Source organism: Sorangium sp. So ce327 (genome assembly GCF_051530205.1).
Classification (GTDB): Bacteria; Myxococcota_A; Polyangia; order Polyangiales; family Polyangiaceae; genus Sorangium; species Sorangium cellulosum_B.
In genome coordinates this window covers 10,732,753-10,775,000 of sequence record NZ_CP150330.1, presented here as the reverse complement: position 1 = coordinate 10,775,000, position 42,248 = coordinate 10,732,753, and the positions used below count along the sequence as shown (strand labels likewise).

Below are 42,248 nucleotides of genomic sequence, written 5' to 3'. Positions count from 1 at the left end.
CTTGGCGGCTGCGTGGAGCGCGTTCCGGGCTGACCGGTCCCCGGCGGACCACCCTCCCGTGGGCCTTCTGGGGCTTAACCAAGCCTCACGCCGCGTACTCCTCTACGCCCGAACGTGAACGTGGTCGTTTACGTGGTCGTGGTCGTGGTCGTTTACGGCTTATCGTTGACGACCACGATCACGACCACGTAAGCGTTCGCGTTCACGTTGGTGACCGATGGTGGGGTGAGGGGGCGGGCGCGGTGCCCTGAGCGTGACCGAACGAGCTTGGTTAACGCCTATGCGCCGGGGGCTTTCGGTTCGGCACGACGGCTCCGCTGAAGGCTTCGCCTTTGCAGCGAGCTCGTGCTGGCCGCCGTCAGATCGGCGCCGTTGAGGCAGCGCTCGAGGCGGCGCCGAGGGCGGGAGCGTGCCGTCACGGCGTCCGGACGGGAGGTGCCGTCAGGGCGGCGAGACGCTCAGTGCGGGCGCTCGGTAGCTCGCCTCGGGCCGTAGCTGCGCAGGAGGATGAGCCCTGCAAGGACGGTCAGGGCGGCGATCTGGAGAGCGAACGGGATCTTTTGCACCCATTCCTCCTCGTCGATCCCGATCGTGGCGAGGAAGACGCCGAGCAGGCCGCCCATGGCTTCGCCGGCGCGGCTCAGAGACGTCGCTGGGCCGCTTGCGACCGCCTCGTGCGAGAGCGCGTGCAAGAGGAGGCCCGCGACCGCGGAGAGCAACCAGGGCTCGATCACCTCGAGGTGCTCCAGGTCGACAAGCCGCGTCGCGAAGGCGCCAACCACCGTGGCGAGCGCAATGCCCGCGAGCGCAGCGCTCATGGCGCGCTTGCCGCCGGTATCGGCTTTCACCTCGAGGACCTGAATGGCCACCACCATCGCGAGCGGCACCGTGTGCGCGGCGATCACGAGCACGACAGGGAGCGAGAGCTGTCCAACCCGTGAGAGCGACGCCACCGCCGCGCCCTCGCCGAACTGATGCACGAGCACCGCGGCGTACCCCATCGCGAGCGCCGTCGTCGGCGTCCGGTGAGCCCCAGCGTCCCCGAGCACGAGGCGCTCCAGCACCGCCGGCGCCACGAAGCCAGACGCCGCCGCGAGCAGCGCGAGCCAGCCGATCTCGCCGATCGCCTCCGGGAGCAGGTGAAGCAGCGCGATCGACGCCGCTCCGACGAGGGCGAACGTCCGCAACGCAGACATCGCGCCCTCGCTCCGATGACGGAACACCGCCGCAATGCCGCCCAGCATGACGGCCAACGCGAGGAGCGAGACGCCGAACGCCAGCGACACAGGCGCCCTCCTAGCACGGATCCGGGACGAACCGGTGATGAGCCGAACGCTATGTAGGGTGCGCTACGAACGCGGGTGGTTGTGCCGTTCCGTGCGGAGGATCAGGTCGCCCACGAGGGCAGTCCAGCCGGTCTGGTGCGAGGCGCCGAGCCCTGCGCCGGTGTCGCCGTGGAAGTACTCGAAGAAAAACAGGCGATCTCGGAACCGAGGATCACGCTGGAAGAGGGGGTGCTCGCCGTAGACAGGGCGGCGGCCCTCGCGGTCGCGCTCGAAGATCGCGATCAGCCGGCGCGCGATCTCGTGCGCTCCGTCGCGGAGCGTGCGAGGGCCGTGGCCGCCGAGCGAGGGGATCGTGAGCACGTCGCCGAAGCCGTGGTCGAGACGGAGGAGCGAGCGGTAGAGCAGGTAGCCGAGCGGGAACCAGATCGGGCCGCGCCAGTTGGAGTTGCCGCCCTTCATGCGCGTGATCGACTCGCCCGGCTCGTAGCCGACCGTGTACTGCGCGTCGCAGGGCTCGAGCCCGAGCGAGACGGGCGCGGCCGCGTGCTCCTTGGAGAGCGAGCGCGGGCCGAACGGCGAGAGGAACTTGTCCTCGTCGAACAGGTGCGTGAGCACCCGCTCGAGGCGCCCCGGCGGCACCGCGGAGAGCACCTGGCGGCCGTCTGGACGTACGGTGATCGCCTCGGCCAGCGCGGGGTTCTTGCGGAGGAACCACTCGGTCCGGCGCCGGAAGTTCGCGAGCTTGCCGTAGATCTCCGGGGTGATCACGTGCACCGCGCAGAGCGGGATGAGGCCGACGGCCGAGCGGATCTTCACGTGCCGCGGCTTCCCTCCGGCGATGAGGATGTCGAAGTAGAAGCCGTCCTCCTCGGACCAGAGCGGCAGCCGGCCGTCCGCCGTGTGGTGGAGCGCGTGCGCGATCCGCAAGAAGTGCTCGAAGAACTTGCTGGCGAGATCCTCGTACGCGGAGTTGTCGAGCGCGAGCTCCAGGGCGATGCGCATGAGGTCGAGGCAGTACATCGCCATCCACGCCGTGGCGTCCGCCTGCTCCAGGCGCATCCCGGGCGCGAGCCGCTCGCTGCGATCGAAGAGCGAGATGTTGTCGAGGCCGAGGAACCCGCCCTCGAAGACGTTGTGCCCCTCGGCGTCGCGCTTGTTGACCCACCAGGCGAAGTTGATGAGGAGCTTGTGGAACACCCGCTCCAGGAACACCCGATCGCCCTCGCCCCGCTGCTTCCGCTCGATCTTGTAGATCTGGTAGGTCGCCCAGGCATGCACCGGAGGGTTCAGATCCGAGAACTCCCACTCGTAGGCAGGCAGCTGCCCGTTCGGGTGCTGGTACCACTCCTTGACCATCATCTTCAGCTGGGCCTTCGCGAGATCGATGTCGAGCGAGGCCAGCGCGACCGCGTGGAAGGCGAGATCCCACGCCGCGAACCAGGGGTACTCCCACGCGTCGGGCATGGAGACGACATCGGCGACGGAGACGTGCCGCCAGTGGGCATTTCGGCCGCTCAGCCGCTCGGGCGGCGGCGCGTGCGCGTCGCCGCGGAGCCAGGTGTCGACGTCGTAGTGGTAGAACTGCATCGTCCAGAACAGCCCCGCCGCCGCCTGACGCTGGATGGCGCGGCGATCGTCGGACAGGGCAGGGCCCTGGACGGCGAGATAGTACTCGTCCGCTTCTCTGCGCCGCGCCTCCAGGAGCTCGTCCGCGCCGTCGAAGGGGCACTCCACCGGCTCGGGCGCGAGCCGGAGCAGGATCCGCCGGCTCCCGCCGGCCGGCACCTCGAAGCGATGCCAGCTCGCGGCCTTCGTGCCGCGGCGCTCGGCGTTCACCCGCGCCTCGTCGCCGTGGACGACCCGGTGATGGAACGCGTCCTTGACGTACGGTGTCCGCGAAGGGGCGCCATAGAGCCGCTCGCGGTTCGTCTCGTTGTTGGTGAAGAGCAGCTCCGGGCTGCCCTCGATGTACAGGTGATGCGCGCCGTGCTCGGGGTGCGCCGCGCGCAGCATCACATGACCGGCGTCGGTCTCCATGGCCCGGATCTCCGGGACGGGACCCGGAGGCTCGGTCCAGGACCATGTGTTGCGGAACCAGAGGTGCGGGAGCACGTGGATCGGCGCGGCTTCCGGGCCGCGGTTCACCACGGTGATGACCATCAGGATGTCGCTCGGGCTCCGCTTCGCGTACTCGACGACGACGTCGAAGTAACGATCTCCGTCGAAGGCGCCGAGATCGGGGAGATCTGCCTCGCCCTCCGAGAGGCCGCGGTCGCGCGCGGCGGCGACGAGCGCCTCGTAGGGGAACGGCCGCTGCGGGTACCGGTAGAGGTAGCGCAGGTAGCTGGAGGTCGGCGTCGCGTCTTCGTAGTAGTAGATCTCCTTGACGTCCTCGCCGTGGTTGCCTTCCGGCCCTGTCAGGCCGAAGGCACGCTCCTTCAGGATCGGATCCCGCTCGTTCCAGACGGCGACGGCGAGACACAAGATCTGGTGTCGGTCACAGATGCCGCCCAGCCCGTCCTCGTTCCAGCGATAGGCGCGGCTCCGGGCATGGTCGTGAGGGAAGTGCGCCCACGCGTCCCCGTTCGCGCTGTAGTCCTCGCGCACCGTCCCCCAGGCCCGCTCGGAGAGGTAGGGGCCCCAGTGCTTCCAGCGCAGGAGGCGCTCGCGCTCTTCCTCGAGGCGGCGGTGCTCGGCGGTCGGCGCAGCGCGGACGGTCCTCGTCATGCGCGCCACGCTAGGCGACTCCGACGGAGGCGTCGAGCCCGCGGCCGGCGCGCGACGACCTGGAGCGGGCGCTACTCGGTGCGCTTGATGATGTGGAAGCCGAACGGCGTCTCGATGATCTCGCTCACCTCGCCGATCTTCAAGGCGAAGGCGGCGTCGGAGAAGCCCTTCACCATCATGCCGCGCTCGAACACCCCGAGATCCCCGCCGCGCTCGGCGGCGCCCGGCTCGTCGCTGTACTCCGCGACCGCCTCCTCGAAGCTCACCCCGCCGCGGATCTTGACGAGCGCTTCCTGCGCTCGCGCGCGGGCCTCGGCGCGCGTGCGGCGGAGGCCCTCGGGCTTGCTCTTCGAGCCCTCGTGCATGACGAGGAGATGCCGCGCGCCGATCTCCTTGGGCTGACTGGCGATCACCGCGCGCTCCCGCTCGATCGCGGCGTCCTCCTCGGCAGCCCGGATCGGCGCGGAGACCGCGAGGCCGCCGCCGACCCAGGACGGCGAGGTGGCGAGCGCCCCGCAGGCGGTCGCGCAGAGGAGCGCGAGGGGCGAGCACGCCGAGAGCGCGTGAAACAGCACGGCGCGGAGATGAGGGCTACGCATCGGCGCGGAGACTGCCGCGGGAAGAGTGCGCCCGCAACCCTCCCGTCCGCGCGCGCCGCTCAGCGGAGGACCATCACCGGGACGAAGGCCCACCCGCCAGCGGCCACGCTCACCCGGGCGCGCCTCGACTCGCCGCGGACGCCGACGACCACGTCATGCGTGCCCGCGCGGACGCGGGTCCGCGCGATCGCGACGCGCGCGGGGAGCGTCGACCATCCGCGCGTGTCCGGCGTGTCGAGCGCGGTCAGCGTCGCGCTCGTCAGCAGGCCGACGAGCAGGCCCAGCGGCCCGGAGTCCTCGGCTGCCGCCTCGGTGGCGCCCTGCGCGGCCTCGCCGGCCGCGATGCGGGCGACGGTCCTCGTGATGGCCGACAGGATGACGGTCCCCTCGCTCTTCTTCCAGGCCGCGCGCACCTGCGCCTCGACGTCGAGCGCCTGCTCCATCGGCTGGGAGCGCCCGTCGAGCTTCAGCGTCGGAATCGAATAGCCGCCCTTGCCCCGGGCGAGCGTCGGGTAGTTGACCCAGGTCACGAGCCCCTTCGCCGCGAGCTCGCTCGCCCGCGCGCGATCCGCCGGGCTGATGTCGTTGGCCACGAGCGTGAGCGCGAGGCCGATCGGAAGGCGCTGCGGCACCTTCTGCGGGACGCGCCCGAACCCGACGACGACGATGAGCTCGGCCTCGCCGGTCTCGTCGAGGGGCGGCGGCGGGGCCTCGCCTTCGATCAACGCGGCGATGCGGGGCGACCTGGGCTCGCCGCGCGTGAGCGCGCGGAGCGGGCGGCGGAGCGACGGATACGACCCGTGGCGGAGGGCGTCGTCGTAATGGAGGAGCGCCTCGTCGGCCTGGCCGCTCTTCTCGAAGGCGAGGCCCGCGAGGTAGCTGCCGAGGCCGAGGAGCGCCGTCTCGTCCTCGTGATCGCGCAGGTATCTCTGCATGATCGCGAGGCGGCGAGCCTCGACCCTGGCCCCGCTGAGGTCGCGCTGGGCCAGGTAGTTCATCATGTTGATGGTGTTGATGAGCAGCTTCTCGTAGGCAGGCGCCTTGTACGGGCCCACGTCGTCCGAGAAGAGGTACTTGCCGAGATCGTGGGCGGCCCCGCGGGACATGTCGAGCAGGTCGATCGACTTGTCCGCGGCCCCGAGATCGCGCGCGGACAGCCGGTAGCTGTCCATGCTGAGGAGGATGTTGCCGCGGTCGAGCAGGAGGAGCGCGTTGTCGCCCCGGAGCGCCGGGAGCTGAGCCGCGGTCTCGACCTCGAGCTGCTCGTTCAGCGCGGCCACCGCCTCGGCGGGAGCGCCGCGATCGAGCGCCTGGAGCGCGGTGCGCACGCGATCTTCATGTCCGCCGCAGGCGGCCTGCCAGAGGCCGAGGAGCAGCGCGAGAGGAGCCAGGGCCGCACGCTTGCGCCCCGCGAGGCTCGCGTGCCGCCGGCGCATCACTCCTGGATGAGCGCCTTGGTGAAGGCCGCCCTGTTCTGCCAGGCCACCGCGCTCGTGGCGACCTCGATGAGCTGCATGAACATGAAGTACTGGACGCGGCGCTCGTCCTCGGTGCGCTCATCGGCGGTGAAGACCTTGCCGGTGAGGTAGTACTTCGCGCCGAGCTGGCGGTTGTACTCGGCGATGTGGTTCGGATCGAACCCGCCGCCGTGCTGCTTCTCGACCTCCGCGACCATCTGCTGCTGGCGCTCGACGCTCACCACGGTGACGAGGCTCGCCTGGGACAGGTACGTCTCGATATCGGACAGGAGCGCCTGAAGCTGGCTGTCGATGTGCTCGCTCGTCTGGTTCGACAGCGGATAGATGGCGAGCGTGGGCCGCGAGCCATCGTGCGCCCACGCCTTGGCCACCGGAGAGGCCATCAGCGACGTCAGGTTCTCGTGGAGGAGCTGCTCGATGTCGCGCCTGTCGATTCCCGTGCTCATCGCGGCGTCGTCGAGCCCCTCGACCTGATTGCCGCGCACGTAGGTGGGGCCGCAGCCGATGGGAAGCGAGGCGAGCGCGAGCGCCGCGAGCAGCGCGGCCGGACGGATGCTGGGCGAAATGGGCATGGACACTCCGCAGGGCAGGACGCCGGCATCCTAGCAGGCGAGGTGTGCGCTGGAGCTTCGATCAGGCGGAAATCGTGCTCTGCGACGCGGCGCGCGCGCAGCGTGCACGCCGCGCGCGGCATGTCGGCAGCGCGGACGCCCTGGCTCGCCTCAGCGCGAGCAGCGCGAGCATCGCGAGCAGCGCGCGCGCCGCCGCGGCCCCGCTGGCGTCGCCGACGACCGGGCCGTGCGCGCACGAGAGCCAGCGCTCGTCGAGCGGCCGGCGCGAAGGCAAGCGCTCCGCGGGGTCCGACGCCGTGGCCCACCAGGGCGGGTCGTAGTCGCCGACGTCGGCGGCGCGCCTCGCCTCGGTGACGAGCCAGTCGCGATGGGCGATGAGCCCACCATAGATGGGGTCGGCGCAGCCCGCCGGCCCGCGCGACGTCACGCCGATGATCCGCCCCGCGACGTCGAGCGCCGGTCCGCCCGAGTCGCCGCTGCAGATGCCGTTCTCTCCGCGCCACTCGCCTCCTGTGACGCGCTCCTGCGTTCCGCACCCGTACCCGACGCACTCGACGTGGAGACCATCGCGGCGCCTGCGGACGCCGCCGCCGCGCGATCTGCCCTCCGTGTCGCCGAAGCCCACCGCCGAGTAGACCTCGCTCTCCTCGGGCGGCCGATCGAGGCGGGGCGCGAGCGGCGTGACCTCGCTGCCGCCGAGCGGGGAGGACAGCACGACGAGCGCGACGTCGCGCCCGCAGACGGCGTTGCCGTCGGGCGGGCTGATCACGGCGCGCGCGCCGATCCACGGCGTGTCCGCGGCCCACAAGGCCCCGCCGAGCGTGGCGTAGACCTGCGAGGCATCGACCGGCTCCCCGAACGTCGCCGTCTTGCAGGCGATGAGCTTGGGAGCTTCCGCGATGCAGTGCTGCGCGGTGAGCACCAGGTTGGGCGCGATCACGGTGCTCGAGCAGGTCCGCGCGACGCGCCCTCGGCGATCGGTGATGAGGAGCCCGGCGACCGCGCGATCTCCAGCGTCTAGGTACCCTCCCTTGATCTCCAGCGCGGCCTCGGCCGCGTCCTCCTCGTGCAGGTCCGCTTCGTCCGCGTCTCCAGCGCAGCCGGCCAGCGCGGCGGCGAGGAGGCAGCCAGCTCGGGTACACCATGCGGTGCTGTTCCGGCACACGGCCAGCCGCCTTTGCACGGCACCTGCCAGCCTGGGCTGTGCACCGCCGCGCGCCCCGAGGAAGGAGAGGATTGCTTCCGGGGAAGCTCACGCGCCGGCGGAGCCACCCGCTGCGCTGTGGTGTGGGATGCGGTCAGCGCGCCGATCGGGCTCATGTACAACCGAGCGCCCGACCCTGTCGTCAACCGAGCGCAAGGCGCTGGAGCCCGAGGCGCGGGCGAGGAGGCGGCGCGGGCGCGGGGCCTGGCGCGCCGGGGGCGCCTCCCTCGCGCTGCTATCCCGCGCGTCCGTTCTCGACGTCGCCGCGCTGCGAGCGCTCGTTTTTCACGCCAGCGCCGGAGCTCTCCAGGCGGCGCCGGAGCGTCAGCCGACCACGATGTTCACGATCTTCCCTGCGACGTAGATGAACTTCTTCAGCTGCTTGCCCGCGGCGAGGGTGGCCACGGTCTCCAGGCCGAGCGCGGCGGCTCGCGCCTCCTCCTCCGATGCCGCCTTCGCCAGCATCACGCGACCGCGGACCTTGCCGTTCACCTGCACCGGGATTTCCAGGACGTCGTCGACGCAGAAGGCCTCGTCGTAGGTGGGCCACGGCTCGTAGCTGAGCGAACGCTCGTGGCCGGTGAGCCGCCACAGCTCCTCCGCGAGGTGCGGCGCGAAGGGGGAGACGAGGAGGATCAGCCGCAGGACCGCCTCGCGCGGCGGCGAAGGCAGCGAGCTCAGGTGGTTCACGAAGACCATCATCGCGGAGATGGCGGTGTTGAACGCCATCCCCTCGATGTCACCGGTCACCTTCTTGATCGTCCTGTGGAGCTGCCGGCTCGTCGCGTCGTCCATCGCGTCCGAGAGCGGTCGCGTGCACGTCGCGAACACGCGGTCCCGGAACCGGACCACCCCCTGGATCTGCCCTGATTGCCAGGGCTTCACCGCCTCGAGCGGGCCCATGAACATCTCGTACATCCGCAGCACGTCGGCGCCGTGGACCCGCACGATGTCGTCGGGGTTGATCACGTTGCCCCGCGACTTCGACATCTTCTCGTTGTCCTCGCCCAGGATCATCCCCTGATGGACGAGCTTCGCGAAGGGCTCGGGGTGCTTCACATGGCCGAGGTCGTAGAGCACCTTGTGCCAGAAGCGCGCGTAGAGGAGGTGCAGCACGCCGTGCTCCGCGCCGCCGACGTAGAGGTCGACGGGCATCCACGCGTCGTACGCGGCCTCCGAGAACGGCTCCGCGTCGTTCTGCGGATCGAGGAAGCGAAGGTAGTACCAGCACGAGCCCGCCCACTGCGGCATCGTGTTCGTCTCGCGCGCGTACCACTTGCCGTCCCGCTGAAAGAAGCGCCAGTCGACGGCGCGCGCCAGCGGGCCCGCAGGGTCGTCGCCAGGGCGGAAGTCGGCGAGCGGCGGCAGCTCGATCGGGAGGCTGGCCTCGTCGACCGCGATCGGCTGATCGTAGCGGATCGTGTGCGCGGCGCCCTTCCTGGGATCGCCGTCTGGATCGGCGAGCTCGACGGGGAAGTAGATGGGGATCGGCTCGCCCCAGTAGCGCTGGCGGGAGAAGACCCAGTCGCGCAGCTTGTAGTTCACCTCGCGCTTGCCTCGCCCGAGCGCCTCGAGGCGCGCGATGACCGCGCGCTTGCACTCCTCCGTCGCGAGCCCGTCGAACTCGCCGCTCCGGACCGCGACGCCCGGGTCGACGTAGGCGGCCTCGAGCTGGTCGCGCAGGGTGCCGTCGGGGCTCACGACCTCGACGATGGGCAGCCCGTAGGTGCGGGCAAACGAGAAGTCGCGCTCGTCGTGCCCTGGCACCGCCATCACGGCGCCGGTGCCGTAGCCGCCGAGCACGTAGTCGGCGACCCAGATCGGCACCTCCACGCCCGTGATGGGGTGGACGGCGACGAGGCCGGTGTCGACGCCGGTCTTCTCCCTCGCCGCCGCGGCGAGCCGCTCGCGATCGCTCTTGCCCGCCGCGGCCGCGACGTACGCGCGCACCGCCTCGCGGCGCGCCTCGGACGCGCCGCTCTCCGCGCTCGTGAGCCATGTCGTGAGCGGGTGCTCGGGCGCGAGCACGACGTAGGTGACGCCCATCAGCGTGTCGGGGCGGGTCGTGAACACGCTCAGCGCGCCCTTGCCCCATCCCTTGACCTCGAACGTGATGAGCGCCCCCTCCGATCGGCCGATCCAGGCGCGCTGCATCGCCACCGTCCCTTCAGGCCAGTCGAGGAGGCGGAGATCCTCCGCCAGGCGGTCGGCGTAGGCGGTGATGCGGAGCATCCATTGCCTGAGCGGCGTCCGGTAGACCGGGTGCGAGCCGCGCTCGCTCTTGCCGTCGATCACCTCCTCGTTCGCAAGGACGGTCCCGAGCGCCGGGCACCAGTTGACGCTCACCTCGTCCTGGTACGCGAGCCCCTTCTTGAAGAGCTGGAGGAAGATCCACTGCGTCCAGCGCACGTAGCGCGGATCGGTCGTGGAGAGCTCTCGCGACCAGTCGTAGCTGAAGCCCAGCATCTTGAGCTGGCGCTTGAAGGTCGCGATGTTCCGCGCCGTCGTGTCGGCCGGGTGCGTGCCGGTCTCGAGGGCGTGCTGCTCCGCCGGCAGCCCGAAGGCGTCCCAGCCCATGACGTGCAGCACGTCGATCCCGCGCATGCGGAAGTAGCGGGACATGATGTCGGTCGCCGTGTACCCCTCGGGGTGGCCGACGTGCAGCCCCGACCCCGACGGATAGGGGAACATGTCGAGCACGTAGCGCTTCGCGCGGGCCGGGTCCGCGCTGCGGACGGCGCGGAAGGTCTCGCCTTCCTCCCACGCGCGCTGCCAGCGCGGCTCGACGGCGGCATGATCGTAGCGCGCGGGCTCACGCGGCTCGTTGGGAGAAGGTTCGGTGGAGGCGCGGGGGTCCATCGTCTCGGCGGCCATATCGCGACGTGCCATAGCACTGTGCTGCCGCGGTCGACAGCCGCCCCGCGGCGGCAGACGCCCGCGCCCCGGCGGGAGCGCCACGCCCGTCCACGGGGCGCCGCGGCCATGTCGAGAGTTCCCGACAAGCGTGGACAGCGCCTCGGTCCGAGCTCTGCCGTCGGAGACGCCCGCGCCCGAGAGGGCTGACCTCGCGCGCCGCCTCGCGCTCTGGAACCACCCGCGCGCCGGAGCGTCGTGCGCGCCCCCTGCGCGCCGCGGCGCTGGCGAAAGCGCGCGCCTGGTGAGCGCCTCGGTGGCGGGACGAGCTCGCTCTTCATCGCGCCGACCCGAGGAGCGCACCCCCGGCGTCGCACTCCTGCGTCCGCGACGGGCGGTGTCGTCACGGCGCGGCGCTGCGTGGCGCCAGCGCCGACGAGCGGCAGCGCCTCGCGGGGCGGGGCGACGCGTCAGAAGGATGGCCGCACGCCGAGACTTGGGGGTAGATTGAGAGCGCTGTTCCGCTTCAGTGTGAGGCGGAGGGGTCGCGTGGGCGGTCCCTCCGAGGCGCGCGGATGACCGACAAACACGTTCCATGGGGAGCCCCCGAGAGTGAGAGGACGGCGCAGCCAGGCCGGCCGCTCCCGTCGGCGCACGGCTCGGGGATCCCTTTCCGGCCGCTGCCCGTGCCGCCGCTGATGGCGCCCGGCGCCCTGCGCCCGCTCTCCGCACAGTACGCGCTGAGCCCTCATCTTCAGCAGCAGAGCCCGCCCGCGTTCTCAGGGCCGATGCCGTCGGCGCCCGCGTTTTCGGCGCCGGCGTCATCGGCGCCCGCGTTCTCGGGCGCCATGCCGGCGCCGGCGTTCTCAGGGCCAGCTCCCGCCGGGTACACCCAGCCGCCCACGGCGAGCGTCTCGGCGCGCGGAGGGACCCTTCCGCCCGGGATCGTCTCGCAGCAGGACGTGCTCTCGGCCAGCGGCGTCTTTTCTCCGAGCGCGCTCCCGTTCATCTCGGCGCCGCCGCAGTCGGATCCGGTGCCTCCGAGCCAGCCGGCCTTCCAGCCGGCGCCGATCACGGACCGGATGGGCGCGAGCGCGACGCAGCCGCCTGCGCCGCCGGCGGCGCCGCCCGGGTTCGCGAGCCCCGGCTTCGGTGCGGCCGCGCCCGCAGTATCAGAGGCCGCGCGCGCGCCGATGCCCTCGCTGCACGCCGGCCAGCCGCCTGCGCCGGCAGCGCCGCCCGGGTTCGGGAGCCCTGGCCTCGGTGCGGCCGCGCCCGGCGCGCCAGAGGCCGCGCGCGCGCCGATGCCATCACCTCACGCCGGCCAGCCGCCTGCGCCGGCGGCGCCGTCCGGGTTCGGGAGCCCTGGCTTCGGCGCGGCCGCGCCCGCGGTATCAGAGGCCGCGCGCACGCCGATGCCCTCGCTGCATGCGGGGATGCCGGCTCAGGCCGGGCCGCCACCGGCCGCTGCGCCCGCGCCGGCGATGAGCGCAGCTCCCGGCGCGGCGGCGCACGGCGCGCCCCAGGCGGCCGGCGGGTGGGACGGAGCGGCCGAGAGCCCGTGGGCCACCACGTCGGCGCGCCTCGAGATGCCGGTGCTCCCGTCGACCTTCGTCCAGGAGCGCCCGGAACCGCAGAAGCCACCCGCCGCCGGTGCGCCGCGGCGGCGGGAGGGCGGCAGGACGCTCATCATCGTGCTCAGCGTGATCCTGGCGGTGGCGTTGCTGGCGCTCATCGGGATCACGCTGTGGCAGAGCATGGGCGGCGGAGGACCGATCGCGATCGACTACAAGGAGCCGCCGCCCACGGCCGCCGAGGCATCGCCAGAGCCCACGGTGAGCGTGACGGCGGCCCCCAGCGCGCCCGCCGCGCCCCGCCCAGCCGCGCGGCCACGGCCGAAGAGCGACGACATCTACGACGAGGTCGACAAGGAAAAGACCCGGCGCTGAGGCGGCGCGACGCCGCACGGACGGGGCGCGCCGCAGGCGATTCGTTGGCCCCGCGCCCCGTTCCGTGCTGGTGATCGCCCGCGATGGCGACGCCGATCCCGCACAACCTTGCCCCCTTCTCCCTCGACGAGCTGGCGCGCGCGACCGGCGGGCGCGTGCTGAGGAGCGGGCCGGACGCGCGGGGCGTCTCGACCGACAGCCGGACGATCGCGCCAGGAGCGGCGTTCGTCGCGCTCTCCGGCGAGAGCTTCGATGGCCACAGGTTCCTCGACGCCGCCGCGCAGCGCGGGGCGGCCGCGTTCATCGTCTCGCGGGAGGTTGCCCTGCCGCCCGGAGGAGGCGCGGTGCTCGTGAAGGACGGCCTCGCGGCGCTCGGGGCGCTGGCCAGAGCGCACCGCGAGCGATGGCGGGCGGGCGCCCACCCCGACGGGCCGCGGGCGATCATCGCGATCGGTGGATCGGCCGGCAAGACGACGACGACGCGGACCATCGCGGCGCTGCTCGCGGGGGTGGGCCGCGGCGAGGTGCACGCGACGGCGGGCAACCTGAACAACGCCATCGGGCTGCCGATGACGCTGCTCGGGCTCGAGGACCGCCATCGCTTCGCGGTCGTCGAGATCGGCACGAACCAGCGCGGCGAGGTCGCGGCCCTCGCGCGGATCGCGGGGCCGGACCTCGCCGTGCTGACGTCCATCGGCGTCGAGCACACCGAGGGGCTCGGCACGCTGGAAGACGTCGCCGCCGAGGAAGGTGATCTGCTCGCCGCCTTGCCGGCCGCGGGCGTGGCCCTCGGCAACGGCGACGACGCGAAGGTGGTCGAGCAGCTCGAGCGCGCCGGCGCCGCGCGGCGGATCACGTACGGCTTCGGGGAGCGCGCGCGGATCCGGATCGCGGGGAGGCGGCCGGTCGGGGTGCGCGGCACCTCGGTGCGGATCGAGCGCGGAGGCGAAGCGCTGGAGCTCGTCGTCCCGCTGCTCGGCGAGGCGGGGGCGCTGGCGGCGGCCGCGGCCGTCGCCGTGGTGGAAGAGGCGGTCGGCGAGCGGCTCTCGACCGAGCGAGCGGCGCGCGCCGCCGCAGGGCTCGCGCCGCCTGGTGATGGACGCCTGTCCGTCCGCGAGCTGCCGGACGGCACCGTGGTCATCGACGACAGCTACAACGCCAACCCGCTGTCGATGCGATCGTCCCTCAGGACGGCCGCCGAGGTCGCCGAGGCGCTCGGGAAGCGGCTGGTCCTGCTGCTCGGCGAGATGCGCGAGCTCGGCGCGCTCGCGGCGGCGGAGCACGACGCGCTCGGCGAGCAGGTCGGCGCCGCGCGCCCCGCCGCGCTCATCGCCGTCGGCGGCGAGGCGGCGCGGATCGCGCGCGCCGCCGAGGCTGCCGGCGTGCGGGCGTGGTTCGCCGTGGACGCGGACGCCGCGGCGGCCCGAGCGCAGGAGATCGTCGAGCGCGGCGATCTGGTGCTCGTGAAGGGCTCGCGCGGGATCAGGATGGAGCGGATCGTGGAAGCCCTCGTCGCCGGCGCGGGGCGCCGCGCCGGCCCGTCGCCCTCGCCGTGAGCGCGCGCCCGCCTGTCGAGCGCGCTCGCCTCCCGGCGCGACGGGCCGCGGTCACGCGCCGAGCGTAGCCCGCGCCTCGGCGACGGACAGGCTGAGCAAGCGCTTCGCCTCCTCGTTGCTGCAGAAGGAGCGCGTGACCATGCGATCGACGTACAGCGTGCCGCGGAGGTGATCGACCTCGTGCTGGAGGATCCGCGCGGGCCAGCCCGTCGCTTCCCACCGGACCTCCTTGCCGTCCTCGTCCACGCCGCTCACCTCGACCGACAGATCTCGCTCGACCAGCGCCATGTAACCCGGGACGCTCAGGCAGCCCTCGAAGAACGTCGCCCGCCCCGCGCCTGCCACGTCCGGGAGCGACGGCGCGAGGACCCTCAGCGTCGGGTTGATGATCACCCTGAGCGGGAAGGGCACGCGGCCGCGCTCGGCGCGCTGGCCCGGCGAGAGGCGGGACATGAGCTCCTCGCTGTCTTCGAGCACGATCACCTGCTGGTCGACGCCGATCTGCGGCGCCGCGAGCCCCACGCCGGGCGCCTTGCGCATGACGGAGACCATCGTCGAGACGAGGTGCTTGAGCCGCTTCGTCCCGATCTGCTCGGGCGGGACGGGCGCGGCGGGCTTCCGCAGGACGGCTCTGCCTGCGAGGACGATCGGGGGGAGCTCCATGCTGCCGGGATGATTCGGCGCCCTTGCGAGCGCAAGCGTTGTGAGCTCGGGAGCATGGACCGCGTGGGGGCCTCGCGGCGAGGCGGGCGTGAGGGTGGATGTCCTCGCGGCGAGGCGGGCGTGAGAGTAGAGGAGCGGCGCCGGGCACGGCCCGGCGTTTCCATGGCAGCACCTCTTCCGCCTCCGTCGGCTCGCGCGGGCGCCCCCCGCCGGCCGCTCCGCCTCGTCGTCGTCGCCGCCCTCGCGGCGCTGACGCTCGCCGCCTTCGCCGCCGTGACGCTGCGGCTACAGCTCGAGCCGAACATCGCCTCGCTCCTGCCGGAGCGCGGCGACGCCGCGGCGCTTCGCCGGTACGTGCGCGGGTTCGGGGGCGGCGACCTCGGCGTCGTGATGGTCAAGGGCGACGACCCCGACGAGAACGCGGCCGTGGCCGCGGAGATCGCGCGGGCCCTCGCGGCGCGCCCGACCGTGCAGCGCGCCGCCGATCGGATCGACGTCTCGCGCTCGCTCGATCCGTGGGTCGCGTTCCGGCACGCGGACGCGCGCGTGCGAGAGCGCCTCGCCGCCGCGCTCTCGCCCGAGGGGATGCGGGAGCGCCTCGCCGAGACGCGCGCCATGCTGCTCGCGCCGGGCGGCGGCGCCGCGGCGGAGACGATCGCGGCCGACCCGCTGCGCCTCTCGCAGCTCGTCTTCGAGTCCGCGGACATCGGATCCGGGGTGCGCACGCAGGCCGACGGCGCCTTCGCCACGGACGACGGCAAGGTGCACCTCGTCCTGGTGCAGCCGGCGGGGCAGGCGCTCCGCGGCGCCGACGCGCGGGCGTTCGTCGCGGACGCGAACGCCGTCCTCGGTCCGATCCGCGCGGCGCACCCCGGGCTCACGCTCGGGCTCACCGGCGGGCACGCCATCGCCGCGGCGACCGAGGCGATGCTCACGCGCGATCTCGCGATCTCGGGGTCGCTCTCGATGCTGCTCGCCTCCGTCGTCTTCGCGCTGCTCTTCCGCCGCCTGCGCGCCCTCGCCGCGGTGATGCCGCCGCTCGTGCTCGGGACCCTCTGGACCGCGGGGCTCGCCACGGCGCTCCCGGGCGGGCTCAGCGCGATCGCCGTCGCCTTCATGTCGGTGGTCGTCGGCGTCGGCGTCGACACCGGCGTCCACGTCTACGCCGCGCTGCTCGAGGCGCGGCGCGAGGGCCTCGATCCGGAGGCGGCCGCGCGCGCGGCGAGGGCGCGGACCTCCCGCGCGGTGCTCATCGCCGCCGTCACCGCGGGGGCGGCGTTCGGGGCGCTCGCGCTGTCGGACATCAACGCGCTCCGGCAGCTCGGGCTCCTGTGCGCCGCGGGCGAGGTCCTGACGGCGATCGCCATCGTCCTCGTGACGCCGGCCGTGGGCGCGTGGCTCGAGCGGGGGACCCCGCCGACCGAGGCGCCCGCGCGCTGGACCGACGTCCTCTACCGGCTCACCCGTACGCGGGGCCGCGCGCTCGCGCTCGCGGGGCTCGCGGCGCTCCCCATCGCGGCGGTCGCCCTCGGCGCCTCGCCGCCGCTCGCGGAGGCCATCGTCGCGATCAGGCCGGCCGAGCTCGAGCCCCTCAAGGTACAGCAGGAGATCTTCGACGCGTTCGGCGGGCGGCGAGGGCAATGGGTGGTGCTCCTCGCGGACGGCGACCAGGAGCGCGCCCGCGCGCGCGGCGACCGGATCGCGGAGCGCCTCGCCTCGATGAAGGCCGACGTGGAGGCCGTCGACGCGCTCACCGCGCTCGCCCCCGCCGCCCCGACGCAGGCCGAGCGCTTCGCCGCGCGCGACGCGCTCGACCTGCCCGCCAAGGCCGACGAGCTCGCGCGCGCGCTCCGCGACACGGGCTTCGCGCCCGAGCGCTTCTCGGCGGTGCTCGACGGGATGCGCGCGCCGCCCCGGCAGGAGGTGGCGCTCTCCGATCTCGAGCGCGGCCCCGCGTCCATCCTGCTCTCGCGCTACCTCGGGGCGGACGGGGGCGAGGCGCTCGTCGCGCTGTACGTGCGGCCCCGCGAGACCGGCTCGGTCGCGCAGATCGAGCGCGCGATCCGCGAGGAGGATCCTGGCGCCATGCTCACCGGCTACAGCCGGCTCGAGGCGTCGCTGCGCGAGACGCTCGCGCACGACATGCCGAGGATCGGGCTCGTCGCGGGCGCGCTCGTGCTGCTGGCGCTCTCCGCTTCCCTCCGCAGCGCGCGCGACATCGCGCTGGCGGCGCTCGTCGTCGCCTCGGAGATCTCCCTCGTCCTCCTGCTGATCCGGGTGCTCGGCATCCCCCTGCACGCGTACGACGCGCTCGTCATCCCGGTGCTGCTCGGGATCACGGTGGACGAGGGCATGTTCCTGCTCCACCGCGCCCGCGACATCGAGGCGGCGGGCGGCGGCGACGCCGTGATCCGCGAGACGCTGCGCCGCGAGGGGCCGGCGATCGCCGCCACGGCGCTGACCACGGCCGCGGGCTTCTCCGCGCTCGCGTTCTGCGGCTTCGACGGCCTCCGCGACCTGGGCCGGGTCGGAGCGCTGGGCAGCGCGGTCGGCCTCGTCGTCGCGCTCCTCGTGGTGCCGGCGGGGCTGCGGCTCTGGCCCCGGGCCCACGGACGCGCATAACATGTCGCCGTTGTCGTCCCGGGGCCTCCTCCTTGTCGCTCTCCTCGCGCTCGCGCGTCCCGCCGCGGCGCAGCCCTCTCCTCCGCCCGTTGCGTCGCCGCCTCCTGCGTCGCCGGCGCCGAGGCCGCCGCGCTCGGCCGTGGCCCGCGCCGTCGACGCGCTCGTGCGCTCGCTCGACGCCGTGGACGGCCGCGCGCTCGTGGCCGCCGCGCCGCTGGTCTCCGACGCGCCCGCGCCGCGCGGCGCCCAGCTCGTGGCCACGCTCGCCGCCCACGTCGCCGGCAAGCTCGGCGCCGGCGTGCGCGCGCAGAAGGACCCGATCCCGCTGCCGCTCGCGCGCGAGGCGGCGCGCGACGACGCGGCGCTCGTCCACCTCGTCGTCGAGATCGCGGCGGGGAAGCTGCGCGTCACCGCGGACGTGTACCCGGTGCCGCGCACCGTCTGGGCGCGCATCCGCGACCCGGAGCCGGGGCCCATCGCCCACGCCTACGCCGAGGCGCCCCTCGACGCGGAGATCCGCAGCTTCCTCGCGCCGATCCCGCTCGTCGCCGCCAGGGTCGACCGCGCGAAGAACTTCGAGGGCGACGTGGTCGCGCTCGCGTGCGGCGATCTCGACGCCGACGGGGCGCTCGAGCTCCTGAGCGTGAGCCGCCGGCGCGTGACGACGCTCCGCCTCCGCGGCGGCCGGGTCGTCCCGCTCGCGTCGCGCCCGTGGCCGGACGTGGTCGCCGTGCACCCGGCGCCGCTCCGTGAGCCGCTCGCGTTCGCCACGCTCGTCGAGCGCGCGAGGGACGGCGAGCGCCTGCCGCCGTTCGCCGACGTCGGGCTCACCGACCGCGCGCGCAGCGTCCGCTTCGACGGCGAGCTGAAGGCGCTCGCCGAGCTGCCGGGGCTGGCGATCCCGGACGCGGGCGGCTCGGCCTGCACGACGGCGTGGGGGCCGCTCCTCACGGGCCCGCTCGGCCCGTGCGCCCCGGCCGATCCCCCGCCGGCGACCGCGTCGCTCTCCGGCCGGTACGACGCGCTCGCGTCGGCGCAGCTCCTGTCCGCGCAGGGCGAGCCCTTCGCGGTCTGGGCGACGCGCGAGCGCGGCGCGGTCGAGCTCCGGGACAGCGCCGGCCGCCGCAAGGTCGTGGGCAGCGCCGGGGCGCAGCTCGCGGTCGGCGATCTCGATCAGGATGGAGAGCCCGAGCTGCTCGCCAGCCTCGACGTCCTCGATCCGCTCGAGGATGCCGTCGTCGTCTGGTCGTGGCGGCGCCGGGAGGGCGGCCCGGCCCGCGCGGCGCCCGAGGAGATCCTGCGCTTGCCGGCGCCGGCGGGGGTGCGCGCCCTCGCGGTCTGTCCGCCCGACGGGGCCGGGCGCGCCCCGTTCGCCGTCGCGACGGCGGACGAGATCTGGGTGGTGCGGTGAGCCTCCCGCGCCGCGCCTTCCTCGGCGGCGCCGGCGCGCTGCTCGGCGCCGCCGCCCTCCCGGAGGCCGCGCGCGCGATGGGGCGCACCCCGCTCGGCGGCCGCCTCTCGATGCACCTCCCGTGGCCGACGGGCTCGCTCGATCCGCACGAGCTGAGCGATCCCGCCGCGGCGCTGTTCGCGCCGGCGATCGCCGACAGCCTCTACGGGCTCGATGCGTCCGGGAACCCGTACCCGACGCTCTCGTCCGCGCTGCCGTCGCGCGAGGCGGATGGCGCGGTCGTGCGCCTCCGCGAGGGGCTGCGCACCGCGCGCCTGCTCAAGCTCGACGGCCGCGACATCGTGAGCTCCGTCGAGCGTGCCCGCGCTCGCGGCGCCGCCGCGGCGCTCGCCGACATCCCGAGGCCCGAGCGGCACCCGAGGGATCCGCTCGCCGCGGTGTTCCCGCGCGCGGATCCCGCCCGCGTCGCCCGCGCGCTCGCGTCGCCGATGGTCGCGCTCCTGCCGCGCAGCTTCGACCCCGCGGCGCCGGATGGCACCGGCGCGTTCCGGGCCGACGTCGGCCCGGGGCAGATCACGCTGACGCGCAACGACGTCGCCGCGCGCGGCGCCGCCTTCCTCGACGCGATCGAGGTGATCCGCTCCGAGGACCTGACGACGTCGCTGCGCGCGTTCGAGACCGAGCGCGACGACCTGGGCTGGCTCGGCGCCGGCCTCCACACGAACCGCCGCGGCGCCGTCCGCTTCGATCTGGGCGTCGCCGGGTGGATCGTGCTCACGACGGGCCCCGACGCCGGGCTCTTCGGTCAGCCTGGCGTCGCGCAGCGGCTGGTCGACGCGCTGCCGCCCGAGCGCCTCGCGCACCTCGGCCTCGTCGGTCTCCCGAGGGCGCACGGCGATCCCGCGTGGGGAGGGCCCCCGGCGTCGCTGCTCGTGGACGAGTCTGCGGCGCACCTCGTCGAGGTCGCCGAGGCGGTCGCGCCGATCCTCTCGCGGCCTGGGCACGAGGTCACCGCGGAGCCGGTGGCGCGGGCGGAGCTCGGGCGCCGCCGCGCCCGCGGGAAGGCGACGCTCGCGATCGAGCTGGTGCGCCCGCTCGGCCCGGGGCCCCTCGGCGCGCTGCTCGCCCTCGCGACCGCCGACGATCGCGGCCGCGCCCTCGACCTCGCCCGTCACCCGCCCCGCCTCGCGCCCGGCGCCGCCCCCCGCTCGCTCACCGCGACGCTCCGCCTCGGCGTGATCGCCGAGGTCCGGATCGCGGGCGGCGTGCTGCCGGACGTCGCGCTCGCGCGCGCCGCCAGCGGCGAGGGCTGGGATCTCGGCGCCACCTTCCGCCGCCCAGCGAGGCGCTGATGTGTGCCTACCTCCGCGCGGAAGCGAGCGCGACCGCGCGGCGGCTGTTCGGGACGTCCGGGCGAGGGTCGCGGCGATGGGGGCCGCTTCGAGTGCTTGCGCGGTGGGGACATTTGGTTACTATCGGCTGGTCACGAACGTCACTGGCACTCGACACGACGCTTCTCTTCTCGGGGATCGCGGATTGATCGCGGACTGGACGACGCAACGTGTGGCGCACCGGGGGCTCCTCCCCAGCGCCGCCCCCCCTCGATCCCCCACGGCTCCATCGGGGCGGCAGGGCACTGTTCGGCACCGAAGCTGACGCATCTCGCAGAGCCGTGAAGTGAATCAGTGTCATGGGTACTCGCCTCTACGTTGGTAATCTCCCCTTCTCCGCCACCAAGGCCTCCGTGCAGGCCGCGTTCGCTCAGAGCGGCGAGGTGACGGATGTACACATCGTGACCGACCGCGAGAGTGGGCAGTCGCGTGGCTTCGGGTTCGTCACAATGGGCACGCCTGAGCAGGCCCAGCAGGCGATCGAGAACATGAACGGCGCCATGATGGACGGCCGTCCGCTTCGCGTGAACGAGGCGGAGGAGCGGGTCCAGCGTGGTGGTGGCGGCGGCGGCGGCTACGGCGGCGGCGGCGGCGGCGGTTACGGCGGCGGCGGCGGCGGTGGTGGCCGCGGCGGCCGTGGCGGTGGCGGCGGCGGTTACGGCGGCGGCGGCGGCGGTGGTGGCGGCCGCGGCGGCCGTGGCGGTCGCGGCGGCGATCGGTACTAGCCGAGCTAGGCCGACGTTCCAGCGGCGGCGCCTCTCCCCAGAGGCGCCGCCGTTTTCGTTTGTGCGCTGCCCTGTGCGGCGACCGCCGTCACGCGCGCCGAGGCCCCGGTCGATCCTCCGTCGATGCCGGCGCTCAGCAGGCCGGCCCAGATAGCGACGCCGGGCGGAGCGTTGCGGAGGTCCGAGGTGCCCATCCCGCGCGTGCGGCAGGGCGCCCCCCGGCGATCGAGAAGCGGCAATGACCGAGCTCCGCGCTTCCGGGGCGCGGAGCTTGCTCCTTTGCCTGGCGGGCGTCAGAGAGCGGCACGCTGAACGCCCCTCGCGCTCGGGGCGGGCTGCTCACAGCCGATGCCTCCTTCCATCCCTTCAGAGCACAGGCCGTCGCCGCGGGCGATCTCGCTTTACTATTTCGGTATCTTCGCCGTCCTCGGCGTGTACCTGCCGCTGTTCCCGAGCTGGCTGGAGGCGCGGGGGATGCAGGGGCTCGCGATGGGGGCGATCGCGGCGACGCTCCCTGCGATGGGCCTCGTCGCGCCGCCGGTGTTCGGCTTGATCGCCGACTCGCTCGGCGTGCGGGTGTGGTTGATCCGGGCGGCCTGCGCCGGCGCCTTCGTCGTTTTCGCGCTGCTCGCGCTGTCGTCAGCGCTCGACGTGTCGCTCGGCTTCGGCGGCCTCTTCGTCGCGGCGCTCGCGTTCGCTTTCTTTCGATCGCCGATGTTCATGATGGCCGACGTCGTCGCGGTGGAGGCGTCGGCGCGCTCCGGCATCGCCTACGGCCGGCTCAGGCTCTGGGGCTCGATCAGCTTCGCGCTGATGGCGATCGCCAGCGGAGCCCTCGTCGATCCGGCGCGACCTGTCGCGTTCCCCGCGACGATCGCTGCCTCCCTGCTGATCGCGTTCGCCATCTCGTGGGCCCTCCCGGCGCGCGGCGAGGCGCCCTTCCGTCGGTCTGGCCTGCGCGACGGAGCGGCCGACGCCGCCGGCGCTGCGCGCGCTCCGGCGGCCGGAGGCTCCCGCGCTCCGGCGGCCGGAGGCTCCGTGCGGCAGCGCGCCCGTACGCTCCTCCAGAGCCACGATTTCCGCCTGTTCCTCGCGGCATCGTTCCTGGCCCAGAGCGCCACCTCTTCGTACGATCTCTGTTACACGCTGCACCTCCGCGACATCGGTTTCCCCGAGTCGCTGGTGGGGGTCGCGTGGGCCGTCGGTGTCGCCGGCGAGATCGCGCTCATGGCGTTCTCCGGCCCCCTTCTCAAGCGGTTCGCTCCGCCCACGGTGCTCGCGTTCGCCTTCGCGGGCGCCTCGCTCCGCTGGGCGCTGCTCTCGTATGTGCGCTTCTGGCCCGCCCTGCTGGCCATCCAGCCGCTCCACGCGGTCTCGTTCGGCATGATGTGGGTCGCCTCGCTCGCCTACACGCGGGATCGATCTCCGCCCGAGATCCTCGCCACGGCGCAGGGGCTCTTTTCGGCGAGCGCTGGCGCCGGATCCGTCGTCGGGATGCTCGTGTGGGGTGAGCTCTACAAGCGCGGGGGCGGCGCCCTCACTTTTGGGGTCGCCTCGATCACGGCGTTGATAGCATTCGTCCTGGCTGTGACCTTCGCGCGATCCACGCGGCCAACGCGACCGACGCGGCGTTCACCGTCAGGGGGCTCAATTTTCTCTGTCAGCTCCCGGTGCCAGGAGTAACGTTCCATTTTCCGCCGCACGCGTAGGCGCGCGCGGGCACTACCTGAACGAGGCGAGCATGTGCGGGATCGTCGGATACGTTGGGTCAAAAAAGGCGGCGCCGATCATCGTCGAAGGGCTACGGAAGCTCGAGTATCGAGGCTACGACTCGGCCGGCATCGCCATTCATGACGGCAAGGGCATCGAGATCGTCCGGACGCTCGGCAAGCTGATCAAGCTCAGCGAGGCGCTCGAGAAGCGGACCCTCGACGGCACGACCGGCATCGGCCACACGCGGTGGGCGACGCACGGCCGCCCGAGCGAGGTGAACGCCCACCCGCACTCCGCGGGCCCGGTGGCCGTCGTGCACAACGGCATCATCGAGAACCACGTGGCGGTCCGGCAGCAGCTGGAGGGCCAGGGGGTCAAGTTCCTCTCCGACACGGACACCGAGATCGTCGCTCACCTCGTCCACCGCGAGCTCCAGAAGGGCGCGAAGTCGCTCTTCGAGGCCGTGCGCGGCGCGCTCCGGCAGGTCCACGGCGCCTACGCGATCGCGGTCCTCTCGCGCGATGAGCCCGACGTCATCGTCGCCGCCCGGTACGGCTCGCCGCTCGTCGTCGGCGCTGGCGAGAACGAGATGCTGTGCGGCAGCGACATCCCCGCGCTGCTCGCGCACACCCGCGACATGATCTTCCTCGAGGACGGCGACATCGTCGAGCTGCGCGCGAGCGGCGTCCGCATCGAGACCGTGACCGGCGGCGAGAAGGTCGAGCGCCGCGTGAAGCGCATCGACTGGAGCCCTGTCCAGGCGGAGCGCGGCGGCTACAAGCACTTCATGCTGAAGGAGATCCACGAGCAGCCCGACGTCGTCGAGGCCACGCTGCGCGGCAGGATCGATCTCGCCGCCGGCGACGTGCACGCGACCGAGATGGGGGTCACGCCCGAGTTCGCGAAGGAGCTGCGCCGGGTCTACATCGTCGCGTGCGGCACGAGCCACCACGCCGGCATCGCCGGGCGCTACTGGATCGAGCAGCTCGCCAGGGTCCCCACGGTCGTCGAGCTCGCGAGCGAGGTCCGCTACCGCGAGCCGATCTTCTTCCCCGACGATCTCGTGATCGCCATCAGCCAGTCGGGCGAGACCGCCGACACGATCGCGGCGCTCAAGGCGGCGAAGGCGCAGGGCGCCAAGGTGCTGGCGCTCTGCAACGTGCTCGACAGCGCGATCCCGCGCCTCTCCGACGGCGCGCTCTACACGCACGCCGGCCCCGAGATCGGCGTCGCCTCGACCAAGGCCTTCACCACGCAGCTCGCCGCGCTGCTCCTGCTCGCCGTCTACCTCGGCCGCCGCCGCGACTCGCTGCCGGCGGAGCGCGGGCGCGAGATCCTCCAGGCCCTCTGGGAGATCCCGAGCCACATGCGCGAGGTGCTCGGCGACGCCGACTACGTGCACGCGATCGCGAAGCGCCTCGTCCACGCGAAGGACGTCCTGTTCCTCGGGCGCGGCCTCGGCTTCCCCATCGCGCTCGAGGGCGCGCTCAAGCTGAAGGAGATCTCGTACGCGCACGCCGAGGGCTACGCGGCCGGCGAGATGAAGCACGGGCCGATCGCCCTCATCGACGAGGCGCTCCCCGTCATCGTCGTCTGCCCGCGCGACGCGCACTACGACAAGACGTTCTCCAACCTGCAGGAGGTCCGCGCGCGCGAGGGGCAGGTCGTCGCGATCGCCACGAAGGGCGACGAGTCGATCCTCGAGATCGCTCAGCACCACGTCTGGATCCCCAAGGTGCCGGACGAGGTCGGGCCGCTCCTTACCGTGCTCCCGCTCCAGCTCATCGCCTATTACGTCGCCAACCTGAAGGGCAACGACGTCGATCAGCCGCGCAACCTCGCGAAGACGGTCACCGTCGAGTAACGAGCAACGTCGCTCTCGCCGCGGGGCATCCCCGCCGCGGCGAGCGGCCTCCTCTGCCGCGCGCAGCGCTCCTCGGCGGTGCGCGCCCCTCCTCCTTCAGCTCGGGCGCTCCACCGCCGCGCCTGCGCGCCCGCGCGGGGCCGCGGCTATGCTGCGCGCATGCGCATCCCCGGCAGGACGGAGCGGCGGGTCGTCGCGGCCATCCTCGTGACCGCCCTGATCCCGCTCGTCGCCAGCATCGTGGTCGCCAGGACGGTGATCGCGCGGGTGTCGGCCACGGCGTTCCAGCCCGAGTTCGGCGTCCACCTGGACAGCGCGCTCGGCGTGTACGCCGAGCTGGCCGCCGCCATCAAGCAGGGCATGCGCTCCGAGGCCGACGCGCTCGTCGCGGCGGACCCGCTGCGCGAGGCCGCCTTCACCGGCGACGCGCAGCGCCTCGACGCCGAGCTGGCGCGCATCATCGCGGCTCACCCCGCGCTGGTCTCCCTCCGCGTCGAGCGCTGCGGCGATCTCGTCGGAGCGCGCGAGCGCGGCCGCCCGGTGGATCCGGCGCACGAGAAGACGCTCACGGTCCGGAAGGCGATCGCGCGCGCGCCCGGCCACGCCGCCGAGCCCGGCGATCGCGCGCCCGACGACGGCGGCTGCGACGGCGACGCGCGGACCCTCGTCGCGACGTTCGCCGCGCCGAGCGCGCGCTTCGACGAGCTCGACGCGGCGCAGGCGTTCGCGCAGGCGTACCACGCCCTCGAGCGGGAGCACCGGAAGGAGTACCTCGACGAGAGCTACGGCGACGCCTTCGCCGCCCTGCTCGGCGCGACGATCCTCCTCGCGATCCTCGCCGGCGTGCTCGTGGCGCGCCCCGTGGTCGACCGCATCGCGCGGCTCGCCGCGGCGACCCGGCCCGTCGCGGAGGGCGACCTCTCGGTGCGCGTGGGGCTGCAGGGCGACGACGAGGTCGCCGATCTCGGCCGCGCCTTCGATCGCATGCTCGAGGAGCTCGAGGGCAGCCGCGCGCGGATCGAGTTCCTCAAGCGCATGGGCGAGTGGCAGAAGATGGCGCGGCACCTCGCGCACGAGATCAAGAACCCGCTGACCCCGATCCAGCTCGCCGTCGAGGAGTGCCACCGGCGCTATGCGGGCAGCGACCCGGCGTACCAGCGCTTGCTCCAGACGACGCTGGAGGTCGTCGAGGAGGAGGTCGGCACCTTGCGCCGCCTCGTCGGCGAGTTCTCCAATTTCGCGCGGCTCCCGCGGGCAGAGCTCGAGCCCTCGGATCTCGCGGAGTTCCTGCGCGAGCAGGGCGAGCGCTTCGCCGCGATCGAGGAGGCGGGGCGCGAGCACGCCTCGGACGAGGCGCTGCTCGGGCGCGTCGATCTCGAGTTCGACGTGCCGGATGTCCCGATGCCGGCCGCGCTCGATCGCGAGATGCTCCGGCGCGCCCTCGGCAACATCGTGCGCAACGCGGCGCAGGCGCTGCGCGACGCGCAGCGAGCGGCGCCCGGCGGAGGAGCCCGAGAGCGCCCGGGCCCCGCCGTGTGGGGCAGCGTTCGCGTCTCGGCGCGGAGCGAGGGGCAGAGCCACCTCATCGCGATCGACGACGACGGCCCGGGCATCGATCCCGCCGTGCGGGACTCGGTGTTCGATCCGTACGTCACGACGCGGTACGACGGCACGGGGCTCGGCCTGAGCATCGTGAAGAAGATCGTGGTCGATCACGGCGGCACCATCGACGTGCTCGAGTCTCCGCTCGGAGGCGCGCGCTTCGTCATCCGGCTCCCGCGCGCAGGCACGCCGGCGGCGCGCGCCGCGCTCGGGGCCGAGGCCTTCTCCGACGGCGATCGCGCGCCTGCCTCCGAGGGCGCCGCTCCGACGCGGCCAGCCGCTCGCGGAGGACAGGCGCCGCGCGGGGCGGGGTAGGGCCGCGCTCGCCGGTGCGGCGCCGCGGATCCTCGCGGATCCTGCAGCGCCAGAGAGCCGCATGCTGGACGACGAGCGCTGCCCGGGAGCGCGCTCCGGGCTGCTGGCGGGGGGCCTCGGCGCTGAAAGCGCACCTCCGGACCGGTCGGTTGTCAGGAGATGCTTGACCAGCCGGCCCCGCTTTGCCATGTTCGCCGGCGGAGAGGTGACCGAGAGGCCGAAGGTGCCTGATTCGAAATCAGGTGTACCCGCAAGGGTACCGCGGGTTCGAATCCCGCTCTCTCCGCTACGCTTGGCTGCTTGCCCCCGCTGAAGCAGGTGGGCTCTGACCGCCCGCTCTCTCGCGAGCGGCGCCGGTCCGGCAGAAGCGGGGCGCGTTGAAGTTGTATCGGGAGAGGTGACCGAGTGGTCGAAGGTGCACGACTGGAAATCGTGTGTACGGCAACGTACCGCGGGTTCGAATCCCGCCCTCTCCGCTGAGCTGAACCGTCGATCGACTCCTTGCCGTGATGATGAGCTCCTTCAAGCGAGCCAGCGGGACGTCGGCGACCGATGTGACGTGAACGACGAGCGACGAGGCGGATCGGCTGGTCGCTCGACCGCTGCGTCCGCTCGTCGCGGTGTTGCCTGGCGCGGCGTTCAAGGGGGAGCTTTGGCTCGTTCGCCGTCGATGCGGCCAAGGCGCTGCCTGGGTTCAACGCCTTGGCGAGCTGGATGATCGGGCAAATAAGAGAAATATTGGAGCCCGAGACAAGCCAGCGGTGTGAGGCGGGACGGACGGGACCGGCGGCTTGTCGACAAACCCCGCTTGACCAACCCTCGCCGGACGATGAGGATGCTCCCGCAGAAGCCTCAGACGCTTGACAGGCGAAGGGCCGCCTTGTAGAAGTGGCGCCCCTTTTTGGCAGGCGCACTTCCGGAGTTTTTCGCCCAATGAATCCTCAGCCCAAGTCCTTTTCCGCCAAGCCTGCGGAGGCCCGCAACGAGCGTACGTGGTGGGTGATCGACGCGGAAGGCAAGCCCCTCGGCCGCCTTGCCAGCCGCATCGCCACGGTGCTCCGCGGCAAGAACAAGCCCACGTTCACGCCGCACGTCGACACCGGCGACTTCGTGATCGTCGTGAACGCCAAGAAGGTCCTTCTGACGGGCCGCAAGCTCCAGCAGAAGAACTACGTGCGGCACAGCGGCGAGCCGGGCGGCTTCCGTTCCGAGTCGTACGGTCACCTGCTCGAGCGCAAGCCGGAGCTCCCGATCCAGAAGGCCGTGAAGGGCATGCTCCCGAAGAACGTGCTCGGGCGCGAGCTCCTCACCAAGCTCAAGGTCTACGCCGGTCCCGATCACCCCCACGCGGCGCAGAAGCCGCAGCCCCTTAGCTACAGCTGAGCAAAGCCATGACGGAAACGAGAACGTACGCCACTGGTAAGCGTAAGACCGCCGTTGCGCGCGTCTTCCTCTCGCCGGGCACCGGCAACATCAAGGTGAACCAGAGGCCCGCTGACGATTACTTCGTCCGCGAGACCTCGCGCATGGTGATGCGTCAATCGCTGGAGCTGCTCGAGCTGCTCGAGCAGTTCGACGTGAACGCGACCGTGGTCGGCGGCGGCCACAGCGCGCAGGCCGAGGCGATGCGGCACGGCATCGCGCGCGCCCTCTGCGAGCTCGATCCGGAGCGCAGGCCGTCGCTCAAGCGCGCGGGCTTCCTCACGCGCGACGCGCGCAAGAAGGAGCGCAAGAAGTACGGCCAGCCCGGCGCCCGCAAGCGCTTCCAGTACTCGAAGCGGTAGCAGGCCTGGGCCGCCGCCCATCGAGATGGACGGCATGGCAAGGACATCGAGGACGCGAGGGTTTTCCCCTCCGCGTCCTCGGTGCGTTTTGTCTGCCCGATGCCGCGAAGGCGCCGAGGACGGGACAGCTTGTCCCTCGGCGTCTGTTCTCATCGAGCGGACCTCTCGGTCCGGTCGGCGTCCTCTGGCTTCATCGAGCGGACCTCTCGGCCCGCTCGGCGTCACATCGCTTCCGGCGGGCTCTTGAGATCGGCGCCTTCGATGAGCTCGCCCTCGTCGTCCCCGGCGCCTTCCGGCGGCTGCGCTTCTTGCTCGTTCGGTCCGCTCGGTCCGACGTCCGGTGCCGCGGCGGCCGCTGCGGCCGGGGCCTCGCTGCCGGTGGCCGCGGGCGGCGGCGAGGGAGGCTCTGCCGCCTCCGGCTTCGCCGGTTCGGGCGGCGGTTCGGGCAGCGGAATGGCGTCGAGCCGCTTGTCGAGCGCTTCCTTCGTCGCGGCGAACGCCGCGCGATCGATGCCGGGCATCACGCGCTCTCCATCGAGCTGGAGCGTCTCGGCATCGAAGTACTTGCCGTCCCTCTTGGCGCTGAAGTGAAGGTGAGGGCCCGTCGAGCGGCCCGTCGATCCGACGTAGCCGACGAGCTGGTGGGTACCCACCTTCATGCCGGCCTTGATGCCGGGGGCATACCTCGACAGGTGTGCATAGCCGGTGGTGACCCCGTTCGCGTGCGTCACCGTGACGAGGTTGCCGCTCGGGCCCGCCGGACCGACCCAGTCGACAACGCCGCGATACGCCGAGTACACCGGCGTTCCCATCGGCGCGCCGAAGTCCGTCCCGTTGTGGGGCATCTTCTTCTTCAGCACCGGGTGCATCCGCTGCGGGTTGAACCTCGACGTCACGGGCGCGCCCGGGACCGGCGCGCGCCAGCCGCCGGCGTGCGGCTGCCGGCCGCGCTCATCGAACGTGCCGCGGGCCTCTTGCCCCTTGAAGTCGTAGATGCGCACCGGCTTCTCCGCGGGATCCGCGGGCCGGTACTCGAGCGCGATGACCTTCTTGTACCGGGAGAACATCCCGAGCGCCGTCTCCTCGACGGCGATCAGCCGGACCGTGCTCCCCTCCTCGAAGCTCTCCGTCGAGAGGCGCCCGTTCAGCGCCTCGTCGATCACGTCGAGCACGCCGGGCTCCAGGCCCCCCGCCCGGATCGCGTTGGCGAGATCCTTCCCCACGTAGAAGGAGGCGACGACCTCCTCCTCGGCGATCTTCATGTCGAGCGTGGCGCCCGTGAGCAGCCCGGCCGCGTTGTCCCTCGCTTGGTAGATCTCGCTCGCCGAGACCTCGTACTCGAAGGCGCGGACGCGGCGCGTGGAGCGATCCATCGCGACCGTGAACCGGTCCTTGCGGCCGCACTTGTCGAACTTCCGCAGCCCGTCGAAGGCCTTCATGATCCGGTAGATCTGAGCCTTCGGTACGCCCTTCTCGTCGAGGGCCGCGATGAACGACCGGCGCTCCATCACGTCGCTCACCAGGAGCACGGAAGGATCCTTCCCGAGCTCGGAGATCCGCCATGGGCCGGGCAGCGGGGTGCGCTGCTTTGTCTTCACCTCGGGCATGGCGGAGGGCCTGGCGGCCTCGTCCGTACCTGCTGCCGAGGTCGCCGGGCTCGCCGCCACCAGCGCGCGCTCGTCGCGCACCGGGACGCCCTGGATCAGCAGCGCGATGAGCGAGGTGAGCGTCGCGAGGCCGAAGATGCCGCCGAAGACCGCGGTCATGCGCGGCGACAGGTGCGGTCCTGGAGGGGGCCGGCTGAGGCCGGGAGGAAGCCGCGGGCCGTCCGTCGAACCGGGGCCCGCGTGGGGGCCGCCGTCCATGAGCGACGGCGACCGCAGGGGCTGCACGCGCGGATCGCTGCCGCGCGACCAGGGCGCCGATGCGCGCCCGCGAGAAGAAGGAGGAGGGAGCTGCGGCGGCCACGTCGACGACGCCGCGCGCGCGCGCAGCTCGCTGCTGCGCGACCAGGGAGCGGCCGGAGCGCCCTCGCCCCGGCGACTGCCCTGCAGCGGCGCGGTCAGCGGCGGCGAGGCCGGTCTGCTGGGGGCGTCGTCCGCGACGTCCTCGGCCGCGCCGATGCGCACGATCTCTGCGCGCGGCGCGTCCTGCGGGACCGCTGCGCCGGGCTCCACGCGCGGCGCGGGCGCGTCTTGAGGGACAGCGGCGCCAGGCTCCGCCGCGCTGCCGGCCTCTCCGCTCCGCTCCCTGGCGCGGTCCTCGGCGTCCGGCGCTCCGGAGGCCTCGAGCGGGTTCTGGGGTACTGCACTCGGCACGCCGACGTGCGTACCAAGGCATCGACGGGGTTGCAACCGCGCGACTCCCTGGCCGACGCAAGCGTTGCGCGGAAGGCGGATCCCATCGTACGCCGGTCGCGTAAGCTGACGGGCCTGATGGACGACCGGCTGAAGCAACTTCTGGTTCTCGGCAGGGAGCACTACGAGCGGCGCGAGTACGATCTCGCGGAGCACGCCCTGCGGCAGATCATCGAGAAAACCGACCGCTTCGCGGACGTCTACAACATGCTCGGCGTCATTCTCCACGAACGCGGTGATTTCCTCGCGGCCGAGGCCCACTTCGAGCGCGCGGTGCAGCTCAACGAGCACTACACCGAAGCGCTGCTGAACCTCGCCGTCACCTACAACGACCTCGGCAAATACGAGGCCGCGCGGCATGTCTACTCTCGCATCCGCCGCGGCGAGGGGGGAGTTGGCGTCCTCGACCCGTTCGCGCGCGGCAAGATCGCCAACATGCACGCCGATCTCGCGCAGGCCTACGCCGACGCCGGTTGCGCGCAGGAGGCGATCGCCGAGCTCACGCGGGCTGTGGCGCTGTGTCCGACGTTCGTGGATCTTCAGCTGCGCCTCGGGACGATGTACCGCGACGCCGGGAATCTGGCGCTCGCTCGCGAGCATTACGCCGCCGCGCGCGACGCGAACCCGAAGTACGCACCAGCGCGCGTGCTGCTCGGGGTCGCGCTGCTCTCCCTTGGCGAGCCCGATCAGGCGAGCGCCGAGTGGCGCGAGGCGCTCGCGATCGATCCCGACAACAGGACGGCGAAGATGTACCTTCGCACGCTGGAGGCGCGGCGGAGCGGGCGCGCCGGGGGCGCTGCGTCAGGCGAGCCGGCGCCGCCCGTCGCGGCGGGCGGTACGTGGGACGCGCTCGACGAGGCGACACCCACGACCGTGAGCGACATCCTCTCCAAGACGACGGCCGATGCAGCAGGTGAGGCGGATCGTGCTGCACGGGAAAGCAAACCCTGAACGTTGGCGAAATACTCTCTCCTCCGAGAGGAGGCGCGCCGCGCGTGGCGTGAGCTCCGTGGCAGCGAGCTGTCCGCCGGCCGGACCGCCGTGGCGGTCGCGATCGGCCTGTTCATCGGATCGCAGCCGATCTTCGGCTGCCACACGCCGCTCGTGCTCCTCCTCTGTCTGTGGTTCCGCCTGGATGCAGCGATTGCCTGGGTCGCTGCGAACATCTCCAACCCCTTGTTCGCGCCAGCGCTGCTCACGGCCGAGGTCCAGGTCGGAGCGTACCTCCGCACGGGTCGCTGGCTGCGCCTCTACGAAAAGATGAGCTGGGCGCAAGCGCTTTCGGATTTCCCCGAGTACATGTTCCTCGGCGCCCCGGTGGTCGGGCTCGCGCTCGCGGCGCTCGGCGGCGGCCTGATCTTCGTCCTCGTCACGCTGAAGCGGCGCCGCGCTCCCTCGCAGCAGAGCAGCAAGATGGAGCCGTATCGCCTCCCCGGGGATGCGCCGCCGTGGGTTCACGCGGTCGAGCGCGTCGCCGGGAGGTACAGCCCGCCTGAGGGCGCCACGCCGGCGCAGCGTACCCGCTTTCACTATGTCCGCTTCAAGCTGCTCGGCGACCCCATCGCCCGGTTGATTGCCGACATCGCCGGCGACCGCCCCGGCGCGCTCGGGGAGGTCCTCGATATCGGGACCGGGGCTGGCCAGCTGCCGATTCTCCTGCTCGAGCTGGGGAGGGCCGAGCGCGCGCGTGGGTTCGACTGGGACCGAGCCAAGATAGAGGACGCTCGGCGCGCGGCCGGCGAGCGCTCCGGCGCATCTCTCCCGCGCTCGTCCGATTCGTCCGGTCCGCCCGGCGCGCAGCGCGCGGCCCACGCCGCCCCTCCGCTGGACGCCGAGTTCTGGTGCGCAGATGCGCGCGAGGCCGAGCTCGGAGCTGCAGACACCGTGCTGCTCATCGACCTGCTCCACTACTTCCGCGTGGAAGAGCAGGACGCGATCTTGCGGCGGGCGGCGGCCGCGGTTCGTCCGGGCGGGCGCCTGCTCGTCCGCGAGGCGGACACCGAGCGCGGCTTGAGGAGCTCGATCACGCTCCTTGAGGAGCGCATCTTCACCGCGCTTCGATTCAACCGGGGCGAGCGTGTGCGCTTCCGTCCTGCCCGAGAGATCGTGGCGCTCCTCGAGCAGCTCGGCTTCTCCTGCGAGACGATGCCCGCCTGGGGGAAAACGCCCTTCTCGAATGTCCTCATCGTCGGGAGCCGAGCCCAGCCCTGAGCCCGAGTCGCCCTTCCCCGCGAGCTCTCATCCTCCCACCGCCGTCGCCGCGCCCCCGGCGTCAGCGGTCGTTGCCGGGTCTCCGATCCGACGTGCGGCCTCTTGTGCATCGCCCGGTTGCTCGATCTCCGCGGATGGTTAGAACCTGTCCAGTGCGTTGACGCGTTGGTCTCGCGGCGCCTTTCGGACCACGAGCCGCGCTATCGGGTGGAGCGACCATCCCTGATGGCACAGACCATGCTTGTCCTATGGGCATGGCGGCGGAGCGCGCTGCCCATGTCCCTATCCTGATCGCTGGAGGCCGATAGGCCTTCGGTGGCCCCTCCTTGCCGGGCGTCAGGCTCCCCAACATCGCAGGCCCGCGATATCCGCCTGGGGCGTCCTGTCCAGGTGTCCGTGAAGGTGCGTTGAGCTCCGGGCCGGCCAGGTCCAGCGCGGCTCCGAGGGCGCCGCGTCATGGTCGAGAAAAGCGCCGGATGGGCGGAGCGGGTCAGGCGTTCACAGCAACGACGCTTGCGCGGCGCCGATCGTGCTCTGCCATGTCGGCAGTCCCGGCCACGCTCACGGCCCCACGGAGCGAGCACCGCCCGGCGGGAGTCCGGCCCCGGAGGACCGGACTCCTGCGCCGCGTCGCGCCGGTGACGCTCCCTTTCATTTCCTTTGGAGCGCCGCCCCGCCTCACGCCCCAGCGTCCGTTTCGAGGCCGCGTCAGCGCCGCGTGACAGGAGACCCGGCGGGATCGCGGATGCACGAAACTAGATGTGGTGGTCCTTCGATGGTGCCCCACGACAGGTTGGGGTCTCAGCGGTCATGACGTGGTGGTCTCTCCCGATCCGACGTCGACAAGAGCACGGGCATGGCGGCTCGGTAACCCAGCGTCCTGGGCACCAGAGCGGACATGTGTGCACAGACGCGATCGCGGAGCGGCGCCGCCTGTGTCGTGTCACCAGGCGGATCCGCTCAGCAGCGGTCGGGCGGCAGTTGACGCGCCTCACGCGCGGATTTCTCCGTCGTCCTACGAGGAGACGACGTGGCTTGGCGGGACTTCCTGCGGGGCATCCAGCGGCGTGTACGGCTGCGGAGCTTGCTCCGCTCCGAGGTGCGACGTCTCCGCGCCTGCCGGGACAGCTCCCGGCTCGCCGCGATTTCCCCTGCTGGGCTTGCGGGAAGGCGGGACGTCGACCTCGGTCGGTTTGGCCGGACGCTTCGGGAGAGCGTCGATGCTGGCTTCAGCGGGAAAAGTACTTGGTAGCCCGCTTCTCTCCTTTCGACGTGATCTTCTTCTCGACGAGCAGCTTCCGAATCGGGAGGGTCAGCTCCTTCGTGGTGGTGCCCAGATCCTTGGCGATCTGCTCGACGCCCTGGCCGCTGTTGCTCCGGATGTGCTCCAGGACCTTCTGCGTCATCGCGGCGAGCTCTTCCTTCGAGCGCTTCTCGCCCTTCTTGCGGGTGGGCTTCGCAGCGCGAGCGGGGCGACCGACCGCCTTCTTGACCTCCGCAGGCTGCTGGGGAGCGGCCTTGGCCCGACCCACCTTGCGCGGCGCGGCGGCCGCAGCGGCCGGCTGGCCCTCGCCTCGCAGGGCGTTGGCGACCGCCTCGAGAGCCGCTTTGCGGACAAGTCCGCTCAGCTGAGAGACGAATGCATCAACGTGGCTTTTGATCTCGGTTTCGACGTTGTTCATTGGATCTCGCGTCCCATGAATAGCTAGAGTTGTCAACTGCTGAACAGCACCTTGCTTGAAAATAATTCGAGAGGTGTCCCCCTCTCCCCTCAACGCGCGTCAAGAATCCGCGCTCGCCACCTCCCCGTCGGGTCATGGGGTGCTGGGGCGACCGGTCGAGCCGGACTCCAGCCACCTCGTCTCCCTGGAGACGTCGCGCCGCGAAGCCAGGCTCCGCCCCAACCCAAGAGGGTGCGATGGACAGCGCCGTGCTCCTCTCTACACCGCGCTCCCGCTTTGGATGCCGCGGCGCGCGTGCCGTGGGCAGCCCCTTAACCGAGGGGAGCCAGCGACATTCCCATGAAGATCTGCTTTCCTGTGCTCCGGACACACGCGCCCCACCGCGCAGCGGCCGAAGCGGGCGCCTGACCGAGGGACCGTGGAGGAGCCCGACCCCCCGGGTGGAGCGCCCGCGATGAGGAAAGGTGTCATGGCCGAGGTCGCCGTTCCAGGCGACCCCCGGTGAGCTGGAGCGGCAGCCTTTCACTTCTGCACTCCACCCTGCTCCGGCGGCGTAACCGTATGCCCGAGCTCTCGTCTCCCGACCGAGCCGCTCTCCGGGATCGACCGCAACGTGTCGGCCGCCGAGACGCCCTCCGGCGGTGTCGACGTCATGAGGGCTACCCCACCCACCTGCCAGGACATCCCCCTGGCTGATCGGCGCGTCGGCCCGACGCGGTTGCTCCCACCCACGTTGCAGCCCCCAGGCCATGTCGCCTCCGGTCTGGCTGCGTCTTTTTGCGGCTGTGCTGGAGCTGCCCAGCCTCCGGCCGAGTCTCCCAAACCGCTCGCCGTGCCCGAGCTCCGACGGCCGCCCCGGCAAGCCGGAAGTCGCCCCGCGGGAGGCCACGAGGCCGCCGCTCCTGCTCAGCCGCTCATCCTGATTCAGGGGGTGACACTCGTGCTGGGCACCAGGGTGACGCTCGCCCGCGGCTCGCTCCCGTGCGAGGGGGCAAAGCTCACCGTCGCCGCCGAGGGCGACATCGATCCCCCGAGCGGGGCGGCGGTGATGGACGCTGGTGGACAGTTCGTCACTCCTCGGCTGTTCGACGCGCACTCCCACCTCGGGGGCCGCCCGACGCCAGGCGCGGCGGCGCACCTGGACGGCAGCGAACGGGAACCAGACATGGGGCCGGTGGCGCCGCAGGCTCAGTTCGCCGATGCCATCTGGCCCCAGGACCCGGGTATCGAACGGGCAGTCGCTGGTGGTGTTACGACCATACAAGTCCTTTCGGGTTCAGGCAACCTGATTAGAGGGTGCGCGGTAACGATGGAGCTCCGACCGGGCATCGGTCCTCCCATCGGCCCTCCCAGGTTCCTCCCTGATTCCTGCCAGATGCTTCCCAGACGCTCGCCACCGCGGCGCCCGGCGGGCTGAAAGTGGCTTGCGGGGAGAGCCCGAAGCGCAGCTACGGCGGGGACAAGCGGGCACCGATGGCCGGTGCGGGCAACCTCGCTCTCCAGCGGGCGACCTCTCTCAAGGCCAGGAAGCTCCAGACGGACTGGGCGCGATGGAGCGACCGGGAGTCGCGTCGGATTGCGACCGAGGCGAAGGCGCCGGCGTCCGCCAGGCCACGAAGCAGGAGCGCTCGACACCCGAGACCTCCTCCCGCGAAGATCCTGCCGTCGCGCCTACTGCCTGCTCGAGGGCGTGTCTCGCGTCGACGTGGGCGCGGCGCGCCATCACCGCAGTCTCCAGCGCCGCCTCCTACACGTGCGATCGCGCGACGCGTGACGGCGGCGCACCGTGATCGGGTGGCCTCACGAGAGCCGCGCGTCGACACGCGGCGCGCGCGGCTCTCGTGATCAGGGCGCTCGCGCGCGCCGCGCGGCTCTCGTGATCAGGGCGCTCGCCGCCCGACATCTCGACCTGGGCGTTCTGCCTCGTCGCGCCGAGGCGAGCGGCGCCGCGTCACATGACGGCGTTTTTCTAGATGTAAAGGAGAACCGGCGCGGGCCGCGTCGGCCGCTCTCCACGGGAGGAGCCGTGATCGCGGCGCTTGCTGCCGGCGCGCGCGACTTCTAGATCGTTCCGGCCGTGGTCAACCCGAGCGCCAAGCAGGATCCCGAAGCCCTCCTCGCCGCCAAGCTCGCGTCGCTCCCGACGACGCCGGGCTGCTATCTGTTCATCGACAAGGCCGGCGCCGTCGTCTACGTCGGCAAGGCGAAGAGCCTGCGCTCGCGCGTCCGCAGCTACTTTCAGGAGAGCGGGAGCGACGCCAGGTACTTCATCCCGATACTCCGGAAGATCGTGGCCGATCTGGAGACGGTGGTGACCGCCACCGAGAAGGAAGCGGCCGTACTCGAGAACGAGCTCGTCAAGCAGCACAAGCCGCGGTTCAACGTCAAGCTGCGTGACGACAAGGACTTCCTCTGCCTCAAGCTCGACACGCAGAAGGCGTGGCCGATGCTCGAGACGGTCCGCCGTCCCGCCCCGGACAAGGCGCGCTATTTCGGGCCCTACCACTCGGCGACGAGCGCGCGGCGGACGCTCCACCTGGTCAACAAGCACTTCCAGCTCCGCACCTGCTCCGATACCGAGATGGCGTCGCGCCGGCGCCCCTGCCTGCAGTACCAGATCAAGCGTTGCCTCGCGCCCTGCGTGATGGATGTGGACCGGGAGCTCTATACGGAGATGGTCCGCTCGGTCGCGCTCTTCCTCGAAGGGCGCCACGACGAGCTCACGGGGGAGCTCACCACGCGAATGCGGGACGCGTCGCGGGAGCTCGAGTTCGAGCGCGCCGCCATCTACCGCGATCAGCTCCGGGCGGTCGAGGCCGTGCGCGAGGCCCAGCGCGTCGTCTACGTGAAGGACGTCGATCAAGACGTGGTGGGCATCTACCGCGAGGGGACGCTCGTGGAGGTCGAAGTGATCTTGGTGCGGAGGGGGCGCGTGACAGACACGCTGTCCTTCTCGCTCCGCAACATGGAGCTGCCGGACGACGAGGTGCTCGGCGGCTTCTTGAACGAGTACTATGGCGTCGCGTCCACCACGATCCCCGATGAGGTCCTCGTGCCGGTGTTGCCGGACGGCGCGGAGGGCGTCGCGGAGTGGCTCGGCGATCGGCGCGGCCGCAAGGTCGCGCTCTTCGTGCCTCAGCGCGGGCCCCGCGTCGATCTGCTCAAGATGGCGAACGAGAACGCGGCTCACGCGTTCCGGGAGAAGCAGCGGAGCTCCGACGATCTCGAGGCCCGGCTCGAGGAGATCAGGGAGCGCCTTCGTCTCCCGACGCTCCCGCGTCGCATCGAGTGCTGCGACATCTCGCATCTCGGCGGCGGCGACACGGTGGGATCGATCGTGGCGCTCCTCGATGGTCAGCCGGACAAGAAGCGCTACCGCAGCTTCAACGTGAAGAGCGTGGCCGACGGCGACGACTACGCCGCGATGTACGAGGTGCTCTCACGGCGCTTCCGCCGCGGAAAGGCCGCCCGGCAGGCGAGCCCCGCGTCCACCGCAGACAGCGAGGCCGCCCTCGGCGCCGAAGGCGCGCCCGAGAGCGACGTGATGGAGGGCGTCACCGAGAGCGACATGATGGAGAGCGATCCGGCGGAGAGCGACGCGCTCGAGAGCGATGCGACGGAGGGCGACCTGGCTGACGAGGACATCGCCTTGGCAACAGCGAGCGACGCTCCGCCGGAGACGGAAGGGACGCCGGTGTCCGCTGCCGCGGAGCGAGAGAGCGCCGGCTCGGGGGGTGATGTGTCGAGGCGCGCCGAGGCCGGCGGAGGCGAGTGGGATCTTCCAGATCTGTTCGTCGTCGATGGTGGGCGCGGCCAGCTTCAGGTGGCGCTGTCGGCGGCGCGCGATCTCGGCCTGCACGGCCTCCCGATCGTCGGTCTGGCGAAGGAGCGGGAGACGCAGACCGGAGAGAAGCTCGTCGACCGCGTTTACCTGCCTGGCCAGAAGAACGGTATCCCGCTCCGATCCACGAGCTCCGCCCTCTTCTTCCTTGCGCGCGCGCGCGACGAGGCGCACCGCTTCGCAAACCACGCACGCAAGCGGCTCGGCAAGGCGCGGCGCCTCCGGTCCGAGATCGAGGACATCCCAGGGCTTGGCAGCGCGGTGAGGACGGCGCTCCTCCGGGAGCTCGGTTCCATGGAAGGAGTGCGTCGCGCGACCGACGCTCAGATCCTGGCGGTGACAGGGGCCACCAAGCGACACCTGTCAGCGCTGCGCAAGGTCATCCCGTCTCCCGAGTCCTCGCAGCCAGACGCGCCGGCCGAGGACACCGGCGATCTCTCCAAGGCACGGGGGCTCACGCGCTGAGCGCGACCGGGCCCGTTCCGCCGTGAATCAGTGAAAGATCACGCTGCGACCTGAACGGCGTTCCGGGTTGAGCGCCAAGGCGTTCTCTGCGACGATCCGAACACCAGGCGCCCGGTCGCATTCCGGGCGCACGCGGTCATTTTTCGATCAAGAGCACCACCTGGCACACCGAGCGCTTCTTGCGGACCCGACGTCGTGGGCGGGCCGCGGCGGGCCGCGCTCGGCGGGCTCGATTCCCGGCGGGCACTGCCTCGCTCCGGGGTTACGCGGCACGTGAGCACCATGGGAGAAGTACGCGCTGGCCACACGCTCGGTCGCTATGAGCTCCTCGTCCCCATCGCGCTCGGGGGCATGGCCTCGGTGTGGGCCGCTCGAACGGGCGGCCAGCTCCCCAGGATCGTCGCCGTCAAGCTGCTGCGCGCCGAGCTGAGCGACGATCCCGACTTCGAGGCGATGTTCCTCGACGAGGCCACCCTGGTCTCGCAGATCCATCACGCGAATGTCGCGGAGACCATCGATGCGGGCGAGGAGGACGGCGTCCTCTACCAGGTGATGGAGCTCATCGACGGTGAGCCGCTCAACCTGGTTCTCCGCGAGAGCAAGGCGCGCGGCGGCCTGCCGCTCCCCTTCGCGCTCCGCATCGTGGCCGAGGCGGCCCTCGGCCTGCACGCCGCGCACGAGCTGCGCGGCGGCGACGGCAAGCCCGTCGGCCTCGTCCACCGCGACGTCTCGCCGCAAAACATCCTGGTCGGATACGACGGGTCGGTGAAGATCCTCGACTTCGGCGTCGCCAAGGCCGCCTCGAACCTGCAGCGGACCCAGGTCGGCCAGGTGAAGGGCAAGTACGCGTACATGTCGCCGGAGCAGGCGGGCAGCGAGCCCATCGATCGGCGCACCGACGTGTTCACGCTCGGCATCGTCTTCTATCAGCTCGTGACGGGCAGGCACCCCTTCCACGCCGAGAACGATCCTGCGACGGTGCGCCGCATCTGCGACAAGGCGGCAGCCGAGCCGCCGCGGACCCTCGTCCCGTCGCTCCCGGAGGACGTCGGGCGCATCATCATGAGGATGCTCGCGAAGCCGAGGGACGAGCGCTTCGCCACGATGGCCGAGCTGCGCCAGGCCATCGAGCAGCTGTCGCCAGCGACGCCCATCGCCACCTCGGATGAGCTCGCCGCGCTGATGCAGCAGATGCTCGGCCCGCGCGGCGAGCGGCGGCGCGCCGCGATCCAGGAGGCCATGCAGATCGCGCGCGAGCGCGCGATCGACTCCGACTATCCGCAGCTACAGCAGAGCTCGCCGCAAGCCGCCGCTCAGCCCGGGCGCGCGAGCGCGGAGCGCGGCGCCGGCCCACCGCAGGGCGCTCCGCCGGCGCCGTCGACGTCCGATGAGGGCCACGCGCGGCGCTGGCTCATCCCCGCGACCGTCGGCCTCGTGGTCCTCGTGGTGCTCGCGGGCGCGCTCCTCCTGCGCTCCTCGCCGCACGGCGGCCCGCCGCGCCAGCGGGGCTCTCTGCTGGTGCCCGGGGCGGGCTCGATCAAGGAGCCGCTCCTCAGGGCCGCGCGCGCCGCCTCGAAGGCGCCGCGCGGCGGCTCCGATGTGACGCGGACCGCACCGTAGCCGCGCCGCGCGCCCGCGTTCGCTTGACGGTTCGGGCAACGCTTTTCAAGATGGCCGCCCTCGCATGGATCTTCGCCGCTCGCCGGAGCTCTGGCGGTTCGCCGCGCTGGTGGCGATCTTCGTCACGAGCGGCCTGGTCATCACCTACCTCGTGCTGCCGCCCCCGCCGGACGACGGCCCCAAGCCCCCGCCGGTCCTCCGCGTGGCGCAGGTGCCGGTGCCGACGGGCGGCGACGTGGTGGCGAACGCGCTCGACCTCGTGCGCCGCTACGCCACCGGGGAGATCCGGATCGTGCTCCCCGACGGCTCCGCGCGCGCGCTCCGCCGCAACGATCTCGGCGTCGAGATCAACCGGGTCCGCCTCGCCGAGTTCGTGCGCGAGGCGCTTCGCCCCGAGAGCGCGCTCCGCCGCGCGCACGAGCGGGCCGGCGATGGCGACAAGGACGCGCCGCTCGACATCCCGATCCCGCTCCTCCTCGACTCCGAGCGGGCGATCAGCAAGCTGCTCGACCTGAAGGTCGAGCTCGACGCGCCCGCGGTCGACGCGTATGTCGACCTCGAGGCGAAGCAGCTCAAGCCCGAGAAGATCGGGTATCGGCTGGACGTCTACGGCACGCTCGCGCGCATCGACGCCGCCCTCCGGGCGGGCGAGGACACCGCGCAGGCCAGCGTCGAGACGATCGCGCCGAAGCTCGTCGCCGAGCAGCTCGGCAACGTCAAGTTCGATCAGGTGCTCGGCTACTTCGAGACGCGCTACGCGACCGGCGCGCGATCCAAGGAGAGGACGTACAACCTCAGGCTCGCGGCCTCCAAGCTCGACGGCGTGGTCATCATGCCGGGCGAGATCTTCGACTTCAACGAGACGGTCGGCCCGCGCGACGAGGCGCACGGGTACCGCGTCGCTCCGGTCATCGCTCAGGGAGAGCTCGTCGACGGGCTCGGCGGCGGGACATGCCAGATCTCGGGCACGCTCCACGGCGCCGCGTTCTTCGCGGGGCTCGAGATCGTCGAGCGCTACCCGCACTCCCGCCCGAGCTACTACATCAAGCTCGGCCTCGACGCGACCGTCGTCTACCCGACGATCAACTACCGCTTCAGGAACCCGTTCGACTTCCCGATCGTGCTCCACGAGACGGTGGCCGGCGGCGTCGTGCGCGCCGAGATCCTCGGGCCCTCACGCAAGCTCACGGTCACGTACTTCCGCCGCATCGACGAGGTCATCCCGTTCGAGGAGCTGGAGCGCCCGACGCCGAAGCTGCCCGAAGGGACGCGGGCGCTCGCTCAGCGCGGCATCCCCGGCTTCAAGACGACGAGCTCGCGGGTCGTCCGCGACGGCGCCTACGCGGTGCGGGAGAAGTGGAGCGACAGCTACCCGCCGACGGCGCAGATCGTCCATGTCGGGAGCGGTCCGCGCGACCCCGAGGCCAAGACGGCCGACGACAATCACCCCGAGTACGTGGCGGACGAGTACCTCGTCGTGACGCAGGGGCCGGACGTCCGCACGCCAGGCGCGACCGGCCCGGAGCCGGGCGGCGGCACCGTCGAGAGCCGCGAGCCCGGGCTCACGGGCGAGCGCGGCTGGACCGAGCGCGCGGGGTTCGGCACGTTCCGCGCGAAGGGGGAGGAGCGCGCCGAAGGAGACGGCAGCCGCGCGCGCGGCGAGGACGCGCCGCCCGCAGAGGGGATCGCCGTCGCGCACGCCCCGGGCGCGGCGGCGCCGGAAGCCCGTGGCCAGCGGGACCCCGCGGGGGACGAGGC

General features: G+C 72.3%; 27 protein-coding genes and 2 tRNA genes (1 of these 29 running past the window's edge). 18 read left to right on the top strand and 11 right to left on the bottom strand.

Annotated features, from left to right (window positions below; translation table 11 throughout):
• Window positions 1-458: 458 nt before the first annotated feature.
• From WME95_RS40340 to leuS, 7 genes are all read right to left on the bottom strand, one after another.
• The gene (locus WME95_RS40340; RefSeq protein WP_437904587.1) at window positions 459-1,286 is read right to left on the bottom strand and encodes a hypothetical protein; all 828 of its coding nucleotides are present in this window, start codon (window positions 1,284-1,286) and stop codon (window positions 459-461) included.
• Between the two features lie 63 nt (window positions 1,287-1,349).
• Window positions 1,350-4,013: an MGH1-like glycoside hydrolase domain-containing protein gene (locus tag WME95_RS40335; RefSeq protein ID WP_437904586.1), complete on the bottom strand. Its 2,664-nt coding sequence runs from the start codon at window positions 4,011-4,013 to the stop codon at window positions 1,350-1,352.
• Window positions 4,014-4,084: 71 nt separating this feature from the next.
• A complete protein-coding gene (locus WME95_RS40330) occupies window positions 4,085-4,612 on the bottom strand; it encodes a peptidylprolyl isomerase (protein WP_437545392.1) in 528 nt (175 codons plus the stop codon).
• Between the two features lie 59 nt (window positions 4,613-4,671).
• Window positions 4,672-6,048: a hypothetical protein gene (locus WME95_RS40325; protein WP_437904585.1), complete on the bottom strand. Its 1,377-nt coding sequence runs from the start codon at window positions 6,046-6,048 to the stop codon at window positions 4,672-4,674.
• The gene (locus WME95_RS40320) at window positions 6,048-6,662 is read right to left on the bottom strand and encodes a penicillin-binding protein activator LpoB (protein WP_437904584.1); all 615 of its coding nucleotides are present in this window, start codon (window positions 6,660-6,662) and stop codon (window positions 6,048-6,050) included. The genes WME95_RS40325 and WME95_RS40320 overlap by 1 nt, the downstream gene beginning before the upstream one ends.
• Before the next feature lie 61 nt (window positions 6,663-6,723).
• Entirely contained in the window at window positions 6,724-7,827 is a 1,104-nt protein-coding gene (locus WME95_RS40315; RefSeq protein WP_437904583.1) for a trypsin-like serine protease, read from the bottom strand.
• Between the two features lie 363 nt (window positions 7,828-8,190).
• Window positions 8,191-10,755 (bottom strand): leucine--tRNA ligase, encoded by a 2,565-nt coding sequence (leuS, locus tag WME95_RS40310; protein ID WP_437904582.1) that lies wholly within the window; start codon window positions 10,753-10,755, stop codon window positions 8,191-8,193.
• Window positions 10,756-11,294: 539 nt separating this feature from the next.
• On the opposite strand from leuS, the gene WME95_RS40305 reads away from it, so the two are divergent.
• Together WME95_RS40305 and WME95_RS40300 are read left to right on the top strand one after the other, a co-directional pair.
• Window positions 11,295-12,668, top strand: a complete 1,374-nt coding sequence (locus tag WME95_RS40305; RefSeq protein WP_437904581.1) for a hypothetical protein — start codon at window positions 11,295-11,297, stop codon at window positions 12,666-12,668.
• A gap of 83 nt (window positions 12,669-12,751) precedes the next feature.
• Window positions 12,752-14,224, top strand: coding sequence for a UDP-N-acetylmuramoyl-tripeptide--D-alanyl-D-alanine ligase (locus WME95_RS40300; protein WP_437904580.1), 1,473 nt, complete (start codon window positions 12,752-12,754; stop codon window positions 14,222-14,224).
• A 51-nt stretch (window positions 14,225-14,275) separates the two neighbouring features.
• Here the strand turns inward: WME95_RS40300 and WME95_RS40295 are convergent, their stop codons facing one another.
• Window positions 14,276-14,887: a peptide deformylase gene (locus WME95_RS40295; protein WP_437904579.1), complete on the bottom strand. Its 612-nt coding sequence runs from the start codon at window positions 14,885-14,887 to the stop codon at window positions 14,276-14,278.
• A gap of 162 nt (window positions 14,888-15,049) precedes the next feature.
• On the opposite strand from WME95_RS40295, the gene WME95_RS40290 reads away from it, so the two are divergent.
• The 11 genes from WME95_RS40290 (at window position 15,050) to rpsI (ending at window position 28,314) form a co-directional block, all read left to right on the top strand.
• On the top strand, window positions 15,050-17,509 hold the full coding sequence (locus WME95_RS40290) for an MMPL family transporter (RefSeq protein WP_437904578.1): 2,460 nt from the start codon (window positions 15,050-15,052) through the stop codon (window positions 17,507-17,509).
• A 1-nt stretch (window position 17,510) separates the two neighbouring features.
• Window positions 17,511-18,920: a hypothetical protein gene (locus WME95_RS40285; protein WP_437904577.1), complete on the top strand. Its 1,410-nt coding sequence runs from the start codon at window positions 17,511-17,513 to the stop codon at window positions 18,918-18,920.
• The gene (locus tag WME95_RS40280; RefSeq protein WP_437904576.1) at window positions 18,917-20,272 is read left to right on the top strand and encodes a hypothetical protein; all 1,356 of its coding nucleotides are present in this window, start codon (window positions 18,917-18,919) and stop codon (window positions 20,270-20,272) included. The genes WME95_RS40285 and WME95_RS40280 overlap by 4 nt, the downstream gene beginning before the upstream one ends.
• Window positions 20,273-20,610: 338 nt before the next feature.
• Complete coding sequence (locus WME95_RS40275; RefSeq protein WP_437904575.1) at window positions 20,611-21,036, top strand: RNA recognition motif domain-containing protein; 426 nt, start codon at window positions 20,611-20,613, stop codon at window positions 21,034-21,036.
• A 348-nt stretch (window positions 21,037-21,384) separates the two neighbouring features.
• Window positions 21,385-22,719, top strand: coding sequence for an MFS transporter (locus WME95_RS40270; RefSeq protein WP_437904574.1), 1,335 nt, complete (start codon window positions 21,385-21,387; stop codon window positions 22,717-22,719).
• A gap of 58 nt (window positions 22,720-22,777) precedes the next feature.
• Window positions 22,778-24,613 (top strand): glutamine--fructose-6-phosphate transaminase (isomerizing), encoded by a 1,836-nt coding sequence (gene glmS, locus WME95_RS40265; protein WP_437545367.1) that lies wholly within the window; start codon window positions 22,778-22,780, stop codon window positions 24,611-24,613.
• A 159-nt stretch (window positions 24,614-24,772) separates the two neighbouring features.
• Window positions 24,773-26,530 carry a sensor histidine kinase gene (locus WME95_RS40260; protein WP_437904573.1) on the top strand — a complete coding sequence of 586 codons (1,758 nt, stop codon included), beginning with the start codon at window positions 24,773-24,775 and terminating at the stop codon, window positions 26,528-26,530.
• Window positions 26,531-26,729: 199 nt separating this feature from the next.
• Window positions 26,730-26,816, top strand: a tRNA-Ser gene (locus WME95_RS40255).
• A gap of 105 nt (window positions 26,817-26,921) precedes the next feature.
• Window positions 26,922-27,006: transfer RNA gene (locus WME95_RS40250), tRNA-Ser, on the top strand.
• Window positions 27,007-27,463: 457 nt separating this feature from the next.
• Window positions 27,464-27,913, top strand: a complete 450-nt coding sequence (gene rplM, locus WME95_RS40245) for a 50S ribosomal protein L13 (RefSeq protein WP_012240013.1) — start codon at window positions 27,464-27,466, stop codon at window positions 27,911-27,913.
• Window positions 27,914-27,921: 8 nt separating this feature from the next.
• A complete protein-coding gene (gene rpsI, locus WME95_RS40240; RefSeq protein WP_437711475.1) occupies window positions 27,922-28,314 on the top strand; it encodes a 30S ribosomal protein S9 in 393 nt (130 codons plus the stop codon).
• 221 nt (window positions 28,315-28,535) lie between these two features.
• Here rpsI and WME95_RS40235 read toward each other — a convergent pair whose 3' ends face one another.
• The gene (locus WME95_RS40235; protein WP_437904572.1) at window positions 28,536-30,632 is read right to left on the bottom strand and encodes a peptidoglycan DD-metalloendopeptidase family protein; all 2,097 of its coding nucleotides are present in this window, start codon (window positions 30,630-30,632) and stop codon (window positions 28,536-28,538) included.
• A 117-nt stretch (window positions 30,633-30,749) separates the two neighbouring features.
• On the opposite strand from WME95_RS40235, the gene WME95_RS40230 reads away from it, so the two are divergent.
• On the top strand, window positions 30,750-31,622 hold the full coding sequence (locus WME95_RS40230) for a tetratricopeptide repeat protein (RefSeq protein WP_437904571.1): 873 nt from the start codon (window positions 30,750-30,752) through the stop codon (window positions 31,620-31,622).
• 3 nt (window positions 31,623-31,625) lie between these two features.
• Window positions 31,626-32,882, top strand: a complete 1,257-nt coding sequence (locus WME95_RS40225) for a DUF2062 domain-containing protein (RefSeq protein WP_437904570.1) — start codon at window positions 31,626-31,628, stop codon at window positions 32,880-32,882.
• Between the two features lie 1,229 nt (window positions 32,883-34,111).
• Here the strand turns inward: WME95_RS40225 and WME95_RS40220 are convergent.
• Complete coding sequence (locus WME95_RS40220; RefSeq protein ID WP_437904569.1) at window positions 34,112-34,657, bottom strand: DNA-binding protein; 546 nt, start codon at window positions 34,655-34,657, stop codon at window positions 34,112-34,114.
• A 429-nt stretch (window positions 34,658-35,086) separates the two neighbouring features.
• The gene (locus WME95_RS40215; protein ID WP_437545355.1) at window positions 35,087-35,218 is read right to left on the bottom strand and encodes a hypothetical protein; all 132 of its coding nucleotides are present in this window, start codon (window positions 35,216-35,218) and stop codon (window positions 35,087-35,089) included.
• A 1,423-nt stretch (window positions 35,219-36,641) separates the two neighbouring features.
• On the opposite strand from WME95_RS40215, the gene uvrC reads away from it, so the two are divergent.
• The 3 genes from uvrC to WME95_RS40200 all read left to right on the top strand — a co-directional run.
• Entirely contained in the window at window positions 36,642-38,870 is a 2,229-nt protein-coding gene (uvrC, locus tag WME95_RS40210; protein WP_437904568.1) for an excinuclease ABC subunit UvrC, read from the top strand.
• Window positions 38,871-39,152: 282 nt separating this feature from the next.
• Complete coding sequence (locus WME95_RS40205) at window positions 39,153-40,490, top strand: serine/threonine-protein kinase (RefSeq protein WP_437904567.1); 1,338 nt, start codon at window positions 39,153-39,155, stop codon at window positions 40,488-40,490.
• A 64-nt stretch (window positions 40,491-40,554) separates the two neighbouring features.
• A protein-coding gene (locus WME95_RS40200; protein ID WP_437904566.1) for a VanW family protein crosses the window boundary here: on the top strand, window positions 40,555-42,248 show its 5' portion. It continues 70 nt past the right edge of the window; only the first 1,694 of its 1,764 coding nucleotides appear in the window; it begins with the start codon at window positions 40,555-40,557; the stop codon falls past the right edge of the window.

What these genes read in the sequence shown, in the direction of transcription:
- WME95_RS40335 (WP_437904586.1), bottom strand. Translation starts at nt 4,013, where the DNA reads ATGACGAGGACCGTCCGCGCTGCGCCGACCGCCGAGCACCGCCGCCTC.
- WME95_RS40330 (WP_437545392.1), bottom strand. Translation starts at nt 4,612, where the DNA reads ATGCGTAGCCCTCATCTCCGCGCCGTGCTGTTTCACGCGCTCTCGGCG.
- WME95_RS40325 (WP_437904585.1), bottom strand. Translation starts at nt 6,048, where the DNA reads ATGCGCCGGCGGCACGCGAGCCTCGCGGGGCGCAAGCGTGCGGCCCTG.
- WME95_RS40320 (WP_437904584.1), bottom strand. Translation starts at nt 6,662, where the DNA reads ATGCCCATTTCGCCCAGCATCCGTCCGGCCGCGCTGCTCGCGGCGCTC.
- leuS (WP_437904582.1), bottom strand. Translation starts at nt 10,755, where the DNA reads ATGGCACGTCGCGATATGGCCGCCGAGACGATGGACCCCCGCGCCTCC.
- WME95_RS40305 (WP_437904581.1), top strand. Translation starts at nt 11,295, where the DNA reads ATGACCGACAAACACGTTCCATGGGGAGCCCCCGAGAGTGAGAGGACG.
- WME95_RS40300 (WP_437904580.1), top strand. Translation starts at nt 12,752, where the DNA reads ATGGCGACGCCGATCCCGCACAACCTTGCCCCCTTCTCCCTCGACGAG.
- WME95_RS40295 (WP_437904579.1), bottom strand. Translation starts at nt 14,887, where the DNA reads ATGGAGCTCCCCCCGATCGTCCTCGCAGGCAGAGCCGTCCTGCGGAAG.
- WME95_RS40290 (WP_437904578.1), top strand. Translation starts at nt 15,050, where the DNA reads ATGGCAGCACCTCTTCCGCCTCCGTCGGCTCGCGCGGGCGCCCCCCGC.
- WME95_RS40285 (WP_437904577.1), top strand. Translation starts at nt 17,511, where the DNA reads ATGTCGCCGTTGTCGTCCCGGGGCCTCCTCCTTGTCGCTCTCCTCGCG.
- WME95_RS40275 (WP_437904575.1), top strand. Translation starts at nt 20,611, where the DNA reads ATGGGTACTCGCCTCTACGTTGGTAATCTCCCCTTCTCCGCCACCAAG.
- WME95_RS40270 (WP_437904574.1), top strand. Translation starts at nt 21,385, where the DNA reads ATGCCTCCTTCCATCCCTTCAGAGCACAGGCCGTCGCCGCGGGCGATC.
- glmS (WP_437545367.1), top strand. Translation starts at nt 22,778, where the DNA reads ATGTGCGGGATCGTCGGATACGTTGGGTCAAAAAAGGCGGCGCCGATC.
- WME95_RS40260 (WP_437904573.1), top strand. Translation starts at nt 24,773, where the DNA reads ATGCGCATCCCCGGCAGGACGGAGCGGCGGGTCGTCGCGGCCATCCTC.
- rplM (WP_012240013.1), top strand. Translation starts at nt 27,464, where the DNA reads ATGAATCCTCAGCCCAAGTCCTTTTCCGCCAAGCCTGCGGAGGCCCGC.
- rpsI (WP_437711475.1), top strand. Translation starts at nt 27,922, where the DNA reads ATGACGGAAACGAGAACGTACGCCACTGGTAAGCGTAAGACCGCCGTT.
- WME95_RS40230 (WP_437904571.1), top strand. Translation starts at nt 30,750, where the DNA reads ATGGACGACCGGCTGAAGCAACTTCTGGTTCTCGGCAGGGAGCACTAC.
- WME95_RS40215 (WP_437545355.1), bottom strand. Translation starts at nt 35,218, where the DNA reads ATGACGTCGACACCGCCGGAGGGCGTCTCGGCGGCCGACACGTTGCGG.
- WME95_RS40205 (WP_437904567.1), top strand. Translation starts at nt 39,153, where the DNA reads ATGGGAGAAGTACGCGCTGGCCACACGCTCGGTCGCTATGAGCTCCTC.